This is a genomic window from Agrobacterium sp. 22117 (genome assembly GCF_052045735.1).
In the GTDB taxonomy this organism is placed as follows: domain Bacteria; phylum Pseudomonadota; class Alphaproteobacteria; order Rhizobiales; family Rhizobiaceae; genus Agrobacterium; species Agrobacterium cavarae.
Genome location: NZ_JBQEPP010000006.1, coordinates 286,841 through 344,511, shown reverse-complemented (window position 1 = coordinate 344,511; position 57,671 = coordinate 286,841). Strand labels below are relative to the sequence as shown.

The following is a 57,671-nucleotide window of genomic DNA, read 5'->3' as shown; positions in this document are numbered from 1 at the left end:
TAACGCGACACCCATAGATAGCTCGCAAGTCCGGCAAGCGCGCCGGAGAGGACGAAGGCGAGGAAGCGCGTGTGGCCGACATCAATGCCGGCATAGATCGCAGCACTCGGGTTGCCGCCGGAAGCATAGGCCGAACGACCAAAGGCGGTTCGCTTCAGGATGATCCATGCAGCGACGATAACGAGGATCGCGACCCAGGACAGAACCGGCATGCCGAGGATGGACGTGCGGGGCACGTTGAGAAATGTCGGAGACATCTGGTGCGCGTTTACCCAAGCGCCGCCCGACAGAACAAAGGCCATGCCGCGATAGATGGTGAGTGTACCGAGCGTCACCACGATTGAGGGAAGCCCAAGCCACCACACGAGAATACCGTTGATCGAACCGAGCAGTGCACCGATCCCAACAGCCATCGCAACGAGGAGGGGAAGCGGCACACCTGGGAATGCGGCATTGGTCATCGCCACTGCCATTCCGGTAAAGGCGAGATTGGCTGCCACCGACAGATCGATCGACTTGGTGAGGATGACCGTCATCTGTCCCAGCGCCAGAATGATCAGGATCGACGTATCGTTGAAGATGTTCACAAGATTGGCAGGGCGCTCAAAGCCCGGCGAGCGTAACGAGAAGCCGATGATGAGAAGAATTATGATGCCAGCCAGCAGCCATTCGCGGTTCTTCAGAAGTGTCTTCATGCGCATTTCCTCTCACGCATTTCCGGTGGCAGCGCGCACCAGCTTTTCCGGCGAGAACTCCGCCCGCTCGAACCGGCCTGCCACCAACCCTTCGCGCATCACGATCGCGCGGTCGGACATGCCGAGAATTTCCGGCAGTTCGGATGAGATCATGATGATGGACAGACCTTCCGCCGCCAGTTCACTGATGAAACCATGGACCGCAGCTTTCGAGCCGATATCGATACCCTTTGTCGGCTCGTCCAGAATGATGACCCGCGGCTTTGTCGCCAGCCACTTACCGATCACGACCTTCTGCTGGTTGCCGCCAGACAGCGTTCCAACGGGCACGGAAAGTGCCGCCGCACGAAGATCAAGGCGCGTTGCATATGTGCGCGCCAATGCGAATTCGTTTGCGGCTTTCAGGAAACCCTTGCGCGATGTGTGGGAGAGAGAGGGCAGGGACATGTTCTGGTAGATCGGCATTTCCAGCGCCAGACCATGACGCCCCCGCTCTTCCGGCACATAGGCGATCCCGGCCCGAATTGCGTCTTCCGGTGAGCGGATCGTTACCGCCTTGCCGTTCAGCTTCAGTGTTCCGGATGCGGGACGGGTCATGCCGAAGAGGGACTGGCAAAACTCCGACCGTCCGGCGCCGATCAGACCATAGAGCCCAAGAATTTCGCCCTGTCGCAAATCGAAGGAGATGCCGCGAAACTCCGTTTCGTGGCAGTAATCCTCCACGGAGAGCACGGTGCCGCCGATGTTGACGGCCTGCTTGGGGAAGGCGTCCTTCACATCGCGGCCCACCATCAACCGGACAATCTCGTCCTGAGGCGTGGCAGTCAGTTTCCCTGCGCCGACCATGCGTCCGTCGCGAAAGACGGCATAATTCTCCGCAATCTCATAGACTTCGTCGAACTTGTGGCTGATGAACAGGATCGCCTTGCCTTGCCGCTTCAGGTTTTCGACGATGCGGAAAAGATCGTCGATTTCCTTGCGTGACAAAGCTGCCGTCGGCTCGTCCATGATGACGATGCGCGCCTCGACCGAAAGTGCACGGGCAATTGCGACCAGATGGCGCTGTGCAATGGAGAGATCCTTGAGCCGGATTGTGGGGTCGATCTTGCTTTCCAGTCGCTCCAACAACGCGCGGGATTTCTCGTTGATCGTTTTCCAATCGATCAGCCCGAAGCGGCCCTTAGGCGCATGCCCGAGAAAGATGTTCTCGCCAACCGAAAGCTCGTCGAACAGAACGGTTTCCTGATGAATGGCAGTGACGCCTGCATCGATTGCATCCTGCGCGCTTTGAAAATGAACCGGTGTGCCGTCCAGCAGGATTTCGCCTTCATTGGGGCGATAAATACCGGTCAGGATTTTCACCAGCGTGGACTTGCCCGCGCCATTTTCCCCGATGAGTGCCGTCACCTGGCCGGAATAGAGCTGGATGTCGACATTATCCAGTGCCTTCACGCCTGGGAAAATCTGACTGATGCCGCGCATTTCCAGAACGGGGTTCAAGCGGTCCTCTTGTCGTGCGTAAAGCGCCGCCGTTTCGGTCATTGTCTCTACCGCCATTTTTCTTACGAACCTGCGTGCTCTTTATCGAGCAGAAGAAGGAAAGCCTTCACTCGACGGCATCCGGATGCGTTTGCCGATGAAACCATCCGGCAAGCATGATCGATGCTTGGTTCAAGCTCGAGGATGACGTCGACTGAGGGAACGTTGGAAACATCTCCCGGCGGCTGTTGTCGCCGGGAGATGAAGTCAAAGATCAGAAAATCTTGGAGAACTGATCGATGTTCTTCGCGTCATAGACAAACGGATCGGCCATTGCGGCTTCGCTGTTTTCGCCAACCTTGATCTTGCCCATGCGGCCAGCTTCGATTTCCGAGCCCGGCTTGCCATCGGCATCACCCTTGACGAGGTGGTAGGCGATCTGGGTCGCAGAATAGCCAAGGTCGATCGGGTTCCAGATGGCGAATTCCTTCGTCGCACCCGACTTGATGGCGCCGGCCATTTCAGACGGAAGGCCAAGGCCCGTGACATAGACCTGACCGATCTTGCCAGCATCCTTGACAGCCTGAGACGCCGCCAGGACGCCAACCGTCGTCGGGGCAACGATCACCTTGACGTTCGGCTTAGAGGTCAGGAGACCCTGCGCTTCACGATAGCTCTTGTCGGCCAAGTCGTCGCCGTAGACGGTGGTGACCAGGTTGAGGCCGGGGAAGTCCTTCAGTTGCTTCTTCATCTCCTCGATCCAGATATTCTGGTTCGTGGAGGTGGTTGTGGCCGAAAGGATGGCGAAGTCACCCTTGCCGCCTTCGAGATGATCAGCCGCAAGCTGCAGGCACATTTTGCCGATCAGCGCATTGGAGGACGGGTTGAGCTGCAGAATGCGGCCTTCCGGTGCGACACCCGAATCCCAGGAGATAACCTTGATGCCGCGCTGTGTGGCCTTCTTCAGTGCGGGAACCACGGCGTCCGGATCGTTTGCAGAGATCGCAATCGCATCGACGCCCTGGGCGATCAGCGAATTGATGACCTCGATCTGGCCTTCTGCTGTCGTCGTTGTCGGGCCGGTATAGATGATCTCCACGCCGCCAAGCTCCTTGGCTGCTTCCTGCGCACCCTTGTTGGCCGCCTCGAAGAAGCCATTGCCAAGCGACTTGACCACGAGTGCGATTTTCATGTCTTTCGCCTGGGCGACGCTGCCGATACCGGCAACACCAAGCGCTACACCGAGCGCAAGCGCGCGGGTGAGTTTTCTGCGTGTAAGTTTCATTCCCTTTTCCTCCCGTTAAAACCTTCCCTTCGGCGCTCCTCAAGCAACCGAAGCGGAATCCTCCTCTGTTGGCGGTATGTCCTCCGCCTGCGCGGCCGCCGCTCCGGCGATGACCAGCGTCACTCCCGCGGCCTCCACCATGCGTGCGGCCTCGTCTGAAATGTCTTCGTCGGTGATGATTGTCGAAACCGTATCCAGGGGCGTCAGGATAAGGCTGGAGCGTTTGCGAAACTTGGAGGAGTCGACCATCACGATCAACTCCTCTGCCTGCCGCATCAGCTTCTGTTCGCTCTGGATCACCATTGCGTCGGATTCCATGATGCCAAGCGCGCCGACCCCCTGTGCTCCAATGAAGATGCGCCGCGCATAGAAATTGCGGATCGCGTCATTTTCGAAAGGAGACAGGATGAGGCTCTGGTCGCGATAGATTGCGCCACCAGGGACGCTGACATTGCATTTCGAGTGCTTCACCAGATGCTCAGCAATGGCGAAAGAGTTGGTCATTACCTGCAGACGCCGGGCCGACATGAAATGCACCATCTGGAAAGTGGTCGTACCGCCATTGATAATGATGGCGTCACCCTCTTCGCACAAATCGACAGCCTTGCGCGCAATTGCGCGTTTCTTATCGATATTGACCGATTCCGAGACGCGGAAGGGACGTGCGGCCAAGTTGCCGAGCTGTGGCGGATGCACCGCCTCGGCTCCGCCGCGCACACGGCGCAGTTTCCCCTGAACGTGAAGAGATGCGATATCACGCCTGATCGTTGCCTCTGACGCATCGGTCAGTTCGGCAATGTCCTGCACCGTCACCACAGGCTTTTCCTGAATGGCGCTCAAGATGATGCGATGGCGTTCGCTCTCGTACATGGGGTCCTCCTGACCGCAATCTTTCGTAAACTTCGATTGTTGTCAATCAAGTTCGATCAAAAATATCAATGGTGCGGCGCACAATGAAAATTTATGATCGTTTTTGATTGACATGGCGCTTTTAGATGCGCGATATCTGCTCTCAATGGGAGGCGAGTTCACCTGGGACTCGCAATATTGCCGTGGGAGGATACTGCGATGGGACAATCCCGTCTTCTCGAAAATCGCTGGGACGACGCTTATGCAGCAACGCTGGATGAGCCGGGAAAGCTGCTCTATCGCTCCAACCTTCTGGGCGCTGACAAACGGATCACCAATTACGGTGGTGGCAATACCTCTGCCAAAGTCTGGGAAACCGACCCGCTCACCGGCAACAAGGTCCGCGTGATGTGGGTTAAGGGATCTGGCGGCGATGTCGGCACGATCAAGCTTGACGGCTTCGCGACCCTCTATATGGAAAAGCTTGAAGCGCTCAAGGGCATCTATCGCGGTGTGGAAGACGAAGACCGCATGGTCGGTTTTCTTCCCCATTGCACGTTCAATCTCAACCCGCGTGCGGCCTCCATCGACACGCCGCTGCACGGTTTCGTGCCTTTCGATCATGTCGATCACATGCATCCGGATGCAATCATTGCCATTGCGGCTTCGAAGAATTCACGGGAACTGACGAAGGAAGTTTTTGGAAGTGAGATTGGCTGGCTGCCTTGGCGACGCCCGGGCTTCCAGCTCGGTCTCGACCTTGAAGCCTTCGTCAAGGCAAACCCCGATGCCAAGGGCGTTGTGTTGGAAAGCCATGGTCTCTTCACCTGGGACAACGATGCCAAGGCCTGTTACGAGCTGACGCTTGCGATTATCAACAAGGCGATCGAGTGGTTCGCTACCAAGACGGAAGGCAAGACAATCTTTGGTGGTGCCGTCGCCAATACCTTGCCTAGGGAAGATCGCCGGGCAATCGCTGCCCGGCTGATGCCCGAAATTCGCGGACGCATCGGGAAAGACGAGCGCAAGCTTGGTCATTTCGACGATCAGGATGCCGTGTTGGAGTTCGTCAACTCGAAGGAATTGAAGCCGCTCGGCGCGCTTGGCACATCCTGCCCAGATCACTTCCTGCGCACCAAGATCCGCCCCCTGATCCTAAATTTGGATACGTCGAAACCGGATGTTGACGCATTGCTTGCGGGCCTCGATCAGGCGCTTGAAGACTACCGCGCCGATTACAGCCGCTACTACGAGAGCTGCAAGCACGCCAATTCGCCGAAGATGCGTGATCCTAACCCGGTCATCTTCCTCATTCCCGGCGTCGGCATGTTCTCTTTCGCCAAGGACAAGGCAACGGCGCGTATCGCAGGTGAGTTCTACGTCAACGCCATCAATGTGATGCGCGGTGCATCGGCGGTGTCGGAGTATCAAGGTCTGCCGGAACAGGAGGCCTTCGACATCGAATATTGGCTGCTGGAGGAAGCGAAGCTTCAGCGCATGCCGAAGCCGAAGAGCCTTGCCGGGAGGGTTGCATTCATTACCGGTGGTGCAGGAGGTATCGGACGCGCTACAGCGGAGCGGCTGGCAAGCGAGGGCGCTTGCGTCGTGCTTGCCGATATTGATGAGGCCGCACTCGGAAACACACAGGGTGATTTCGAAAAGAGGTTCAGCGCTGATGCCGTTCATACGGTCAGGCTGGACGTCACGCAGGAAGATGCCGTTCTTGGGGCGTTCGCCGAGGCGACCGTCGAGTTTGGCGGCATCGATATCCTTGTTTCAAATGCGGGCATTGCCTCGTCTGCACCGGTTGAAGACACCACACTTGCCATGTGGAACAAGAATATCGACATCCTTGCAACGGGCTATTTCCTCGTGTCACGAGAAGCCTTCCGCCTGTTCCGACGTCAGAAGCTCGGCGGCAATGTCGTCTTCGTCGCATCCAAAAACGGCCTGGCGTCTTCACCCAACGCATCTGCCTATTGCACTGCGAAGGCCGCTGAGATCCATCTCGCTCGTTGCTTGGCCCTTGAAGGTGCCGATGCCGGCATCCGCGTCAACACCGTCAATCCCGATGCGGTTCTGCGCGGCTCCAAGATATGGAACGGCGAGTGGCGCGAACAGCGCGCGGCATCCTCCAAGATCGAGGTGGACGATCTCGAGGAACATTACCGCAAGCGTTCAATGCTGAAGCTGAACGTCTTTCCGGAAGATATTGCCGAAGCAATCTTCTTCCTGGCGTCAGACGCATCTGCCAAGTCGACGGGGAACATCATCAACGTCGACGCCGGCAACGCCCAGAGCTTCACGCGCTGAGGCACAAACCGCCCACGCGTTCAGCAGTGGGCGGTTTGCAGGTCAGGTGCTGGTGATTGCAAAATGAGAAAGATCGCCATGGTCAAGCCCTTTCTCCACTCACGATGAGGTGGTTACAGGACGGCTTGAAGAGGACGTGGTGCAGAGGGAGGATGACATGACGGAACTGAGAATTGCGGCGGATCTGGTCGATCGCGAGAACGAGAAGCGCGCGAAGGCGCATGAAGCAGATTATGCGGCCCTCGGTGACCATCTGTCACGCCGCAACATCGATATCGATGCGATCACGGCCAAGGTTGCCGCGTTCCATGTCGCCGTTCCATCCTGGGGCGTTGGAACCGGCGGTACACGCTTTGCCCGCTTTCCGGGCCTCGGCGAACCACGCGGTATTTTCGACAAGCTGGATGACTGCGCTGTCATCAACCAACTGACGGCTGCCACGCCCACTGTCTCTCTTCATATCCCATGGGATAAGGAAGATCCTGCAAGGCTGAAGGCACACGCCGACGCGCTCGGCCTTGGCTTCGACGCGATGAATTCCAACACCTTTTCGGATGCTGCAGATCAGCAGCATTCCTACAAATACGGCTCCCTGAGCCATACGGATGCAGCAACGCGCCAGCAGGCGGTCGAGCACAACATCGAATGCATCGAGATCGGAAAGGCACTCGGCTCCAAAGCCTTGACGGTCTGGATCGGGGATGGCTCCAACTTCCCTGGGCAGAGCAACTTTACCAAAAGCTTCGAGCGCTACCTCGCCGGTATGGCGGATATCTACAAGGCACTGCCGGATGATTGGCGGCTGTTCTCAGAACACAAGATGTACGAGCCGGCTTTCTACTCCACCGTCGTTCAGGACTGGGGCACCAATTACCTGATCGCCAACACGCTCGGTGAGAAGGCTTTCTGCCTCGTCGATCTTGGTCATCACGCACCCAACACCAACATCGAAATGATCGTCGCTCGCCTGATCCAGTTCGGCAAGCTTGGCGGCTTCCACTTCAACGACAGCAAATATGGCGATGACGATCTTGATGCCGGCGCTATCGAGCCATATCGCCTTTTCCTCGTTTTCAATGAATTGGTGGATGCAGAGCACCGCGGCGTGAAGCACTTCCATCCGGCGCATATGATCGACCAGTCGCATAACGTCACCGACCCGATCGAAAGCCTGATTTCCAGCGCCAACGAAATCCGCCGTGCCTACGCGCAGGCATTGCTTGTCGATCGCGCCGCGCTTGAAAACTTCCAGCAGGAAAATGATGCGCTCATGGCGTCCGACACGCTGAAGCGCGCCTATCGCACGGATGTCGAGGCCATTCTTGCGCAAGCCCGCAAAAAGGCTGGTGCGGCAATAGATCCAGTCGCAACTTACAGGGCTAGCGGCTATCGCAAGCAGGTCGCGGCTGAGCGCCCTTCACAGCGTGGGCGCTCGGGCGGGATCGTCTAAGAAGCAGCAGAAACCTGTGTCATTTGTCCGGCTAAGGCAAGCCGGACAACCCATGAACAAAACGTGGTTCAGCCGGTTAGACAACGGTTTCTGGCCGATGTGTCAGCGGCACGTCGTGCCGCTCACGAGCGAGATTGCAAGAGCGATCTGCAGATAACCGCCGGAGATCCCAATAGTATTGCTGGCGTTCTTATCAAGTAGATCGTGCTGTCGGCGATACTGGGGTTCTAAGCTTCGGAGCTAGAATGAAGCGCCGATGGCGAGCAAGTTATCTGAGCTTGTAACGGCAACGACGCCACTTATCGACGACAAGCCACTGCCATCGCACCGCCGGCAAAACCCGCACGGCGTTGCGGTATTGCCGCATTACGCGGTGGCTTACTCTGCAGCATTTCGGCTCTATATCGATAATTGCCGTCAGTTCGCGCAAGCAGATCCCCACCTCACCGTTATTCTGACGCCTGCCAAAGCATGACGCATCATAAATAATCTCGCTTGACAGAGAAAACGTTTTCCCTATTTTGAGAAAACGTTTTCTCATTAGGTTCTCTTCGATGATCGAGAGTGGAATAGGCGCAATAGCTGACGTATTGGCGGACGGACAGGATGCCTCTTTGCGCGTGACCATCAAGGATGTTGCTGCGGCAGCTGGCGTGTCGATTTCTACGGCATCCAAGGCATTGAATGAGCGCGGCCGAATGTCTGGAGAAACCCGCGAACGCATTCAGGCCGTCGCTCAAAAGATGGGATTTCGTCCAAACGCCATGGCACGCGCGCTTGTCGGGCAGCGATCTTTCACCCTCGGCCTTCTAACCAACGATACATATGGCCGCTTCACCTTGCCGATTGCCGCAGGCCTTTCCGTCGCGATGGCGGATCGCGGAGTGTCGGTTTTCCTTTGCGCCATTGATGACGATCCGGAACGTGTTCGTTCCAATATTGAAGCGATGGAAGACAAGCGTGTCGATGGTTTGGTGGTATCCGGCAAGCGCGTTGACCGAGTTCTACCAGTGGATCTTCCCACTGTGCATATGCCGGTTGTGTATGTGAACGCTGCGTGTCCCGACGGTGCGATCGGCTTTGTTCCGGACGATGAGGGTGGTGCTTACGCAGCTGTCTCTCATCTTGTCGAGCTGGGTCGCAGGCGTATCGCACATATCACCGGCCCCAGGAGCTTCAGTGCCGTCGGCCTGAGAGAGCAAGGCTGGGAACGAGCATTATCCGAGGCAGCGCTCCCCTGCTTCGAGGAAGCGCTGTCCGGCGAATGGTCCGAAAGATTCGGATATGAAGCCGGGCAGCGCTTCGTAACCATGGCGAGCGCCGATCGACCAGATGCCGTCTTCTGCGGCAATGACCAGATCGCGCGAGGTCTTATCGATGCACTAACCCTGTCCGGCATTCGCGTTCCGCAAGACATCGCTGTCGTCGGCTTCGATAATTGGGAGATCTTTGCCGCAGCGACGCGGCCTCCGCTAACGACGGTCGATATGGCTCTCAAGGAGCTTGGCCGTCAGGCGGGAATAACTTTGCTTGATTTGATCGACGGGAAGCCGGTGGAGGCCGGTCAACGTCGGCTCGCCTGCCGCCTGATGGTCCGGGAGTCATGCGGAGCGTCTATCAGCAGTTCTGATTGAGAATTCAACAGCGCCGGATCGGCGCATTTCGGGAGGAGAATGTACATGAGACATTGGATATTTGGGTTGAGCGGTCTTGTGGCTGCCGGACTTGCCTTGCCCGCAACAGCCAACGCTGAGAATTTTTCGCTGTGGACCCGCTCCGACAGCTCGACCTTCATGCCGAAGCTCGTCGATGCGTTTAACGCCAGTCAGAAAGAACACCACGCGGACTTGCAGATCGTTCCCGTAAACGAACTTGTCCAGAAATACGCCGTTGCGACCGCGGGCGGCACCGCGCCGGATGCCCTCTCCCTCGACCTGATCTACACCCCGGCTTTCGCTGCGGCAGGACAATTGGAGGACCTCACTGATTTCGCAAAATCGCTCCCCTATTTCAACGCGTTGTCGAAGGCGCACATCTCGGTCGGAACCTATCAGGATCATATCTATGGTCTGCCGTTCTCGGCTGATGGCTCCGTTCTCATCTGGAACAAGAAGTTGTTCAAACAGGCGGGCCTGGATCCCGAAAAGGGACCGAAAACATGGGCGGAAATTCGCTCCGCAGCTGAGAAGGTCAATGCGCTGGGAGGCGACATCAAAGGATTTTACTTCTCCGGAAACTGCGGCGGCTGCAACATCTTCACCTTCACGCCTCTAATCTGGGCGTCTGGCGCAGATATTTTTTCGGCAGATGGCCGTCAGGTCACGCTCGATACGCCGCAAATGCGCAACGCTATTGCATTCTATCAGAGCATGGTGCGTGACAAGCTCGTCCCTGCAGGTGCGCAAACCGATACCGGCTCGAACTTCTTCGCCGCCTTCGCCACGGGCAAGATTGGCATCACGCCTTCGGGCTCCTTCGCGATCGGGGCTCTTGCGACACAAAGTCCCGACCTTGAATATGGCGTGACCCCGCTTCCCGGTAAGGATGGCGGTTCCTCTTCCTTTGCGGGAGGCGACAATTTCGTCGTTTCGAAAGGCACAAAGAAAATGGAAGCGGTGAAGGCGTTCCTGCAATTCTCTTATTCGCTGGAAGGTCAGAAACTTCTCGCGCGGAATGGTTCGCTGCCAATCCGCAGTGACATCGCCAAGGACGCCCTTGAGGGTCTGGATTCCCGCTACCTCATTGCCGCCGAAGCGATGGCGAAAGGCAAGACGCCTTACACGACCGTCTTCAACGATCTGTTCAACTCTGCCAACGGGCCATGGATCACCATGTTGAACACGGCATTCTTCGGAACGCCGGAGTCCATCGAACCGGCCATCCAGACGGCCCAAAGCACCATGCAGTCGATCGTCGACACCGCCCCGTAATCGCAGCGGACGATCAAGTTGCGGAGGTTTCCTCCGCCTCGTTGATGCCATTGGAGGAAACATTCATGTCGGACCAAATAGCGGCGCCCGCTAGAGGTGTGCCGAACGCTCATCTGCGCCCTCGGCGCAAGCGCCGCCGCGACTGGAAGGGTCTACTTTACGTTGCGCCTGCGCTGGCACTTGTGCTGGTGTTCTTCCTATTGCCGCTTTGCATGACGGCGTGGATGTCGCTTCACAACTGGCCGCTCCTGGGGTTGCCGCGTTGGATTGGATTTGGAAACTACAAGGCTCTCTGGAGCGATAGAAACTTCTGGAACGCGCTTGCCTTCACCATCCGCTACACCATCGCTGCGACGATCGGACTTCTGGCTCTCGGTTTATCGCTGGCGCTCCTGGTAGAAAAGGACCGGCCCTTCTCAGGCGTCTACCGCACAGCCTTCTTCATGCCGGTGGTCATCGGTTTTGCCTCGGCAAGTCTATTATGGAGCTGGCTTTCCAATGTCGATACCGGCCTTTTTTCTCCGCTTGCCGAAGAGCTGGGATTGACCCAAGGTCGCGTCAACCTGCTTGCAACATTCACGCCAGCCTTCTGGTCCGTCACTGCGATGGTGCTGTGGAAAATGGCCGGCTTCTACATGGTCATCTTGATGAGCGGCCTGCAGGCCATCCCCACCGATTTCATGGAAGCAGCTCGGATTGATGGCGCCAATGCCATTCAGAGGTTCCGCTTCATCGTCGTGCCGCTCTTGCGTCGGCCTTTCGCACTGGCGCTCATCCTGTGCGTCTCGGGCTCAATGCTGGCTTTCGATCAGTTCTACATCATCTTGGCAGGAGGACCACAGAACAGCACGGTGACAGCCGTCTACTGGATTTTCAGCCAGTCGTTTGTCTCTTTCCGTCTCGGTTACGGTGCAGCCCTCTCCATGGTGCTGCTGGCCATCCTGCTCGTATTGAGTGCCATCCAGCTCAGGCTTTTGCGTGAGGAGGAATCGAAATGACGGTGCTGAACGCAGTGACAACGAAGCCCGCCTATCGCCGCAGGGCGGGCCAGACGAAGCTCTATAAAATCCTGTTTCACGTAACCTGCATTCTGATCGCGTTGCTGTTTCTTGCGCCCATCGTGCTTGTTCTGATTGCGTCTTTCCACGCCCAACCATCCGCAGGAAGCGGCTTGTTTTCGTTAAGGGGGCTTTGCCTGTGCAGTTATCAAAGGCTGGAAGATTTCGGTTCGGGTATACTGCACTATGCGGGCAACAGCCTTTTCGTGGCGGCGGGAACGGCAATCCTCACGATTTTGATCTCGGTCTTTGCCGGTTACGGCTTTTCAAGGTTCCGCTTTCCACTGAAGTCACTTGCTTTCCTGCTGGTCCTCTCGACCATGATGGTACCATTTCAGTCGATTTTGACGCCACTTTTCTTGATTTTGGCGAAGCTCGGTCTGCAGAATACGCTGAGCGGCCTCGTTCTGATCTATGTCACGCTCCAACTGCCTTTTTCAGTCTTCATGATGCGCAACGCTTTCGACGCCGTGCCAAAGGAGATCGAGGAGGCCGCGCGGGTCGATGGCGTCAAGGGTTTTCGGTCTCTAATCTATGTCTCAGGCCCACTCGTGCTGCCTGGCATCGTTTCAGTGGGTATCTTCGCTTTCCTCAACGCCTGGAACGAGTTTCTCGCGGCACTCGTCTTCCTCACGGATCAGGATCGCTACACGCTTCCCGTTCTCGTTACCGCCGTACGATCAGGTCACTATGGCTCGGTCGATTGGGGCGCCGTGCAAGCCGGCGTCACCGTAATGATGATCCCTTGCCTCCTACTCTTTGTCACCTTGCAGCGCTTTTACATCCGCGGCCTGACGGCCGGCGCGGTGAAGTGAGCCTCCTCTCAATTCCTCGAAGGAAACCAACATGAACACTTCAGTTTCACGCGCCGACAATACATCCGCCAATTCGCTCTTCCGCCCACCGGCAGTGGACCGGGTTCGCGTGGGAGGGTTCTTCGGCCCGCGCATCCAGACGATTGCTGACAAGACGGCTCACACATTGCTCGATCGATGCATAGAGGCGGGCATGCTAGATCAGGTGGACCCAGACCGACCTAATCCCGGTCTGCGCATCCCTTACCAACAGGGGAATGACACAGTTAGCACGCAAATGTTCTGGGATTCAGACTTCGGCAAGAGTATCGAGGCTGCCGCCTATACGCTGTTGTACAAACCAGATGCCGTACTCGAAGCCCGCATTGATGAGATTGTGGAGGCCTATGGCAGGCTGCAGGACAGCAATGGCTATCTTAATTCGTGGTATCAGCGTATCGAGCCGGGCAAGCGCTGGACCAACCTGCGTGATTGCCATGAACTCTATAATGCCGGCCACCTGATGGAAGGGGCGGTCGCCTATTACTACGCGACGGGCAAGCGAAGATTCCTCGACATCATGGCCCGCTATGCCGATCATATCTCCGAGGTTTTTGGTCCAAGAGAAACGCAGAAGCCCGGTTACTGCGGTCACCCGGAAATCGAACTAGCACTGATCAAGCTCGGACGTGCCACGGGCGAGCAACGCTATATCGATTTGGCACGCTTCTTTGTGGACGAGCGAGGGCAACGGCCGGGCGGAGAGCATTATTACGACCGCGAAGCGCGCGAGCGCGGCAAGGACCCCTCGGATTATCATTTTGGGACCTATGAATACTCCCAAAGTCATGAGCCGGTGCGAGACCAGCGCCACGTCGTCGGCCACGCGGTTCGTGCTGCCTACCTCTATTCCGGCATGGCCGACGTTTCGACGGAGTATGGCGACGACAGCCTGAAACCGGCACTCGAGGCCATCTGGGGGCATCTCACGCGTAAGAACATGTATGTTACTGGCGGGTTCGGACCTTCGGCGTACAATGAAGGACTGACATTCGACTACGATCTACCCAATGAGACAGCCTACGCCGAAACCTGTGCTGCCGTCGCATTGGTCTTCTGGGCAAGCCGCATGCTTGGTCTTGGCCCCGACCGCGCCTATGCCGATGTCATGGAGCGGGCTCTCTACAATGGCGCGCTGGTCGGCTTGTCACTCGACGGCACCCAGTTTTTCTATGACAATCCGTTGGAAAGCCGCGGCAAGCACCACCGCTGGAACTGGCACCGTTGCCCGTGCTGCCCTCCGAACATTGCAAGGCTCGTCTCGTCGGTTGGCACCTACATGTACGGAGAGGCAGATAACGAAATCGCGGTCCATCTTTACTGCGATAGCGCGGCCGATCTGAAAGTGGCAGGGCAATCGATCAAGCTTCGCCAGACAACGATTTACCCCCTCGACGGCAAGATTCGGCTGACAGTAGAACCGGAAGCGCCCGTCGAGTTCACTCTGGCGTTGCGTATTCCTGCCTGGTCGCCGAAAGCCACGATCCGTGTCAACGGTCAGCAAGTTGAGATCGCCACCACCGAGGATAAAGGTTATTCAAGGCTCAATCGCCTTTGGCAGGCTGGCGACGTCGTTGAACTGGATTTGGAAATGCCGGTACAGGAAGTACACGCCAATCCAAAGATCGGCAACGACCAGGGACGGGTGGCGCTCCAGCGCGGGCCACTCGTTTACTGCCTGGAAGGTGTCGACAATGGCGACGATTTGAATTCCGTGTTGCTGCGTCCAGAAAGCGCGTTCCGCTGCGAGGCGGTGGAAGAGCTTGGTGGCGTTCCGGCCTTGGTGACCACCGGTGTTCGAGAAAGTATCGGCGACGATCAGCTTTATTCCATCGCTGCGCCGCGGCGACAGGAGGTGGATATCCGCGCAGTGCCCTATCATCTTTGGGACAACCGTGCGCCCGGCGAAATGCTGGTCTGGATCCGCAAGGAGGGCTTGTGATGAATGTGAACAATACGCAACCGGCCGCAGCGGCTTCAGTCCGCACAAGCGGGGTCGAACTGAAGGGGGTCTCCAAGAGCTTCGGCGCGGTGGATGTCATTCATGATATCGACCTGAAGATTGCCGCAGGCGAATTCGTGGTTTTTGTCGGCCCATCCGGTTGTGGAAAGTCGACACTTCTGCGGCTGATCGCAGGCCTCGAGGATACCAGCCAGGGAGAGATTCTCATTGGCGGGCGGGATGTGACGGAGGCCGATCCCTCAGAGCGCGGCATCGCCATGGTGTTTCAGTCCTATGCGCTTTATCCGCACATGACCGTGGCGCAGAACATGGGGTTCGGCCTTAAAATGGCGCATCGCCCGAAAGACGAAGTTCAACGATTGGTTCAGGGCGCGGCTGAGGTTCTGCATCTTACGCCTCTGCTCGATCGGCGACCGGGTCAGCTATCCGGCGGCCAGCGCCAGCGCGTGGCTATCGGCCGCGCCATCGTCCGTAATCCTGAAGTCTTTCTGTTCGACGAGCCCTTGTCAAACTTGGACGCGGAGCTCCGCGTAGGCATGCGCATTGAGATTGCCAAGCTCCACAAGCAGCTCGGCAACACGATGATCTACGTCACGCATGATCAGACCGAAGCCATGACACTTGCGGACAAGATCGTCGTCCTGAGATCTGGTCGTATCGAACAGGTGGGATCTCCCTTCGATCTCTATCACGATCCTGATAATCTCTTCGTTGCTGGCTTCATCGGTAGCCCGAAGATGAATATCATCAGTGCCAAGTTCGAGGAGGGGGCGCTGGTCATTGGTGAGCAGCGAATGCCAACTTCGGTTCCTCAAGCCTTGCCAGCTCAAGGCGAGTTGCAGCTCGGAATCCGACCTGAACACATACGGCCTGCTCGAAATGGCGAGCCCGCGCTCGAAATGACGGTTGACTTTACCGAGTTTCTCGGGGGCGCCACTTACCTCTATGGGCATCTTGGCCCTGGCCTCCCGCTTGTCGTCCAAGGCGGAACCGGTCCAGTGGCAAATATCGGTCAAACGATCTCCGTATCATTCGATTCTGACGACGCTAGATTCTTTGATAAGGAGGGGCTTCGCATTCGCGCGACCCGCGGCCAAATTTGATCTGAAAACACCTTTGAGTCAGGCGATGAGCTTCTTGTCCCTCCAGAGGCGAAAACCGCCTTCGAAGGCAAGGGCGTTGTCGCCTTTACGACACTTGGGCGGCAGTGAATCAAGTTTCTCCACATTGCCGCCACCGATGACCACATAGTCCGGCTCAAGGGCGTCAGTCAGAGCTTCGACCACGTCGAACACCCGTTTCTGCCACTTCTTGTGGCCTTTCTTTTCTCGGTAGGCTTCGCTGACGTAATGCTCGTAGCTCTTGCGCTTGCGATAGGGAAGGTGGGCGATCTCCATCGGCTGCGCGACGTTTTCCACGATCATCGCCGCCCCAAGCCCGGTGCCGAGGCCAAGAAACAGCATGCGGCCACCTTTATAGGAGCCGATTGCCTGCATCATGGCGTCGTTGACGATGCGAACGGGATGACCGAAGGCGGCCTCATAATCGAACCCAACCCAGCCCTCGCCAAGGTTCGCAGGGTCGCGAAGCGGCTTGTTATGGACAACCGGGCCGGGATAACCCATCGAGATCACGTCGTATTTCATGCCCTTCGCCATGGCCTTCACGGCCTCGACCATGTCGGAGGCGGTCATGGTCTTGCCGCTTTCCGCCTTCTTTTCCTCACCACCTGCGCTGGAAAGGATTTTGACGTGGCTGCCGCCGATATCGATGGACAGGACAACGCGATCTTTGGTCTCTGAAATGTCTTGAGTCATATATATTTTCTCCAGTGGTCAGGCGGTGTCCACCCAGCCTCCAGGCGGCGCGAAATTGTCCATCTCGGTTGGTCCCCATGTCCCCGGCTTGTAGGTCGGTGGAATGGTCTTGTCGTCCAGGATCGGCTCGACGATCTTCCACGCCAATTCCGCGGCATCCTGCCGGGTGAACAGTTGCCGATCACCGGCCATGGCGTCGCCGATCAACCGTTCATAGGGCGCCATATCGCCGATGCCATCATCAAGCGCCGTGAGTTCGACTGCCTCACCCTTCATTTTTTCGCCGGCTGCCTTGCGGCGCGCGCCGACGCCGATGGAGATATCCGGGCCAAGGCGGAAGCGGATGTAGTTGGCAGGTGTATCAGTAACGTCATCGAAGAGCGCCACGGGAGGGCGCTTGAAACGGACGACCACTTCGGTGGCGTGGGCGGGCAGGTTCTTGCCGGCGCGGATGAAGAACGGCACCCCATTCCAGCGCCAGGTCGCAACCCGGAAGCGAACGGCAGCGAAGGTTTCCGTCGGCGATGATGGAGCCACGCCGGGTTCGTCGGTGTAGCCTTCGAACTGGCCGCGCACCACGTCTTCTTTGGACAGCGGCGGCATGGCTTTCAGCACCTGCACCTTCTCGTCCACGAGATCGTCGGAGGCACCCGACGCCGGCGGCTCCATGGTGAGGAGCAAGAGGACGTTGACGAGATGGTTCTGGATCACATCGCGGATGCAGCCCACTTCGTCATAAAATTTGCCTCGCCCCTTAATGCCGAAATCCTCGGCCATGGTGATCTGCACGCTCTCCACATGGTCTCGGTTCCAGACCGGCTCGAGGAAGCTGTTGGCAAAGCGAAAATACAGAAGGTTCTGAATGGCTTCCTTGCCAAGGAAGTGGTCGATGCGAAAGATTGCATCTTCCTCGAACACCTTGTGCAGCACGTCGTTCAGCTTCTTGGCCGAAGCAAGGTCGCGCCCAAACGGTTTTTCCACCATCAGCCGGGCGTTCTTGGCGATGCCGGCCTGATCAAGACCATCGGCGACTGTCTCGAACAGGGACGGTGGAATTGCGAGATAGTAGAGCGGGTTTTGATGTCCTGCCAGCGCCTGCTTCAGTTTGTCGAATGTCGACTGGCTTCGGTAGTCGCCGGAGACGTAGGACAACTTCTCCGCCATCTTTGAGAAAGCAGCCTCATCGATGGTGTCAACGTGTTTCGACACGGCGTCTTTGGCACGCGCGATCAGTTGGTCGCGCGTCCAGTCGTCAAAGGCCACGCCGATGATGGGCGTGTTGAGCGCGCCGCGCTTCACCATCGCATAGAGCGAAGGAAAGATCATCTTGTGCGCGAGATCACCGGTGGCACCGAACACCACCAATACGTCGGACTGTTCCAGTGCCATGGCTTTTTCTCCCGCCTTACTTGGCTTTTTCCAGATGGCCGCCAAAGGCGTGGCGCATGGCCGATAGCACCTTGCCAGCAAACTGTGCCTCACCGCGCGAGGAAAAGCGTTCGAAGAGCGCCGAGGCGAGAACCGGGGCCGGTACACCCGTTTCCACGGCGGCCTGCAACGTCCAACGGCCTTCGCCGGAATCCGATACGCGGCCGTCATAGTGTTCGAGATGCGGATCCTGTTTCAGAGCCTCAGCCGTCAGATCCAGCAGCCATGAACCAATGACCGAACCGTGTCTCCAAACTTCTGTCACAGCGGGCAGATCGACATCGAAACGATAATATTGTGGATTGGCGAGCGGCGCCGTTTCTGCATCGACCTCGCGCTCGCTATTCCCGGCGTTGGCGGCTTTCAGGATGTTCAAGCCTTCGGCATAAGCTGCCATGACTCCATATTCGATGCCGTTATGCACCATCTTGACGAAGTGGCCGGCGCCGGCCGGACCGCAATGGAGATAGCCTCTTGGAGCTGTGCCGGTTTCCGGATCCTCCGCAATGTTCTGCCCGGCACCCGGTGCGAGAGAAGCAAAGATCGGATCGAGACGCTGTACGGCGGCCTTTGGGCCCCCGATCATCAGCGAGTAACCACGCTCCAGGCCCCAGACGCCACCCGATGTCCCGACGTCGATGAAGTCGATGCCCGACGGTGCGAACTCCGCGGAAAGATTGATCGCCTCATGATAAAGCGAGTTGCCGCCATCGATAATGGCGTCTCCATTATCGAGCTTTGAAGCAAAATCCCGCGCAATCTTCGGGGTGATGGCTGCCGGCAGCATCAGCCACACGGCGCGCGGCTTTTCGAGTTTGGAGATGAGATCCTCAGCCGAGGAAGCGCCCTTCGCGCCTTCTTTGACGAGCGCCGCGACATTGTCCGCATTGACGTCGAAGACGACGCAGTCATGACCCTGTTTGAGGAGGCGGCGAACCATGTTGGCGCCCATACGGCCGAGGCCTACCATTGCAATTTGCATCTCATTCTCCATTTTCGATGCGGGCTGAATCACCTGATTCATCCACGACGTGAACGGTAAAGTTGGTGTTTTCCCACGTTCCGCTGTCTGGCCAATAGAAGGTGAAGACGATCGTTTTTCCTGCGCCTTCATGCTGGACAGGCAGGTCGGCGCAATAGGTGCCAAGTCCCGATGGTGCCATTGGCGTATCGGAAGCGCTGACCCAGCCGTCCGCGCTCCAATGCACCACCGCGTTCGTCTCGGTTTCCAGTCGAAGCATCTTGCCAACGGGGATCGATGACAGGCGGTTGTTGAAACGCCAGATGCGCAACTGAGACCCTGTCTTGTTCTTGATGTAGCGCTCGACGCCTTGCGGCGGCATATCGAACACGGTGCCATCCTTCAGCGATCGCAGAAGCTTGATATGCTCGGAATGGGCCCAGACGAGTGGCATGGCACTGCCCGACGGGCGACCGAGAAAGAGCTCCTTCTCGGGCAGATCCGGTCCATCCCAAACCTGCTCCGGGAAAAGCCCGCCATAGCCCGCCGATTTCTCGAGCGTTCCCAGAAGCGCTTCGGCGGCTTCACGCCGGCCGGCAGCAAGTTCGTAATGCGCGCGTTCGCCAGCCAATAGCGGCCAAGGCCGGCCCTTGCCCGTACCATCGAAGGGCGCGCCATCTTCATGCTCGCCATAGCCATCGCCGGTGTAGCGATACCAGAGCGATCCCTGTGGCAGATCGGCGCGCAGGCTGTGATCGATGGCTTGGATGGTGTCGAGAATATGCGGATCGTCGGGCGCGCGCAGGCCGAAACGGACGAGCGCCAAGGCATCCGGACTGAGCACGTCGGCTGTCGGCAATAGTGCCCGGTCGGGCGTCTGATTGCGGATCTCCGTGTTGCCTGTAGCACTTGCCTCATCCGTCGCCCCGAGGGGCGCGATGCGGACATAATGACCCGAGATTTTAAGCGCTTCGCAGAAATTCTTCTCGCCGGCAAAGGTCCATTGTTCGATCTGTTCGTTCCAGCAGTCCGCGGTTTCGCGCAGATGATTGGCAGCCACATCGTCGCCGTCAAGCGAGAGCAAATCGGCCGCTGCAAGCAGTGCGGCGATCTCAACGGCAAGCGTGAAGGGACTATAGCCTGCATCCTCCTCCCAACGATCCTCGCAGGTTGTGGGACCGTTTGTCAGGATGTAGTTCGCCGCGTTTCGCACCATTGGCATGAAGCGCTTCTGTGCCTTCGCATCAAGATGACCCAGCCTTCGCAGCATGTCGGTGAGCAGGATAGGAAAGGCGCACTCATCCATCTGGATGCCTGGCCAATAGGGTTTCCCATCGAGCCAGAGATTCTGCGGCCAGCGGCCGGAAGGCTGTTGAACATGGCGCAGATAGTCGAGGATGGCGATCGCTTCCTCTGTGTCACCTGCGGCCAAAAATCCTCCAGCCGTCTCCACCAGGTCGCGGGGCCAGACGAGGTGGTAGCCGCCAAGGTCGTCATCGCCTTTGGAGAAGCCCCACGGAATGGAGAGGCTGGCAACCACGGCGCCGGCTCGATCCGCTGCCCTGTGCGAGGCGAGAACGGCGGTTGATACCCGGTAGGCATTCACGCCGGCCTGCTCCTGGCGATCCAGCGGGACGAGCTTTTGCTGCCAGGCCTGCCAGTTGGCGACATAATGTTGTTGTGCCTTTTCAAACCCGTCCTTGAGGCTGCCCGCTGCGGCGGCGGCTGCCTCGAATTCCGTTTGACCGAAACCGATGGCCATTGTCGCTTCCTGGCACGCAACGGTGAAATCGAACTCACCTGCCAGGGCCACGTTGCCGTCATCGGCTCGCTGGTATTGTTCGGCAATGCGCCCATGTTGTTTCAACTGCCGCCAGCCATCCGAAACGCCGACAAAACCCGCGCTCACAGCGCGCCATGGCGTGTCGGAGATGAGCGCCAGATAACGTGAGCGGCCGGTGGCGAACAGCACGGCCTTGTCCTCGAACTCACTAATCCAGGCCGAGTTCAGTTGTCCCGCATTGACCAGATGGGGAGCGAGCAGGGCGGTGACCCTGTAGTCACCCACCTCACCCTTGAGTGCCGTGAAGCGGACACGCTGCAGGACGCAGGCACGAGACGGATCTGTCACTACCTGCTTCTCGATCCGGTAGCGCCCATCTCGCGCGGTGTTGATGATGGAGAAGGCAGGAATTCCAGGGGCGATTGTCCCGGTTTCCGTTTCGCAATCGCGCTTTTCCTCGGAGAAGTAACCGTCATTGCCGGTGACGACGAAACCGAAATCGCGTGTGCAGGCGCTGTCGACGCGGGGATAGTAAATTTCGTTGAGAACGCCGTGGCTCAAGGTGAACCAGACACGCGAATGTTTGGAGAGTGCGGTGCCAATGCCGTTTTTAGCGCTCGATGTCCAGCGCGCTTCGATCCCAGGCGCTCCAGGAGCAGCGTCCACCATTTTGCTCAACTGAGGTGTGCCGGTATCTGACTTGTTTTTCGTTGTCGGGATGGAAGGTTCAGGAAGGGAACTCGTCATTTCAAGAATGCCTTGATGCGCTGCAAAATGAATAGCTTAAGTTCAAAACAAGAGAGGATCGGCTGTCACCCCACCCGGAATATTTCAGTTCATACTCAGATACCACAATAGTACTTGGCAACTTACATTTTCGTAATTCTTAAACAAACTTCGATGCTTCTGTCGCCTTATCCAGCGCCGTTGTCGTCGAAGCCTTTCAAATTCATGCGAACAACGAGATTGAGCGGCTTTCGGTTGCAGCGGTGAAAAATTTCTTATGACGATCCAGTCCGGGAGACCGGTAGCGTTACAATGGCCTGAAAACCGTTTTTGCTGTTCTGGAGCGTAACGGTACCGCCATAGAGTTCGACAATTTCCTTCGATATCCCCAAACCGAAGCCACTGCCCTGTACACTCTCATCCAGCCGCATACCCGGCTGGAAAGCCTCGGTGATTCTGTCTTCGGCAATGCCCGGGCCGTCGTCGGTAATCGTGATCGCGACAAGGCCGCCTGTTCGCGTGGAAGTGACTGTTACGGCGGTAGAAGCCCATTTAAACGCATTGTCCAGCAGGTTGCCAAGAATTTCGTCCACGTCCTCCGGATCGCAGCGAATGCCGGCGCGGTCCTCGACTTCGCAACGAACAGACAAAGCCTTGTCGCGATAAATGTTCGAGAGAACGAGAATGAGGTCGTCGAGACGAGGGCGAAGCAAGACGTGCCGATCGGAAGGCTGGCCTGCCGTGGACTTTCGCGCGTCGGCAAGATGATGCCGGATTCGACGATCGATCCGCAGGACGAGATCTCTCAACCCGCCATTCGGGTCGTTGTCGTCGTTCAATCCAAGCGTCAGGCTGGCGACGGGCGTTTTCAGCCCGTGCGCCATATTGGCAAAATGGATCCGCGCCTCCTCAAGTCGCCTTTCGTTCAATGCGATCAGGCGGTTGATCTCCGTCGCGACGGGTTTCAACTCTTCGACTTCTCCCTCGGGCAGAGTTGAGCGATTGCCGGCTGATACCTCTGCGATATCGGTCGTCAGGCGCTTGAGCGGCTTGAGGCCGAACCGCACCTGTAGATACGTTCCGATGAGGAGAGTTATACCGAGCAGCGCCATGGCCGGCACGAGCCACATGAGGGATCGGAACGCCGGATCGGTCAACGCAGCCTCAGGCGCAGACGCCGTGATCTGCACCAGCTGGCCGTCGATGCGTGTCGACAGGGTGCGCGTGTAAAGCCCGCGTCCATTGCCGTCTTCCGTCTCACCTGGCCGCGGTCGTGCGGACGCCAGATCGCGCCAGTCCGCCTGGCGACCGCCGGGTTTGAGGGCGCGACGCTCCAGAGAACGGGACGAGAGCGTCGATGTCTCTGATCTCACCTGCCAGTACCATCCGGAATTCGGTCGATCAAAGGGCGGTCCGTCCAGTTGAGAAGCCATCGTCAACTGGCCGTTTTTGCCAACGGTCAAGCTGCTGCGCGCACCTTCGATCTGAGTATCCAGCCGCTGGTCAATCTGCTCGCGGACGACCCCGGCAACGATGAACCAGAGAATAACGGACGCGACGAGAATAGCACCGGCCACGAAGGCGGCGGAAAACGCCGTCAGGCGTCCGGCAATCGAGGTGGGGCGGGAAAGGCGCGGCCATCTCATGATGCAGCCGTCATCATGTAACCCCTGCCACGCACGGTCTCGATATATTCGGCGCCAATCTTCCGGCGCAGCCTAGCGACGATGACTTCGATGGAGTTGGAATCCACTTCGGCGTCGCCATCATAGACGCGCTCCATCAACTCGCTCCGGTCCACGATGATCTCCTTGCGCAAGATCAGGCAGGAGAGCACACGCCACTCCAGTGCCGTTAGCTTCAAGGGAACGCCGTCCTTCTCGAATGTTCCAAGCTGGGCGTTGAAGGTAATCGATCCACAGGTCACAGTCGCGCTGGCATGGTTGTTGGCGCGCCGAACCAAAGCGCGCAGTCGCAACACCAGTTCCTCGACCTTAAAGGGTTTGGTGAGAAAGTCATCGGCTCCCGCTTTGAAGCTCGCCACCTTGTCTGGCCAGCCGTCCCTTGCCGTCAGTACGAGTACAGGAAACGTCTTGCCTGCATCTCGCCAGGAGGCGAGCACCGAAACGCCATCGATCTTGGGGAGGCCGAGATCAAGAACCGCGACATCGAAGGCTTCTGTCAGGCCTGCATGCTGACCGTCTTCACCATTGCGTGCGACATCGACAACGAAGTTTTCGTTTCTCAGACTACCGGCAATGCGGCCTGCAAGGTCGGTATCGTCTTCGACAAGAAGGACACGCATGAGGGAATTCTACTCCGTGGGATCGAGCTTTCTTATGGTGCTGGACGCTTAACTCAAGCTGAACAGGATGGTTCAGGCTGGCGGTGGTGGGGCTTTGATAGAAAGGCGTCATTCCAATCACAAAGGAGACCAGACATGTCTATTACACCTGAAACCGAAACCAAGCACCACGACGACATCAACCACGTTCACCCGCATCCGAAGAAGCGGTCTGTCGCGGCCTTCGCGGTCGGCGCCATTGCCATTCTGGCCGTCGGCGTTGCCGGCGGTGCCGGCGCCATGAAGCTGACGCAGCCCAAGGCAGAGCTTGCGCCGATTGTCCCCGTCGCCATCTCTGCCATGCCGGATGACAGCCTGACCAGCATCAAGGGCAAGGTGGTCGAGATCTTTGGCAACAAGTTCATCATTCAGGATGAAAGTGGCCGTGCTCTCGTAGAAACGGGACGGGAAGGCAGGGGCGGTACTCTCGTCAACAAGGACGAAGTCGTTACCGTTCAGGGCCGCTTCGATGACGGCTTCCTTCACGGTAGCTACATCGTTCATGAAGATGGAAAGACCAACCCGCTCGGCCCGGCCGGCAAGCCGCCGCGCGGCCCGGAAGGTGGTCCCCGTGGACCGGAGGGCGGCCCTCACAAGCCTTGATATTTGAGGTTCGCAACATAGCTGGAAAAACACACGGCCGCTCGGATACGAGGCGGCCGTGTCGTCATGGTTTAGCTATGGCGACGCTGGCGGAAGATAGCAGCGGCTAGGTCGACTGCTTTCGCCGCAATGCGTTTTGCAGGCCCGAAATGAGATATCCAAGACCGCTCTCGAATACGTCTTCCGTGTTGACCGTTCCAACCTGCCGAAAGGTTTCCAGGGCTTCGGTCAACAGAGGGAGGGGAGCAAGCTCCGCGTCGAAGTCGACTTTAGCGCCGTTTTGATCGATCCGTTCTCGCTCTTGCTCCCCCTGTTCTTCAAGAACATACCCCACCACATAGCGTGTCACGCAGATGGCGATGCCAAACGCCTCCTTGGTTGAAAAGCCCGCATCGACATAGAGCTGCAACACCTTTTCCGTATCGGCAAAATCGGTGACCGATGGCCGCGTGCCTGCGGTCAATCGCGCGCCGTCACGCACGCTGAGCAGCGCCTTGCGGACGCTGCGGGCGTTTGAAAGCGTAAACGACACCCAGTCCTCTCCAGGTTTTGGCACGCGGTCGTCATGATAGCGCAGCAGCATTTCTGAGTTGATCGCATCCAGCAGCTGAGATTTGTTGCGAAAATGCCAATAGAGCGCCGGCTGCTGAACGCCAAGCCGTTCTGCAAGCTTTCGGGTGGATAGCTTGTCTATCCCCACTTCGTTCAACAGCAGCAAAGCCTCATCGATGATGCGCTCGCGTCCTATCGCCATGGAAAACACCTCTTGACTTATCACCGATAAGGGAGCTTATCACTGATAAATTTATCGTTGATAAAGTCTATGAGGATATCTCTCCATGAACAAGGCCCTCATCGTCATTCTCTCCACCGTCGCGCTCGACGCGATTGGCGCCGGTCTGATCTTTCCCATCCTGCCGGATCTGTTGCGCGAGGTGATGGGCGGAGACGATTTCGGCTTCCTATACGGGCTCATGCTGTCTGTGTTTGCGATCATGCAATTCGTCTTTTCACCCGTTCTCGGCGCGCTCAGCGATCGGTTCGGGCGGCGTCCCGTTTTGCTGCTCTCTCTTGCGGGCACACTCATCGATTACCTTGTTATGGGACTTTCGCCGCTTGGCTGGGTGCTTGTGGTGGGAAGAGCGGTTGCGGGAATAACCAGCGCCAATATGGCCGTCGCGAGCGCCTACATAACCGATATCACGCCAGCCGCTCAGCGTGCGCGGCGGTTTGGCACAATCGGCGCGGTGATGAGCACGGGCTTCATCATTGGCCCGGTGATCGGCGGTGTCATGGGTGCCTGGTGGCTTCGCTCGCCCTTCCTGGCGGCGGCGCTGTTCAATGGTCTCAATCTTCTCGTTGCGCTTTTCGCACTGCCGGAAAGCCGGTCGACGAGCCAAGACAAGTTCGAGCTGAAAGAACTCAACCCGTTGCGACCTCTGCTCTGGCTGTGGAATTTTAAAGACCTTCTGCCGCTTGTCACAGTCTTCGTGGTCTTTGGCCTGGTTGCGGCAATACCCGGGACGATCTGGGTTCTCTACGGCGCCGAGCGGTTCGGTTGGGATTCCGTTCATCTCGGGCTGTCATTGTCGGTCTTCGGCGTCAGTGGCGCGCTCGCTCAAGCCTTTCTCGTCGGGCCGTTGTCGCGCCGCTTCGGCGATCTTGGCACGTTGATGATTGGCGTCGCCTTCGACATGCTCTCCTATACGCTGATGGCCTTCGCTACTCAAAGCTGGATGGGTTATGCTGTAGCGCCGCTCTTCGCACTCGGCGGTGTCGCGATGCCAGCGCTCCAGTCGCTTGCAACAAGCCGGGTGAGCGATGAGCAACAGGGCCAGTTGCAAGGGGTACTGGCGAGCCTGATGGGCATCGCCGGTATCGTCGGACCCGTCCTCACCACTGCCTTGTTCTTCTCGACCAAGGCGAGCTGGATCGGCACCACATGGCTGGTGGGGGTCGGACTTTATCTGTTGGCCTCCCCGCTTTTTACGACGGTGAGAGCACCCAGCCGTGTCGAGGGCGAGTCGTCAGGTCGTCCCAGCGATGATGGTTGAAATGCGAGATCGACGATTAGCGCGTAACGCGCCCGTTTTCGGCAACCAGACGCCCTTGTTTGAAGACCTTGTGCCGCGTTGGGAAGGCAATCACGGCCTCCGGTACATGGCCCGCCGCCAGAGAAACGAAGTCCGCCTTCGCGCCCACTTCGATGCCATATCCCTCAAGTCGCAAGGCTTTCGCACCTGCTGCTGTCACAATGTCGAATGCGGCTGCCAGTTCATCGTCGGTGTAGAAGCCTGATCTGTAGCCAATGATCTCGGCCCGGTGCAGCATATCGCCATCACCATAGGGCCACCAGGAATCGCGGATATTGTCGCTGCCGCTGAAAACGGTGACGCCCTCGCGGCGCAGCAGGGCGACCGGTGGGAAATTGTGGTTGCCGGGGGCATTGGTCATGATCGAGACGCCGCTTCGTGCGATCCGGGCTGCAATCTTCTTCGCCGCGTCCGGTGCGAGGTCGCCGAGCCCATAGGCATGACTGACGGCGACATGTCCCTGCATGCCGAGTGCGACGGTGCGGTCGCAAATTTCCTCGATGGTAAAAGCACCCATCGAGCCTGCATCATGCAGATGGATGTCGATATCGACACCGTGCTTTTCGGCCACGCCGAACACGACGTCGAGATGGCCGTTGACGTCGCGGTCAAAGCTAGCAGGATCAAGACCACCGACGAGGTCTGCGCCAAGACCGATGGCGGCATCGAGAAGCTCTGGCGTTCCCGGGCTTTTCAGGATGCCGCTTTGTGGAAAGGCGACCAGCTGGATGTCGATCATGTCCTGATATTCCTCGCGCACAGCGAGGATGGTTTCCAAAGACTTTAGCCCAACCGAGCCATCGACCATGACGTGGCTGCGCATCTGGGTCGTGCCTTTGGAAATGCAAAGATCGAGTTGATTGCGCGCGCGCTCCGCCATCGGCTCGGCTTTCGCCATGTTCTCGGCCTGGAAGGCCACGCGCTCGTGCACATCAAAGCCGTTGGTGCATGGGCGATGTGGCACCCACTTGCCGCCGTAGAAGCTGGTGTCGAGATGGATATGTCCCTCGACGAAGCCAGGAAGCAGCAGATCGCCGGAAAGGTCGATTGACGGGGTCGATGCCGCGCCGGGAGGCGTTGAACTCCCCGCTGTTTCAATGGCTGTGATCCGACCATGTTCCACGGTGATATCGCGCAGTGAGCCGTCGGCCAGCTTGGCATTGGTGAAGATGGTTGTAGTGGTCATTGGGATTCCTTTTCGTATTCACTCTCGTGAGGCGTCAGCCTGCGCTTGCTCATCACGGCATGTGTTTATAGTGGCGCCAGGTGGCAGGCGATCTTGCCGCCGCCATCCCGGTTGCGGACCTCGGGTGCGACCATGGTGCAGAGCTCTGTTGCGATGGGACAGCGCGGATGGAAGGCGCAGCCCTTTGGCGGATCGAGCGGGCTTGGCGGTTCTCCGCCCATCAATGCGCGGTCCCGGTTAGGCGCCGCGACATCGGGGATCGTTTGCAGCAGAAGCCGTGTGTATGGGTGTTGCGGATTGGCAAACAGAGCCTCGGTCTCTGCCTCCTCCACGATACGGCCGAGATACATCACCGCGATGCGGTCGGCCATGTGGCGGACGACTGCGAGATTGTGGCTGATGAAGAGATAGGTCAGGCCAAGCTCATCCTGTAACCTGCGCATGAGATTGAGGATCTGCGCCTGGACGGAGACATCGAGTGCCGAGGTCGGTTCGTCGCAGACGAGAAATTCGGGCTCGCTGGCCAGCGCTCTTGCAATCGATATGCGCTGTCTCTGGCCGCCGGAAAATTCGTGCGGAAAACGATTGGCGTCGTCCGGCGACAGACCGACGGTGCGCAATAGTTCGGCCACGCGCGCGTCGATCGCTTGTCTGCCATCTCGCAATCCGAACACCTCGATCGGCTCGGCAATGATATTGCCGACGCGCCAGCGTGGGTTGAGGCTGGCATGCGGATCCTGAAAGATCATCTGGGCTTCGAGTGGCTTGCCGCGGTTCGCGCCCTTATCGGCTGGTGCAAAGACGATGGCACCTTCGCTGGGATCGTAAAGTCCCGTCACCAGCCGTGCGACTGTTGACTTGCCGCAACCGGATTCGCCGACAAGCGCGAGGCATTTTCCCTTCTGCACCGTGAATGTCACATCCTGCACGGCGCGAAGATAGCGCTTCGGCTTGCGGTCGATGACGCGGTTTAGCCATGGCGCGGAAACGTCGAAGACGCGCGTCAATTGATCCACTTCGAGCGCGTTGTCAGGGCTTCTCATGCGACGCCTCCATCGTGAATGAGGCAGGCGACGCTGCCGTGATCATTGCGTACCATCGCCGGTTTGACCTCTCGGCAGCGGGAGCCGACATCCGGGCAGCGCGGATTGAAGGCGCAGCCTTGTGGAATGGCATTGAGCCTTGGCATGGCACCATCGATCTGTGTCAATCGCTCGACGCGGGCGCCAAGGGCCGGAATGGAGCCCATCAAGCCACGCGTGTAAGGGTGCTTGGGGTTGCGCAGCACCTCGTCCACCGGGCCAACCTCAATCACTCGCCCGGCATACATGACGGCCACGCGGTCGGCTGTTTCGGCAATCACGCCCATGTCGTGGGTGACGAGCATGACGCCGGCGCCTTTCTCGCGGCAAAGCTTGCGCAGCAGCGTGGTGATCTGTGCCTGAATGGACACGTCGAGCGCTGTTGTCGGCTCGTCGGCAATGATCAATTGCGGATCGCCAGCCAGTGCGAGCGCTATGACGACGCGCTGGCGCATGCCGCCAGAAAACTGATGCGGATAATGGTCGATACGCTCGTCTGCACCCGGAATACCAACCTGTTTCAACAGGTCGATCGCGTGAGCGCGTGCTTCTGCGCGGCTGCGATCGGAGTGCAGGCGGATCGTCTCGGTCAATTGCTGCCCAACCGAAAAGAGCGGGTTGAGCGATGTGAGAGGGTCTTGAAAGATGGCGCCGACCATGCGTCCGCGTACCATGCTCATCTCAAGTTCGCTGAGAGTGTCGGTACGCGTTCCGCCGATACGAATTTCGCCCGCTGCAACCCGGCCCGGCGGTTCAAGCAGGCCCAGCACCGCCATGCCGGTCATTGACTTGCCAGCGCCGGATTCGCCGACGACGCCCAGGATTTCGCCACGCTCGACGGTGAGCGACACATCGGAAAGGGCGGTGAGGATGCCCTTGCGTGTCGGGAATTCGACGGACAGTCCTTTGACCTCCAGGGCCGGGATCGCGGCCGATGTCTGGTTGGGGGTGATCATCGCGATACCTCGCTGATGTGATGCGAGAGCGGATAGCTCGGCGGGAAAATGTCTTCGACAGGAGGGTGTTGGAAGGTTCGTTCCGGATATTTGGCGACAAGACCATCGAATTGGCGCTGCGCCTGCTCTCGTGCAGCGACGAGATCGATACCCGCAACCGCGCCGTCGCGCATCGAAATCCTGCCATCGACGATGGTTGCGCGGGTGACACGACCGGTGGCTCCGTAGACAAGGGTCTGGATCGGGTCGATCCGTGGCGCGATCATGCTGTCGGCCATGTCGAAGATGGCGATGTCTGCCTTCGCGCGCGGAGAGATGCGGCCGAGATCACGGCGTTTCAGTGCATCGGCGCCGGCAATGGTGGCGGCATCGTAGAAATCGGCGGCGGAACCGGCATCCCCGCGGCCCTCGGCAAGCCGGTTCATCATCAGACCGACCGACATGTTGAGAACCATATCGGGAGGGGCGGTATCGGTGCCCATGCCGATGCGGATCCCCATCGCCTTCAAGCGGGAGAAGGATTTGAGCGTCGATCCATGGCGAGCCGAAACGAGTGGACAGTGAGCTATGGTCACGCCATGGTCGGCATAACGTGCGAGATCGTCCTCCGTCGCGACGGTCGCATGCGGCGCGATCAGGCGAGGCGAAAGAAGGCTAAGGCGGTCCAGCCATTCCGGAGCCGTGACACCATGCAGGCGGCGCATGGTGTGCAATTCCATCTCGCCCTGCGCCATATGGAGGCGAACAGGCATCTCCATATCATCGGCATGGGCGAAGGTCTGGCGGAGCAGCGTTTCGGTACAGGTTTCCACGCGGTCCGGCGCGAACATGCCGGAAATAAGGCCGTTGGCTCTGCCGTGAATGCTTTTGGCAAAAGACGCTGCTTCAGCCAACTCGGCCAATCCCCGCTCTTCATCGAAGACAGGTTTCATGGCGCCGTTCTCATCAAGGATGACGCCGCCGCTGCGATAGGCGGGACCGAGCCACACGCGGATGCCGAGGTCTCCGGCTGCATCTGCTGCTGCTTCGAATTCTGCGACCGTCTCACCCCATGCACGGTAAAATAGTGAGGCGATCGGAAGTGCCGAGGTAATGCCGTTCAAGAGAAGCTGCGCAAAGGCGTAGCGCTTCTGGAAGGCAAGTTCGGCCTGGCTATACATTTCATAGGCGCGAGGTGCGTAATCTGCGGCCCAGACGCGGCCTTTTTTCCAGCCGGGCTGGTTGTCCATGGCAAGCACGGTCGTATCGAGATCGGAAAGGGCGTCGAGATCGACAAAGCCAGGACCGATTAGGGCGTCACCCATGTGATAGCGCGCCGAAACGTCGCCCTCGAAATCGCGCCCAACCCAGAGAATTGTGTCGTTCTCGATGACGATTTCGCCATCGGGAATAAGGCATCGTCCTTCCGGCAGATCGGCAACGACGAAGCGCGCTTTCAGCGCCCAGCGCCCGTGCGGCCTCTTGCCAAGGGGAAGCATCGACCAGGATGACGGCGCGTTCATGGACGCTCCTTCAGGCTCTTGCCATCTCGCGCGACAACATTGCCAGCGGTCACCACAAGCTTGCGAGGTTGATGCGTGACGATCGCTTCGCCGACGGTCTCGCCTTCGACGATGACGACATCCCCACGACCGCCGATCGTCAGCGAATGTTCTGCACGATCCATCGCGCGAGCACCGCCAGTGGTACAGACATCCAGCGCCCAGAGGAGCTCATCGTCGCGGCGCAGGTTATTCTTCATGCCGAGTAACATGGACCGCTCAAGCATGTCGCCATTGCCATAGGGTCCCCAGGTATCGCGAAAGCCATCGACACCTGCACCGAAGCGCACTCCGGCGGAGCGCAGGCGGCGCAGGGACGGCACTTCGCGGGAGGGCGGGGCTGTTGTCAGGATCGGCACGTCGAGTTCGGCGCAGGTGTCGATCAGCGCCTGCGTCAGGTTCCAGTCCGGATCGCCAAGGCAGAAGGCGTGGCTGACGGCGACCTTGCCTTGCATGCCGAGCGCACGGATACGCTCGAAGATCAGTTCCATCGAGAAAGCACCGAGTTCTCCGCTTTCATGCAGATGGATATCGATGCCCTTGGCGTGTTTCTCGGCAATGGCGAAGATCGTATCGAGATGAGCCTTCGGATCGCGATCCATGCCGCAGGGGTCGAGACCGCCGACGAGATCAGCCCCCATCGCCATGCCGGCATCGATCAATTCCGCTGTGCCGGGGCGGCGCATCAGTCCCGATTGGGGGAAGGCGACAATCTCGATTTCGACAATGCCGGCCAGCTGGCGGCGGGTCTCCATTACGCCTTCCAGGGCGATCAGTCCTTGGTCCGTGTCGATATCCACATGGCTGCGGATGAGGGTCGTGCCGTAGCCGACCGATTGCAGCGCCTGGCGCATGGACTGGACATGCGCGTCCAACCCATAGTCGCGCTTGACCTTGCGCTCATTGTCGATCTTGTCGATCAGACGCGGGCCGACTTCATTGACGTACCAGGGGTAGCCCAGCAGAGATTTGTCGAGATGGGTGTGGGCATCGACAAGGCCCGGAATGGCGATACGTCCACCGGCATCCTCGACAGGCAGGCCCGCTGCTTCCAGACACTTACCGATCTCGGCAATACGACCGTCGCGGATCAGGATATCGGCGGTGTCGCCGCCCATCGGTCTTGCGTTGGTAATCAGAAGATCGCTCATGTGAAATGTCTCCGCACGGTTTCAGCGCAGTTTGGGATTAAGGGCATCGCGCAGCCAGTCGCCGAGCACGTTGATCGACACAACGAGCAGACAGAGCTGCAGTCCAGGAAAGAGCACGATCCACCAGAGCCCAGAGAAGAGATACTGGTTGCCGATGCGGATCAGCGTGCCGAGCGACGGTTGCTCGGGCGGCATGCCGACACCGAGGAAGGAGAGCGTCGCCTCGATGAGAATACCGAGACCGAAGTTCAACGTTGCCGTGACGAGCAGCGGCGTCGTGGTGTTGGGAAGAATATGCTTGAGCATGATCTTCCATTTCGACAGGCGGATCAGCCGGGCGGCCTGAACATATTCCTTGTTGCGCTCCACCATGGTTTGCGCGCGCACGGTACGGGCATATTGCACCCAGGCCGATAGCGAGATCGCAAGCACGATGACGCCGGAGGCGCCGGCTTCCCGCAGCGATGGCGGGAGTGCCTGTCTGGCGAGCGCGGAAACCAGGATGGCGATCAGCATGGTCGGCATGGATAGGAGAACATCGCCCGTGCGCATGAGCAGGCCGTCGGCCCATTTGCCGTGATAGCCGGCGACGAGGCCAAGCATCGTGCCGATGACGAGCGATACGAGAACCGAGCTTGCGCCGATAATGATCGAGGCACGCGAGCCGTAGAGAATGGCCGAGAGCACATCACGGCCCTGCACGTCGGTGCCCAGAATGAAGGGCCATTGTCCCTCCGGCATCCAGATCGGCGGGATCTCTGCATTCAGAAGATCGAGTGACGCGAGATCATAGGGGTTCTGCACCGTGATCAGTGGAGAGAAGAAGGCCGTGCAGATGAGGATCAGCAGCAGGATGGCTGCAGCAATCGCAGAAGGATGTCGCTTGAAGCTCCACCACAGATCGGATTGGAGAGCCCTCGACAGGCGAGATGGACGGGAAACGGTGGCGGTCTGTTCGATGGCGGTCATGATGGTCTCCCGGTCATGCTGCACGCAGGCGCGGATCGATGACCGCATAAGCGATGTCCACGAACGTGTTCAGCGTGACGAAGATGAAGGATACGATGCAGAGATAGGCCGCCATGACGGGGATATCGACGAAGGTCACGGCCTGCATGAAGAGCATGCCCATCCCCGGCCATTGGAAGACAGTTTCGGTGACGAGCGCAAAGGCGATGAGATTGCCGACCTGCATGGCCGTCAGCGTGACCACTGGCATCAGACAGTTCTTCAACGCATGGCGAAACCAGAGTGCACGTCTTTTGACGCCGCGGGCGCGGGCGAACTTGATGAAATCGGTCCGCAGCGTTTCCAGCATTTCGGCACGCACCAGACGCATCACCAGAGTGATCTGGAAGAGCGACAGCGATAGTGCCGGCAAGACGATGGCCGCGCGTCCCGAGGGGGTCAGGAGGCCGGTGGACCACCAGCCGATGCGCACCACATCGCCGCGACCGTAACCCGGCAACCAGCCGAGCGTAACGGAAAAGGTGAGGATCAGCAGGATGCCGACCAGAAAGCTTGGCAGGGAAACGCCGACGATCGATGAGAACTGCAAGGCCTCCGCCCACCAGCGCCCGCGACCTATGGCGGTAAAGACGCCGAGCGGAATGCCGATGGCAAGCGACAGGAAGGTGGCGATGAGCACCAGTTCGAACGTCGCCGGGAAACGCTCTGCGATCAGCGTCAGCACGGATTGCTGGTTGCGCCAGGACAGGCCGAATTCGCCCTGCGCTGCGTTGGTGACGAAGCGGACATACTGAACGAGAAATCCGTCATTGAGACCGAGCCTGGCGCGCAGCTCGTCGCGTTCGACCTGGGTGGCGCTTTCATTGACCATGATCTCCACCGGATCGCCAAGGAAACGGAAGATGAGGAAGGCGAAGAAAGCAACCGTGAGCATCACGAGAACGGCATTGCCGATCCGCTTGATGAGGAAGGCGAGCATGACACCCTGTCCTTTGTCGGAAGAAAGAAAGCTGGCCCCCGCGACGGCTTTGCGCGGCGAGGGCCATCCGCTATTACATTTTCACCAGCCAGAGGCGTGGAAGGTTATCCGAGAAGAGCGGGAAATCCTTGACTTTCGCGCTGGTTGCCCAGGCCAGCGGCTGCTGGTGCAACGGGATCATCAGCGCATGGTCCTTGGCAATCTTCAGGGCGTCGGCCGAAAGGGCCAGGCGCTTCGTCCGGTCGAGTTCCACTGCCGAGGCTTCCGTCACCTTGTCGAACTCCTTGTCGGACCATCCACCCCAGTTGAAGATGCCGAAGGAACCTTCCTTGGTGTGGAGAACCTGCGAGGTGAGGCTGTAGGCATCGAGCATCGGCAGCGTTGCCCAACCGAGCGTGTAGACATCGACCTTGCCGGACGAGCGCTTCGGTGTCTGCACGGCGCGAGGCCCCTGGTCGAGCTTCGGCTTGAGGCCGACGCGTGACCACATGGAGGCAACCGCCTGACAGACCTGCTCTTCATTCACCAGCGTGTCGGAGCAGTTGAAATCGAATTCGAAGCCTTCTGCACCGGCTTCCTTGAGAAGGGCCTTGGCCTTCTCTGGATCGGCCTTGACTGGGCTGTCGAGTGCCGCGTCATAGCCGGGGATCTGCGGCGCGACCAGTGTGCCGGCATTGCGCGACTTGCCGCGCATGACGCGTTTTTGAATGAGGTCCAGATCGATTGCAAGCTGCATGGCCTGGCGGACGCGCAGATCCTTCATCGGGTTCGGGGCGCCGGACAGCAGAGTGTCGCGCTGGCTGAAGCCGATCATCACGGTGCGAAGATCAGTGCCTTCCAGAAGCTTCACCTGCGATGCGGCTGCTTCCAAGCGTGGCAGGTCCTGGACCGGCGCCTGATCGGTAAAATCGATATCGCCGGAGAGCAGTGCTGCGACACGGGTTGCGCTGGAGGCAATCGGCGTCAATTCAATCCGATCGATATTGTGCTCAGGCTTGTCCCACCAGCCATCATATTTCACGAAGACCGTCTTGGCGTCGGGCTGCCGGCTTTCGACCTTGAACGGGCCTGTGCCATTTTCATTATAGGTCGCGTAACCTTCGGTGCCGGAGCCCACATCCGTCGGCGCTTCCGCCTTGTTGTCCTTCAGCCATTTGGCGTTGAAGATGTAGATGGTTGTCAGGTCGTTCAGGAGCAGCGGGTAGTTTGCCGTGACATCGATCTCGATGGTGTGTGGATCAATGACGCGCGACCCTTTGTAGGCCGGAATGTTGCCACGCAGTGGCGACTTCGGGTCGGTGGCGCGCAAAAGCGAAGCCTGGACATCGTCAGCGGTAAACTCGGCGCCGTTGTGGAATTTCACGCCCTCACGAAGCTTGAAACGCCATGTGGTGGGCGAGATGATTTCGTATGAGGTGGCAAGCGCCGGTTCCAGCTTGAGATCGCGGTTGTAGCGCATCAAGCCTTCATAGGCGTGATTGAGCACGCCGAGCGCGAAACTGTCTCCATAGGAGTATGGGTCGAGAGAGCTGATGTCTCGCGAAGCGCCCCATTTCAGCGTGTTGGCCATGGCGGGCATGGTGAGCGAAAGAAGCGCTAATCCAGTCCCGAACAGTATGCGTTTGCTTATCATTATAATCCCCTTTTATTGAATGCAATCCGCGCAAAATTATATCCGGTATTGCATGCGATTTTCTCAAGTGCGGCCAAATTTAGCGACATCTACCATGCAGAGAGGCCGTTCTATGCGGCTTTTGGGGGAGCCTAGGCAAATTTGTATGCAATATCAAGCAAAAAATTGTATGCAATAAAATCGACTGGTGAAAATACAAATTCTGTGCAATATGCCTCTAAAATGTATACGAACAGGGTCTCGCAGCGATGTCCACCAATCTGACCAGAAGCGACGCGATCTACGCCTCGCTCCGTCGCGCCATTCTTGAGCAGGCGTTGAAGCCAGGCACCAAGCTGCCGGAAGATTCGATTGGCGATACCTTCGGCGTCAGCCGCACGAGCGCGCGCAACGCCCTTGTCCGGCTGTCTTCGGATGGGCTTGTCGAGATCAAACCGAACCGCGGCGCTGCCGTTGCCATGCCGACGCTGGAGGAGGCGGTGGAAGTCTTTGCGCTTCGACGGTGCCTGGAGCGAGAGGTGATCGACAGGCTCTGCAAGCGAATGCCGAAGGACGGCATCGATGCCTTGGTCAGCCATGTGCGTGAAGAAGAGCGAGCCTTGCGGGCATCCTCGCCGCGGTCTATCCGATTGGCTGGCGAGTTTCACATTCTGCTGGCGGAGCTCACCGGCTCGAAGCTCTTGATCGAATTCATCATCCAGGTCGTCTCACGGTCTTCTCTCATCCTTGCGCGTTTCGGCAGGCCGCACTCGGCCGAATGCGGTATCGACGAGCACATTCAACTGATCGAGGCGCTGAAAAACCTCGATGTGAAAGCTGCGACCGACATCATGGACCATCATCTGCATGCGGTCGAAGATCGCGCCAAGGCGGATGACGAGGATGACGGTCCAGATATCAGCGAGATCCTCAGCCGTTACATTTCGGCCTCGGAGTAAGGGCTGTACGGAATGGCGACCAACGAGGACACCCTTTTGCAGCAGAGCCCGCATGCCGCGAGGTCGCGTCATGGCATGGTCACGACGCCACATCGCGCTGCAAGCGAAGCGGGTGCCAAGGTGTTGCGGCGGGGCGGAACGGCGATCGAGGCCATTATTGCGGCGGCGGCAGCGCTTACGGTTCTCTATCCGCATTTTTGCGGACTGGGCGGAGATGCCATCTGGATCGTGGCCGATAGCGAAGGGCGACGCGACGCGATCATGGGTATTGGGCAAGCGGCTGAGGCGCTGCCGAAGCTCGATGTTATCCCGACTCGTGGCCCGCTCTCCACCTTGACGACGGCGGCACTGGTCGACAGTTGGGGTAAGGCGCTCGACTATTCTCGTACCCATTGGGGTGGCACGGAAAGCTTTGCCAGGCTGCTCGGAGATGCCATAGAATTTGCGGCGGGCGGCTTTCCTGTCAGCCAGTCGCAGGCGCATTGGCATGCATTTCGCAAAGACGAGATCGATGGATGGCCGGGCGTTTCCCGGTTCTTCGTCAAGGAAGGTGTCCAGCGTCAGCCGCAATTGGCCGCTATTCTGGAAGAGATCGCCCTTCATGGCTACAGGACATTTTACGAGGGCGACGTGGCTGACCGGATTGCAAGCGGGCTTGAGGCGGCCGGCAGCCCGATCAGAAAACGCGATCTGGAAAAGACATTCGCGACACTGGCCGCGCCCCTGTCGCTCGCCTATCGCGATTTCGAGCTTCTGGCCCCACCGCCGCCCAGCCAGGGCATCACGACCCTATCGATCATGGGCATCCTGTCGAACTTCGCAATGCAGGACATCGCTCCGGATACGTCGCAGTTCTATCACCTTTGCGCGGAAGCCATCAAACAGGCCTTTCTGGAGCGGGGTGGTATCGCCGATCCGGCGTTTATCGAGCAGGATTGCGCCGCCTGGCTGGGGCAGGATTTTCTCGCGACCAAGGCCCAGAAGATCGATCGCAATGTCGCCCTGCCTTGGCCTGCACCCTTCCGCACCGGCGACACGGTCTTTCTTGCGGCGACGGATGCGCAAGGCCGTTCTGCCAGCGTGCTTCAAAGCACCTATTACGATTGGGGCAGTGGCGTGCTGCTGGAGGATACCGGCATCCTCTGGCAGAATCGCGGCGCGGCATTCAGCACAGATCCCAAGAGCCCCAATGTCATCGCGCCCGGAAAGCGGCCCTTTTATACGCTCAATCCCGGTATCGCGTTGCGCCATGGCAAACCGGCGTTCCTCTACGGCACGCAAGGTGCCGATGGTCAGCCGCAAACGCTGACATTGCTCCTCAGCCGATTGATTGACCACGGCCTTGATCCGCTTTCGGCATTGTCGGCGCCGCGCTTTCTTCTTGGGCGCACCTTTTCAGACAGCCGGGACAATCTCAAGATCGAGCAATCCGTCGGCTCGGACGTGATCGATACGCTTTCAAGCTACGGCCATGGTGTCGTCGCCATTCCAGAACTCAGTGCGCTTGCCGGTCAGGCAGGGGTCATCAAGATTGGCCCAGATGGGTGGATCGATGGTGCGCATGATCCGCGCAGCGACGGTTGCGCAGTCGGAGTATAAGCAAGACATGCGGGCCGATTTCCTTCTGCGAAACGTTCAGACGGCCAACCAGCCCGGCGTCATCGATATCGCCATTCGCGACGGTCTGATTGTCGATATGCGCCACGATATTCGTTGCGACGCCGTCGAGGAGGAGGATTTCGGCGGCCGGTTTGCTTTCGCCGGCTTCGCCGATAGTCACGTCCATCTGGACAAGGCCTGCATTCTGAAGCGCTGCACGATCTGTGAAGGCACGTTGGAGGAGGCCGTGCGGGAAACAGCGAAGGCCAAGGCGGGCTTTACGCAGGAGGATGTGTTCGAGCGGGCAAGCTCAGTCGTGCGCCAAGCCATCATGCATGGCACGAACCGCATGCGAACCTTTGTCGAGATCGACCCTCGCGCGGGGATGCGGTCGTTCGAGGCGATCAAGCGGGTACGCGAACATTATGCCTACGCCATCGATATCCAGATTTGCGCTTTCGCGCAGGAAGGATTGACGCAGGAGCCCGAGACGGAAGCCATGCTCGATGAAGCACTTCGCACCGGCGCGGACCTCGTTGGCGGATGTCCCTATACTGATCCTCGCCCGGAAGAGCATGTGCGTCGCATCTTCGATCTCGCAAGAAAGCATGATGTAGATGTCGACTTCCATCTGGATTTCAGCCTCAACCCCGCCAAGACGGATCTTCCGGCGGTGATTGCCGCAACCAAGGCCAACGCCTATGGAGGTCGCGTCACGATAGGCCATGTCACCAATCTCTCCGCTCTTGCTCCTGAGGATCGCTCAGTTGTTGCCCGCCAAATTGCCGAGGCTGGCATCGCGCTGGTCGTTCTGCCGGCGACGGATCTTTTTCTCATGGGGCGGGGGCAAACGACAAATATTCCGCGTGGTATCACCCCGGCTCATCTCCTTTCGGCAGATGGCGTTCGCACCGCGGTAGCCACCAACAATGTGCTCAACCCATTCACGCCTTTCGGCGATGCCTCGCTTGGGCGGATGGCCAATCTCTATGCCAACGTCATGCAGCTTTCGCGGGATGATGATGTCGACCAAGTCTTTGCCATGGTCAGCTCCAGGGCAGCTTCTATTATGGGCGTGGATCATCAATTACGGATTGGGGGTCCCGCCGATATCGTCATTCTGGACGCTGACGATCCTCGTCATGCTGTCCGCTCGTCGGCACCTGCGATTGCGGGCTGGAAGGCCGGACGAAGAACCTTTGTTCGTCCAAAGCCCATCATTTTCGACCCGGCATCATCCCGTTTATAGGTACAGGCCCTAGGCCGCTGTGGTGTGTCATCACGAATCCGACTGGCGGTATCCACCGGCCTCGGCTAAACCGAATTGAGTGTTCGTGGAGGCAGCGTTGAGCGATTTGGACAGGAAACGGGCGGAGCGGTTGATGCGCGAAGCTGGCCTTGATGCATTGGTTCTTTTCCAGCCGGAAGCGTTTCAATATGCGATCGGGGCGCCCGCGGGTGTCGCCACCATGTGGGGCAGGGCGGGGGCTGCGATCGCACTGGTGCCGAGTGATGCGCAGCTTTCGCTTGCGGCGATTGTCAGCGATCATGCGGCACCAGTGGTACTGCAGCGGGCTCCAGACGTTGAGGTCCGCACACACCGCATCTGGATCGATGGGGTCGATCTGTCGGGCGTAGACACGATTTCCGGTATCGATGGCGCGTATCGAGGTTCAGGCGTTGGAGGGCCGAGACCGGAAACCTTCGATCGGTCTGCATGCTTCCATCTCTTGGCCGATCTGTTGCAGGAGAAGGGTCTCCGCGATGCGAGGATCGGGGTCGATCTTGAATTCATGCCCGCTGCCGATTTCGAGGCTTTGAAAACGTCTATTCCCTCAATCCGCTGGGTCGATGGCTCCCTGGTTTTGAGGCGTCTGCGCGCCATAAAGACGCCCCGTGAAATAGAGCGACTCCGGCATGCGGCCATGGCGGCGGAGGCTGGCCTCGTGCGCATGATGGAAGCCGTCTCGCTTGGAGCTTCGGTCGCTAGCCTCTCGGCGGCGTGGAAAGCGGGCGCGCAGGAAGCGGCGGCCACAGGTGGCTTCTCGCTGAGTGGACATTGGGATTACATCTCTGTCGGGCCGGACCTGTCGAATGGAAATGCGAAGGTGACGCCGGGCGCGTTGATCAAGGCTGATGTCGGCACCCTTGTCGATGGGTATTCGTCCGATGGCGCGCGCACCGTAACCTATGGTCCGGCATCGCCATTGGCGGAGGATATCTTCAAGGCGCTTGAGACCGCATTTCACGCGGGGCTGGATGAGATCACCCCCGGCAAGACTTTCGGCGCGGTGCATGACGCCATGCTCCGCTCAATGCGGCGCGATGGCTTCGGCGAATATTATCGCGGACATTTCGGGCACTCCGTCGGTGGCGGTGTGGGTATTGAAGAATGGCCGTTCTTTTCCTCAGGCAATTCGGAGATCATCGAGGCGGATATGGTCGTCGCATTGGAAGCGCCCTTTTACGGCCAAAACTTTGGAGCGCTGATGATCGAGGATCAGTTTCTGGTCACGCCGAACGGCACGCAATGCATGAACAGCCTGCCAAGAGGTCTACGCGATCTTGCCAAAGGCAGTGTCTGAGCTGGGCGCTCAGACTATCGCTCGAAAGGCTCCCCAAGCGAGGCAACACCGTTCAGCTTCAACAACCGCTTGTTGGCGGAAATGATGCCGAGCACGATGATGGTGACGAGATAGGGCAGGCTGGAGAGGAACTGCGACGGCAGTTCAACGCCGGTTGCCTGTGCCGCAAGGCTCATCAGCGACACTGCGCCGAACAGGCATGCTCCGAGAAAGATGCGTCCCGTCAGCCATGTGCCGAAGACGACGAGCGCGATCGCGATCCAGCCGCGTCCGGCAATCATGCCATCCGCCCAAAGCGGCGTGTAGACCACAGAGGCATAGGCGCCGGCGAAGCCTGCCAGAAGACCGCCGAAGGCGATCGCCGCGACACGCACGCCAATGACAGAATAGCCGATCGCATGTGCCGCTTTCGGATTTTCCCCAACCGCGCGGATCACAAGGCCGGTTTTGCTAAAGGCAAATCCCGCCCAGATGGCAAGTGTCAGAAGAAGCGACAGCCAGACGACGATATCCTGCACAAAAAGACCGCCTATGACGGGAAGATCGGACAGGCCGGGAATGGCAAGTTTCGGCAGTCCCCTGACCGTCAGGCTTTCATAGGTCTTGCCAAAGAGCGCCGAAAGACCTTGGCCTAGGATACCGACGGCGAGCCCGGTTGCGACCTGGTTGGCGCGGAAGCCAAGCGCAACCAGTGCGAAGATGAGGGACAGCAACACGCTGGCAAAGCCCGCCGCCATGAAAGCCAGCATGTGACCACCACCGTGATAGACGACGATAAAGGCGATGACGGCGCCAAGTGCCATCAAACCCTCGACGCCCAAATTGAGGACGCCTGCGCGTTCGACAACGAGTTCGCCCAGCGCCGCCAGCAGAAAGGGCGTTGCCGCCGCCAGCATGCCGGAGAGGATAAAATCGACCGCGTTCATGCCACTTTCCGATCTGCAGTTTTCGGCCATTCGAGGCGGTAGCGGACGAAGGCGACCGCGATGAGATAGGTGACGAGCAGGCACCCCTGGAAGACGCGCACCGCGGCAATCGGCAGTTCGGCGGAGACCATGGCATTGTCGCCGCCAATATAGATTACCGCCATGACGAGCGACGACAGGATGATGCCGATCGGATGCAGTCCGCCGAGATAGGCGACGATGATGGCCGCATAGCCGTAGCCGGTGGAAATCGAGCGTTGCAACTGGCCGATCGGGCCCGCCACTTCTGCCGCTCCCGCAAGACCCGCTGCAAAGCCGCCAATCAGCAGTGAGAGCCAGATGGCGCGGCCCTGACTGAAGCCGGCATAGTCGGCCGCGCGCGGGGCAAGGCCGCCGACCTGCAGCTTGTAGCCCAGAAAGCTCTTCTGCATGAAGACATAAGCGGCCAGAGAAAAGAGGATGGTGAGCGGAAAGGACCAGTTGACGCGCGTGCCTTCGATCAGGGTCGGGACCATGGCGTCATATTGAAACATCACCGATTGCGGGAAATTGAAGCCGTTTGGATCCTTCCAGGGGCCAAGCAGCAGATAGTTGAGGACCTGTGCGGCCACCAGGCTCAGCATCAAGGACACGAGAATTTCGTTGGCGTTCAGCCGCACACGCCAGAAAGCAGTGATCGAGGCCCAGAGCGCGCCACCGATGGCGCCGCAGACAAGCATGGCAGGCCAGATCCAGCCGCCGGTTGCTTCCGGATAATAGATGGGGATTGCGGAAGCGAAGATCGCGCCGAGAATGAACTGTCCTTCGGCGCCAATATTGAACACCTTGGCGCGAAAGCCGATGGCAAGCCCCTGCGCGATCACGAGCAGCGGTCCCATTTTCAAAAGCACTTCGGAGAAGGCTGACCAGGAGAGGAACGGCTCCAGCAGCATGGCGTAGAACACGGCACCAGGGCTTTTACCCATGACGGCGTAAAGCGCGAGATTGATGAGCGTGGCAATCGCGAGCGCCGCAAGCGGTGCCAGTATGGTCGCCTTCAGCGAGGCACGTTCGCGCCGAACGAAGTAGGGGAAGGCGCTCATGCGGACAGCTTTCCAGCAGCGGGGTTTTCGGTGGGAGTGGCAGCGTCGGCACCAATCATGAAGCGGCCGACATCTTCGACACGCGTTTCGGACGTCACGAGCGATGGGCTGAGCGTACCGGCATTCAGCACCTGAATGCGGTCGCAGATTTCGAAGAGCTCTTCGATTTCCTCGGAAATAACGAGAATCGCCATGCCGGCATTGCGCAACGCGATCAGTCTTTGCCGGATCGCCATTGCGGCACCGATATCCACGCCCCACGTCGGCTGGGCGACGAAGAGCAATTTCGGCCCCAGCATGATCTCTCGGCCAACGATAAATTTCTGCAGGTTACCGCCTGAAAGCGCGCCGGCCTCTGCGTCGGGTCCAGGTGTCCGCACATCGAAATCGCGAATGCAGGTCTCGGCGAACGTCTTGGCACCGCTGTGGTCGATCAGACCGTGCTGCAGCAGGCCGAGCGGATGGGCGGTCAGGAGACCGTTCAAGGTGAGCGAAAGCTCTGGCACCGCACCACGGCCGAGGCGGTCTTCCGGCACGAAGGCAAAGCCGAGCCTGCGACGGGCAGCGGCATCGAGGCGACCGACATCCTCGCCCATCATGAAGATGCGGTCCTTCGCTTCACGGCCAAGACGCGTTTCGCCCGAAATGATAGACGAGAGTTCCGCCTGCCCATTGCCGGAAATGCCTGCAAGCCCGAGAATTTCTCCCGCCTTTACCTCCAGCGTGACGCGCTTCAGCGGCACAGCAAAGGGATCGTCCGGCTCGTAGTCGAGGCCAATCAGTTCGAGGCGATTTTCGCCGGTCGCCACGACCGTCGGAGCCTTGATCTCCGGCATGTCGCGCCCGATCATCATACGGGCAAGATCATGGGCATCGTGCTCACGCGGATCCACGTGGCCGGTCACTTTTCCGCCGCGCAGGATGGTGGCGCGGTCGCAGATCGCCCGGATTTCTTCGAGCTTGTGGGAAATGAAGAGGATGGAGACGCCGCGATCTCGTAGGCGCTTCAACGTCTCGAAAAGCTTCTCGACCGATTGCGGCGGCAGCACCGAGGTCGGTTCGTCGAGGATGATGAGCTTGGGGTCGGTCATCAGGCAGCGGATGATCTCGACCCGCTGTCGCTCGCCGACCGAGAGCGCATGCACATGGGCCAGCGGATCGACCTCAAGGCCGAAGTCGCGTCCCAATGAGCGCACCTGCTCGATAAGATCACTCTTCTTTCCTGGCACGACGAGCGAGATGTTCTCGACGACCGTCAGCGTCTCGAAAAGGGAGAAATGCTGAAAGACCATGCCGATGCCCTGGCGGCGGGCCTCGGCGGGCGAAGCAAGCCGGATCGGCTCGCCTCGCCATGTCACAGTGCCCTCATCCGGCGTTTCCACGCCATAAATCAGCTTCATCAGCGTGGATTTGCCCGCGCCGTTTTCGCCGAGAATGGCGTGGATCGAATGGTCCGCCACGTCCAGATCGATCGCCTGATTGGCGCGGATTTGACCGTAGCTTTTCGACAGGCCGCGCAGCGAAAGCAGGGGTGCCTTTGCCCGTTCACTGTCTGCCGATGCGGGCAGGGTCGTCTCAGCCATGAGGGATCACTTCGGCAGAGGCGTGGTGACGCCCTTGACGTGCCAATCCATGGCCATGATCTCCTTGTCCGTCAGCGTCTTGCCGGCTGCGACGCCTTCCGAGCCATCCGCCTTGGTGATGGGGCCGGTAAAGGGCGAGAAGCTGCCATCGGCGATCTTCGCTTCGGTCTCGTTGATTTTCGTCATGGTGTCGGCCGGAACGCTGGGGTTCCAGTCCACGACCTTGACCACTTTGTCCGACATGCCGAGGAAGGCATTGGCGCCCTTGAAAGTGCCGTCCATGTGCGCCTTAACCTGCGCCAGAAAGTAGGGGGACCAGTCGGTCGCAACGCAGCCGAGATAGGTCTTCTGCGCGTAGCTCTTCATCGAGGAATTGAGGTTGAAGGCATAGACGCCGGCTTCCTCGCAGGCCGAGATGACGGATGGTGTGTCCTGCGCGTTGGAGAAGATCACATCGCAACCTTGCGACATCAGCGCCTTGGCGGCTTCCTGTTCCTTTGCTGGATCGAACCAGGAATTCACCCAGACAACGGAAACTTCGATATCTGGTTTGACGGCCTGGGCACCCAGCGTAAACGCATTGATGGAGGTGATGAGTTCGGGGATGGCAAAGGCCGAGACCGAGCCGAGCTTGCCGGATTTCGTCAGCGCGGCAGCCGCCATGCCCATCAGATAGGTGCCTTGGAAGTATTTGGCTGCAAAGGGCGAGAAGTTCGGCGCGACCTGAAAGCCGGACGCGTGCAACACGCTGACGTCCTTGTTGCGACGAGCGATCTGCAGCGCGCCGTTCTGATAGCCGAAGGAGCCGGCAATCAGGAACTTGTTTCCGTCGGCAACGGTCTTGGTCATGATACGGTCGGCATCGGGACCTTCCGGAATGTTTTCCAGAATGGTGACTTTCACCTTGTCGCCATAGGCCGCTTTGACCGGCTCCAGACCGGCGGCGAGCGCATGGCCCCAGCCCACGTCGCCAATGGGCGAGGGCACGACGAGTGCGATGCCGAGCGGCTTATCCGCTGCAAGTGTGGCACGCGCGCCAACGGCGCTGGCAAGACCGGTGAGTGCGACGCCCTTCAGCAGCGTGCGGCGATTGAGTGCGTTGATCATGATGGTTCCCCTTGTCGGTTGTGTTGTTTCAGAAATCGATGGTGGCGAGCGCCGCTTCTGCGTCGGCGAAAAGTTTTCCTTCATCCAGACCGGTAAATTCGCCCTTTGCCCACACCACACGGCCATTGATCATGGTCATATCCGTCGGCGCGCCGATGCCGACCTTGGCGATCAGGCTCAAGGGATCATGTCGGGTGCCGACATAATCCATGCGGCGGGTATCGATGGCAAAAAGATCGGCGGCCATGCCCGGTGCAAGCCGACCGATGTCGGTGCGGCCGAGAAGCTGCGCCCCGCCTGTGGTCGCATAGCCGAGGAAGTCTGCTGGTGCTGGCACAGGATGAGCGCGTGTCGAGGCCGCCAGGCATTGCAGCATATAGGCGGAATGGATGCAGTGCATGAGGTTGGAATTATCGTTGGAGGCAGCGCCATCGCAACCGAGACCCACCGGCACGCCGAAGGCGCTCATGGCCGGGATGTCGGTCACTTCCGCGCCGACGAGATAGACCGGCTCGGGGCAGTGGGCCACGCCCGTTCCCGACGACGCCATGGTGCGCAACTCGTCGTGGGTCAGTTCCCAGCAATGGGCGTAGAACGTGTCCGGTCCGGCAAAACCCATCTCGTGCAGATAATCGACAGTGCGCAGCCCGTGGCGGGCAAGGAGCACGTCGCTCTCACCCTCACCGACATGGGTGTGGAGCCGGACACCCTTGTCACGCGCAAGACGAACCGATTCCACGAAGGTCTCGCGATAGCTGTTGACGGGCTGGCAGGGTGCGACCACCACCTGGCGCATGCTGAAGGGCGAGGTGTCGTGATAGGTCTCGATCAGACGGGCGCAGTCGGCGATGAATTCGTCCGTCGTCTCGCGCATCTCGTCGGGTATGGTCGATCCTTCCGACTTGGGCAGCGAGTTGCCACCGCGACCGGCGTGGAAGCGCATGCCAAACAAATCGGCGGCCTCGAATTGCCGGTCGATCAGCCTTTTACCGGCATGACGAGGAAAATTATACTGATGATCGAATGCCGTGGTGCAACCGTGCTTGATCATCTCGGCCATGGCCGTGACGGAGGAGTGATAAAAGCAGTCCTCTGTCAGCCGCGAGAAGATCGGATAGATGCGATCGAGCCACTCGATGACCGACAGTTTCGCCCAGTCAAGGTCGGCGCGGTTGCGCACGAAGCACTGGAAGAAATGGTGATGTGTGTTGACGAGCCCCGGATAAACGAACCAGCCGCTGGCATCGGTGATTTCGGTGCCCTCTGGGATCGGTCCCCTCGCAAGATCCTCGCCGATGGCCTTGATTGCGGGACCGTCCGTCAGGAGATCGACATTGCGGCGTACGGACATGGCCGTCCCGTCATTGACGATCACAGCAGCACAGTTTTTTAGGAGATGTCCGGCCATACGCTTTACGCCTCTGCCGTTTCGGTCAGCGCTGGCGTCTCATGCGGGTCCGGCTTCAGCTCATGCAGACGGTGGATGCCTGGCATCTCGATAAAGCCTTCCAGCGATCTGATGGCACGCATCCACAGGCGGATGGAGGGGTAAAAATCGAGCGATACCCCGCCATCGGGTGCGAGCGCCACATAGGGGAAGCAGGCGATGTCGGCGATGGTGGCTGTGTTGCCGACGAGGAAAGCCTTTCCTTTCAGCCTTTGCTCGAAGAGGGCGGCTTCCAGTTCCCGAAGCGCAATCACGCCCGAGGCGCGCAAGGTGGCGATATCGCCCGGACGATGGAGCATCTCATGCAAGCGCGCCCCACCAAGGCTGGCCGTCAGCCGGGCTGAGAAGGCGAGCCATTGTTGGATACGGGCGGCTGTGGAAGGCTCGCCGGTACCAAGCCATGCGGGGGCAGCGTTGCCCGCGATATAGACGAGGATCGCAGAGGATTCGGTCAGAACCAGATCGCCATCCACCAGGATCGGGATAGAGCCTGCCGGGTTCAGAGCCAGCAATTCCGGGCCGCGATGTTCCGCGCCCGGATGAAAATCGACGGCGCGCAGCGTCAGTTTGAGGCCGGTGAGTGCTGCCATCAGGCGCGCTTTGTAACAGCTTGGCGAGAGGATGTAGTCGTAAAGGATCATTGGGCTACCAGCTGTGCGCCATAGGTGAAGTCGTGGCGCTTCAGCCAGCGGCGGTAAGCGACGGAGGTGAGGTCCGCGCGGGTGGGAATTTCCATGCCGGGATCGAGCGGCAGGCGGCGCGGGATCTGGTTTTCGAGGATCGAGCGGTCCTGCAGGAAGATCATCTGCTGGAAATGGATGAGATCGGTCATTGGTGTCTCATCGTCGTAAAGCGCCATCCACGGCCAAACATCGCAAAGCTCTTCCGTCAGCGGCTGGACGAAAAGCGTGATCACGTCCCATTCGCCGGGCTTCGGTGGGCAGGTCTTGTAAAGAACGGAGCAGGTGGGTGCGGGCACGCGGTACATATATTCCGTTGTGATGCCACCACTGGCCGACTTGGCTGCCTGCGGCTGATAGAATTTCACCTGCGTTGCCCAAACCTCGTCGGCGTCCTCGCGGATTTCGACCTTGTAGTTTTCCACTTCCGTATGGGGTTCGGAGCCAAGAATGTCGGTGTGGACAAAGGGAAAATGGGCGATGTCGAGAAAGTTCTCGACGGCGCGCAGCGGCGAGCAGCGAACGCGGACGACACCGACATCGACCAGACGACGGCCGGGCTGTTCGGCTTCCGGAATATCGAAGAGCGGTTTTTCAGGCACGCCTAGAGAAGACCAGACGTGACCATATCGTTCTGTTACGGGAAGAGCACGGCCATCGGCCGTTACGACCTCGGCCTTACCTTCGCCGTTGCGGGAGACACGGATCGTTTCGCCCATCAGCAGCGTCTCTTGCCCGTCGGACAAGAGCCGGCTGATCAAGCCGACAGGATACCATTGGTCGATCATCGCGTCGCGGCTCATGCGGCTTCTCCCCGGTTGGCAGCCGCCTCGGCCTGACGGCGCAGTGTTTCCAATGCGGTCGATGCGGCAATTTTCTGTGCTTTGGTCGCGTTGCTGTCGACCAATAGATGAACCAGCAGCGCGCCATCTTCTCCCGAAGGCGCAGTCAGCAGGCGTGCCCTCATTCCGTTGATCGCCCAATCGATGGCATCCTCTATAAGGTCGGCGCCGATACAGGCAGCAAGCGTTTCGGCTGTCGCTGACAGCGTGATACTGCGCAGCCCGACGAAGCCCTCATTCGACGGCATGTCGGCCGCGACCTCTTCTTCCGATACCCAAATCACGCCGTCCCGCTCGCCAGCCCGATAGGTCGCGACGCGGATTGCCTCAGGCGGCGTCAGGCTGGGATGGGCCGGAATGGCAAGACAGTTGCCGGATTTTCCGTAACGCCAGCCGTGATAGATACAAGACAAGGCTTCGCCACGAACGAAACCGTGCGAGAGCCGCATGCCGCGATGTGGACAGCGGTCGGCGACCGCTGAGACAGCGCCGCTTTGAGCGCGCCAAATCGCGAGGGATGCAGATGTAAGACGAGCGGGAATGACCGATGCCACCGGCAAATCCGTCGACAACGCGACCGGTATCCAGGCGGGGGCAATATTCTGAGGCATTTCAAAGTTCCGAGTGATTTAAGAGGCTTGGCCCCTGCACAGAGAAGGCGTCAGCGGGCAAAGCCGCGCGACATGCTGGGCACGTTTGCATAAAATTTTCGCACTTGCAACTGTGGCTGATATTTACGCAAACACTCTTTTTGATGCCTATCTCTGCTTTTCCATCACCGGCTGTTTAGACGGTATCGTCTACAGCTTCAGCGCGCTGAATATCCTCCACCCAGACGGTAATGGGTCCCAAGGAGCAGCCCATTTCCATAGCGTCGATCAGCTCTATAGGCCCTGCGAGGAGCAGTTCGATGCGTGCCTGGTCGGCATGGGAGATGCGCTGCTCCAGGCCGAGCTTGGCGGCATGGCGGTCGATCCAGGGCAGAAAGCTTTTCGTGTCCAGGCTGCCGAGAATGGTCATGCGTTCCTTACGAATGGCGGGGCCGTTGTCCCAGGGATTTTCCGGCGCAGGGAACTGATGATGGGATATTGCCATGATGTACTCGACCTGTGGTGCCCTCTAACGGGGTGTCGATGGTGTTCTCCCAAGATAGAAGAAGGCGCGCAAGTGCGAAGTTGCGCGCCGTCATTGGCCGTGGGGCGTTGTCCGGTAGAGGTACTATAACGCCTTTGCCGCGACTGCCTCGTCTTTCGCCTGGTTCAGGGACAGAAAAACGACGATGGCGGTGATGGTGGTGATGGCCGACAACAGGATCAGCACCGACGAGAAAGCCTGGCTATAAAACGACTGGAGTTGGCTGACCGTGGAGCCGGGCAGTGCGGCAAGCGCGCCTTCGAGATTGCCGATGGCAAGGTTTTGGCCTGCCGTTTGTGCCGAACCTTGGAGATCTGCAGCACTGAGGCGTCCGGCAATCAACAGTGAGAGAATGGCGCCGATGACCGCAAGGGCTACTCCTTCACCAGCGACCCGGACGGTGGAGAAGATGCCCATCGCCATACCCGCACGCTCGCTGGGAACCACGTCAACGGCAAGACCGTCCATCAAACCCCATGGCAGGCTGATCCCTGTGCCGATCATCAACATCGGCAATAGGAGCAGAGCCGCCGGGGTGCCGGATGGCAAGGTGGAAAGCCAGCCCAGGCCGCAGGCTGTCAAGATCAGTCCGGTGCCGCATAAAGTGGCGGGACGCAGCCAGCGTGTTAGCCAACCCGCGACGATCGGCAGTATCAGAAGCGGCGCGGAGAGAGCGATCATCAATCCACCGCCCGCAATGGCTCCCATTCCCTCGATGCCGACGAAGCGCAGCGGCAGCAGAACCAAAAGAACCACAAAACCATAGGCAGGCGCCGCCGCGAGCAGTTGGACACCGACGAAACGGCGATAGCGGAAGAGCGAGAGATCAAGCATAGGCCGCGCTACCGTTCTTTCGATCTGGATGAACAGGACGAGGCAGACCGCAGAGCCAATCAAGGCGCCGACGACCAGGCCGTCGCTCCAGCCGCGTTCGGGAACCAGCAGCATGCCGTAGGTAAACAGGGCGAGCATGGTTGTGAAGCCAAGCGCACCCCGCCAGTCCAATCTTCCCGCAGCGGGGTCGCAGCTCTCTTTCAGGACCCTGTAACCGATCAGGAAGGAAAGCGAGGTGAGGAGCACCACAGCGAGGAAGATACTGCGCCAGCCGAAGCTCTCAATCATCGCACCCGAAACCACCGGACCAAGGGAAAGACCGACGCCGAAGCTTGTACCGAGGACGCTGAAGGCCCGCATGCGGCTTGCTCCATTGAATTCCTGTGCAAGTGCTGCGGCGCCGCCAGCATAGGCGGCCGCGGCCGCAAGACCCTGGCCACCGCGAAGCAGATCGAAGAGTAAGATATCCGGCACCACGGTCAACGCCAGCGAGAAGAGCGCGAAACTTGCCGCACCCAACAAGAAGACGCGGCGGCGGCCGAGACTATCGGCCAGTGCGCCAGCCACCATAAGGGTTGAACCGAAGGTCAGCATGAAGGCGTTGGTAGCCCACGCGGTCGCCACGGGCGAGGCATCAAGCGCTTGCGCGATCGATGGAAGCGCGACTGCCGTGCCGGTGAAAGTGAGTGGCATGGCTGCCGCTGCCATGCAGACGGCAAGCAAAGCGAGGTAGGGATGCGTGTGAGGACGCGCGGAGATATGGGGTTGCATGAATTGTCCTCCTGAAAAACAGGCGTCATTGATCACGGGTACCGTCGCCAACCAATATACTTGCGCTCGAATGTGCGATAAGCTCCAATCATATCCGATCAATCAGGAATAAAAGTCTTGAATAGGAGTGTTTGATGGACCGTCTCGCGGGCCTCTCGGCCTTTGTTCGAACTGCCGATCTTGGCAGCTTTGCCGCAGCCGGTCGGGTACTGGGCCTGTCGCCCTCAGCCGTCGGGAAGGCTGTGAGTAAGCTGGAAGCTCAACTCCAGGTACGGCTTTTCCAGAGGACCACCCGCAGTCTTCGGCTGACGGAGGAGGGACGGGCCTTTCACGAACGATGTCGGCATATTCTCGACGACCTCGACGATGCGCATGAAAGCCTGATGCGCACCCGCGAAGCGCCGCGCGGCGTCATCCGTATGTCCTGCCCGATCATCGCCTATCATCTGCTGTTGCCGGTGATCCCCGACTTCATGGCCCTCTATCCCGACATCACGCTCGATCTTGATTTCAATGACCGCATCGTTGACCTGATCGAGGAAGGGGTGGATGTCGCTATTCGCAGCGGCCAGTTGCCGGACAGCCGGTTGATGGTGCGCGCACTCCGGCCTTTCCGCCTGTTGCTGGCGGCTACGCCTGCCTATCTCGCCCGCCACGGCACACCTGGCTGTCCGCGTGATCTTGCCGATCATGCCAGCATCGGCTTCCGCTACCCCAATAGCGGCAAGATACAGCCGTGGCCGCTGCGCCGGCCAGAAGGTGAACCTGAACCGAGGCTAAGCTACGTGCTGACCTGCAACAATATGGAAGCATTGCGTGGCGCAGTGATGCGCGATTTGGGGATCGGCTGCATGCCTGATTTTCTGGCGGAGGGTCCGGTCCGTTCCGGCGATCTCGTTCCCCTGCTTCTCGATCATCTCGACGCGCCCGGTCAGTTCAACCTGCTCTGGCCATCCAGTCGGCATTTGTCGCCGAAGGTGCGCGTTCTCGTCGATTTTCTTGCCGAACGCCTGTTCATGTCAGAGCCTTGCCTCTCCTATGGCAAAACCCCACAGTTCGCTGGCCGGACATCATAAAGCCCGGCCCGGCCAACGCGAAATCTTCGCTTTCGCGGCTTATTAAGACCCAGTGCACTTCAGAGGTCTGAAGCCTCGATGCGAACGGGTACGGCCTTCGAAGCTGGCGTTTTCGACAGTTCGTCGTGATGGTCGATGGCAATAAGAACGTTGGCTTCCGGGTAATAGGCGCCGATCGTTCCCTTTGGAAGATTGTGTTCCCTGACCTTCAAGCCAGCGAGTTCACGGCGCACGCCGTCGTTGAAGTCGCTGACGAGTTTAACCTCCTGGCCTTCCGAAAGACCAGCTGAGCGGATGTCCTCACGACACATCAACAGCACGTCGCGCGTTCCTTCGATGCCGCGGAAGCGGTCCGAATAGCCGTAGATCGTGGTGTTGAACTGGTCGTTGGAGCGCATGGTGATCAGGCGGAAGCGGCCTTCAGCATCATCGAACGAAAGAGCATTGAGCTGCTTCGGCGTGGTGAAGACCGCTTTCTTTTCCTCCGTCTTCCAGACCCGGTTATGGGCCGAATTGCCACGATAAAAGCCGCTCGGTTCGAACATACGCTCGTTGTAAGCCCTGAACTGATCTGGATACGTGGCCTCGATGAGGTCTCGGACGAGGCTGTAGTCGGCGGTCCATTCGTCCCATTTTAGTTTCGGGTTGGACGCGACAGCCGCCTTGGCGATGCTCGTCACAATCGCCAGTTCGCTTTTCAGATGCTTCGATGCTGGCGTGCGTTTACCGACGGAGCCCGAGATGTGCGAGAAGCTATCTTCGGTCGTCACCGATTGCGGACCGGATGCCTGCTCGTCTCGTTCCAGTCGCGAGAGGCAGGGCAGAATGTAAGCTTTCTTTCCCGGAAAGAGATGGCTTCGGTTCAGCTTGGTGGAAACGACGACTGTGAGATCCTGGCTCGCCCATGCCTCTTCCATGGCTTTCTGGTCTGGAACAGCGCGCACAAGGTTGCCGCCGAGCGAGATCGTCGCTTTGATCTGGCCCGACATCATGCCCTTGACGGCGTCGACAATGGTCACCCCATCCTCTGTCGGCGGATCGAAGTCGAAGAGGGCCTTCAGCTTGTCCATCGGGATCAGCTTTGCCTTTTCAGCAATGCCCACGGTGCGCTGGCCCTGGACATTGGAGTGACCGCGTACAGGACAGCATCCAGCACCTTCACGGCCAATATTTCCACGTAGCAGCAGCAGGTTCACCACCATTGCAACGTTGAGCGCCCCTTGCGAATGCTGGGTCAGGCCCATTCCATAGACACCGATGACGCGTTCCGCCTGGATGTAGAGTTCGCCCGCGCGGCGGATTGCCGTTTCGCTCAGGCCGCTTTCTTTCTCGATGACCGACCAGTCGGTGCTGCGCACGAGATCGATAAAACGTTCCAGGCCGACCGTGTGCTCTTCGATAAATGCAATATCGAGGACCCTCGCTGCCCCCGTGCTGACGGCCGCATCGTCCGCTTCGATCACCACCTTGCAGAGGCCGAGAATGGCGGCGATGTCACCTCCGGCCTTCACCTGAAGATATTCATCCGAGATCTGCGTTTCACGTCCCGTCAGCATGTCGACCGGGCTTTGGGGATTGACGAAGGAGACGAGCCCTTGCTCGACCACGGGATTGAAGGTGACAATCTTTGCGCCGCGCTTTTTCGCCTCCTGCAGAGGATGAAGAAAGCGGGGGCTGTTCGACCCGGGGTTTTGGCCGAAGAAGAAGAAAGCATCGGCTTTCTCGAGGTCTTCCCAGACGACGGTGCCGACAGGCGAGCCGATTACCTTCTGCAGGCCAACTGACGTCGTCTCATGACACATGTTCGAGCTTTGGGGCAAGTTATTGTTGCCGTAGGTTCTGGCAAGCAACGCGTAGAGATAGGAAGCCTCCAGGCCCGCATGTCCGGAGGAATAAAAGACGACACTCTCGCGTGGAAGGGACTTCAGGGTTTGGCCGATATCGTCGAAGGCCTGATCCCACGAGACTTCGACGTAGCGATCGCTGGCTTCGTCATAACGAAGTGGATGCGTCAGCCGACCCGTCTGTTCGAGATCGTAGTCTTTCCAGCCGCGAAGTGATTGGACCGTGTGATCGGACCAGAAACCCGGCGTGCATCGCGCGCTGGTCAGGTCGGAGATTGTTGCCTTCGCGCCGTTCTCGCAGAATTCGAAGGGATGATAGTTGGCCGGTTTTGGCCAGGCACAGGAGACGCACATCACGCCCCCGGGCTTGTTTTGCCGTGCCAATTCCTCGAGCACCATGGGCGAGGGTTTGTCGTCACCCAGAATTCGCGCAATCGATTTTACCGATCCCCAACCGCCAGAGGGACCTTCAGATTCAGGGTTCGGGATGGTGTCGGTCATGATGTCTTCCATTCAAAAAAGGGGCAAGCGCCCCGCGGGAGCGGAGCGCCTTCAGCAATCATTGGGCGCGCTTATGCGGCAGGCTCATGGAACGGACAGCCGTTAAATTTCGCCCGGAACTCGGCTGAGTGGCGGTAGGTGTCCTTCCGCGCACGGTTGATATTGCCGAGCGGCTGGTGATCGGTAAGACCTGTCCAGATGCTGAACCGCATCTCTTCGTCCACCTTCTGCACCTTCTCATCACTCCAGCTATCCTGTGGATGTGCCGTGATGGTCGCGACGGTGACGAATGGTGCATCGTCTTCTTTCCACTCGACCGTAGGGTCTTCGATTGGCTGTTTTTCGAGATCGCGACAGAGCTGGACCTGAAACTCCCAAACACCATGGGTTTCCTGCATTTCTGCCTGGACCGTTTCGCGAATGGCGTCTTCTCGCACACTGACGTCGATCTCTGTTCCGGTGCGTTTCGTCAGATCGGGCGAAACGGGTTTCAGCCGGAACTTGGCGACATAGTCGCCATAGCGGAAAGGCGTCACGCTAAAGTAGGTTTCACCCAGCGGATCGACATCGGGTGCGCCACCGAGCGACTGGATGGCGGGACTAGAGACCCCCACCGCTTCAAGACCCTTATTGACGGTCTGAAGCACGCTCGACATCACCACCTTGGTGCCTTCCATCTTGTCGGTCGTCTTGGCAAGCAGCTTGAGGCTGGAGAGAAATTTCTCCGCATTCGGTGCCTGGAAGACTGGACCGTTGACCATGACGAAGTCCTGCGTCGAACCTTCCGCGTCGGGCAAGCGCTGCCCTTGGACATCCAGCACCTTCAACGCCATTCCCCGAGGAAGCGACACGGCATCGGGAAGGATATCGCCTGCATTTGTGGAGAGGCGCATGAAGGCCTTGTGAGTGCCGGGCGTGGCGAAGAGGCCCTGTGCCAGTTCCGGCGGCAGACCGGGTTTTACCACCATCTCCGCTTCGATGATGCCATGCGCTTTCGCGTGGACGGAGCGAACCGCGTGCCCGTAATTCTTGGCCGTGGTTTCGAGGATGGTATCGAACTGTTCGATGAGGCCTGAGATGGTTTCCGGCTCCTTGTCTCTCATGGTTTCCAGATCGGCGGAATAGCGGATGGGCTGGGCTGTCAAAGTTGCGCTCCTAAGCAAAAACGAGAAACGCCGTCCCGTGAACTAAGGTTCCTCAACAACAACTCCGTCATGGAAGCTGTCTGGGTGCGCTGGGCTGCATCGACAATCGCTTGGTCTGCCCGCAATTGCGCGAACTCGCTATCCGATTTCGTACAAAGCTCGCGCTTGTCGGCGCTCTATGGCATAGAGTGCCTTTAGCCTAACGAGCGATTCCATGCCGCAGTCCCACAGTCCTACCAAAAGTCTTTTTGCCGAGAGCGGAAGCGAAACGCCGCTTTCGCTGTTGAAACGCGTCTATGGCTACGCCTCCTTTAGAGGCCGACAGGAAGAGGTTGTCGACCATGTGATGGCGGGTGGCGATGCCGTTGTGCTGTTTCCAACCGGCGCGGGCAAATCGCTGTGTTTCCAGGTTCCAGCGCTTTGCAGGAATGGGCTTGGAATTGTGGTCTCGCCGTTGATCGCGCTGATGCGCGATCAGGTGGAAGCGCTGAAGCAACTCGGGGTTCGCGCCGCGGCGCTCAACTCGTCGCTGTCGCGCGAAGAGTTCATGGATGTGCGCAACGCGGTCCATAGCGGTGAGCTCGATCTACTCTATGTGACACCTGAGCGCATCGTCACGCCAGGCTTCAAGGATCTCGTGGGGCGCACGAAAATCGCGCTGTTTGCGATTGACGAAGCACATTGTGTTTCGCAGTGGGGCCATGATTTCAGGCCTGAATATCGCGAACTTGGCCGTCTGGCAGAAGAGTATCCCGGCGTTCCGCGCATGGCGCTGACGGCGACTGCCGATCCTCATACCCGTGACGACATCATTGAACGGCTGCAACTTCAGTCTGCTGGTGTTTTCACCACCTCCTTCGACCGGCCCAATATCGGCTATGAAATTGTCGAGCGGGATCAACCGAAGCAGCAATTGCTCCGCTTCCTGTCGCGTCACAAAGGATCGAGCGGCATCGTCTATTGCCTTTCCCGCGCCAAGGTGGACGAGACGGCGGAGTGGCTGAACACGCAGGGCATCAGGGCACTTGGCTATCATGCCGGCATGGAGCGGGAGATGCGCGACCGCCATCAGGACGCGTTCCTGAAGGAGGAAGAACTTTGCCTCGTGGCGACGGTCGCCTTCGGCATGGGCATCGACAAGCCGAATGTGCGCTACGTCGCCCATCTGGATTTGCCAGGATCGGTTGAGGCCTATTATCAGGAAACCGGGCGTGCGGGACGCGATGGGCTGCCGTCCGACGTCTGGATGGCCTATGGCATGGCTGACGTCATCCAGCGCGGTCGCATGATCGATGAGGGGAATTCAAGCCCGGAGATCAAGCGTGTCGAGCGCGCCAAGCTCAATGCGCTGCTTGGCATCTGCGAAACGGCCGGCTGCCGCAGGCAGGCGATCCTCAAGCACTTCGGCGAAGCCCATGGTGGAAATTGCGGCAACTGCGATACCTGCCT

General features: G+C 59.0%; 48 protein-coding genes (2 of these 48 running past the window's edge). 17 read left to right on the top strand and 31 right to left on the bottom strand.

What is annotated here, in order from left to right; translation table 11 throughout:
* From ACTJKV_RS18695 to ACTJKV_RS18680, 4 genes are all read right to left on the bottom strand, one after another.
* On the bottom strand, positions 1 to 695 hold the 5' portion of the coding sequence (locus ACTJKV_RS18695; RefSeq protein ID WP_062426963.1) for an ABC transporter permease. 307 nt of this gene lie to the left of the window's left edge; the window shows 695 of its 1,002 coding nt (coding positions 1–695); the start codon lies at positions 693 to 695; the stop codon falls past the left edge of the window.
* A 12-nt stretch (positions 696 to 707) separates the two neighbouring features.
* Positions 708 to 2,237 (bottom strand): sugar ABC transporter ATP-binding protein, encoded by a 1,530-nt coding sequence (locus ACTJKV_RS18690; RefSeq protein WP_440599343.1) that lies wholly within the window; start codon positions 2,235 to 2,237, stop codon positions 708 to 710.
* Between the two features lie 211 nt (positions 2,238 to 2,448).
* On the bottom strand, positions 2,449 to 3,459 hold the full coding sequence (gene rhaS / locus ACTJKV_RS18685; RefSeq protein ID WP_440599273.1) for a rhamnose ABC transporter substrate-binding protein: 1,011 nt from the start codon (positions 3,457 to 3,459) through the stop codon (positions 2,449 to 2,451).
* Between the two features lie 39 nt (positions 3,460 to 3,498).
* Entirely contained in the window at positions 3,499 to 4,329 is an 831-nt protein-coding gene (locus ACTJKV_RS18680; RefSeq protein ID WP_343107229.1) for a DeoR/GlpR family DNA-binding transcription regulator, read from the bottom strand.
* Between the two features lie 198 nt (positions 4,330 to 4,527).
* Between ACTJKV_RS18680 and ACTJKV_RS18675 the strand changes: the two genes are divergently transcribed.
* From ACTJKV_RS18675 to ACTJKV_RS18635, 9 genes are all read left to right on the top strand, one after another.
* A complete protein-coding gene (locus ACTJKV_RS18675) occupies positions 4,528 to 6,621 on the top strand; it encodes a bifunctional rhamnulose-1-phosphate aldolase/short-chain dehydrogenase (protein WP_440599272.1) in 2,094 nt (697 codons plus the stop codon).
* Between the two features lie 157 nt (positions 6,622 to 6,778).
* Entirely contained in the window at positions 6,779 to 8,071 is a 1,293-nt protein-coding gene (gene rhaI, locus ACTJKV_RS18670; protein ID WP_440599271.1) for an L-rhamnose catabolism isomerase, read from the top strand.
* A 256-nt stretch (positions 8,072 to 8,327) separates the two neighbouring features.
* On the top strand, positions 8,328 to 8,546 hold the full coding sequence (locus tag ACTJKV_RS18665) for a hypothetical protein (protein WP_440599270.1): 219 nt from the start codon (positions 8,328 to 8,330) through the stop codon (positions 8,544 to 8,546).
* 139 nt (positions 8,547 to 8,685) lie between these two features.
* Positions 8,686 to 9,705, top strand: coding sequence for a LacI family DNA-binding transcriptional regulator (locus tag ACTJKV_RS18660; RefSeq protein ID WP_427928064.1), 1,020 nt, complete (start codon positions 8,686 to 8,688; stop codon positions 9,703 to 9,705).
* Positions 9,706 to 9,750: 45 nt separating this feature from the next.
* Positions 9,751 to 11,001 (top strand): ABC transporter substrate-binding protein, encoded by a 1,251-nt coding sequence (locus tag ACTJKV_RS18655; RefSeq protein ID WP_062597967.1) that lies wholly within the window; start codon positions 9,751 to 9,753, stop codon positions 10,999 to 11,001.
* A 65-nt stretch (positions 11,002 to 11,066) separates the two neighbouring features.
* Entirely contained in the window at positions 11,067 to 11,999 is a 933-nt protein-coding gene (locus ACTJKV_RS18650; protein WP_440599269.1) for a carbohydrate ABC transporter permease, read from the top strand.
* On the top strand, positions 11,996 to 12,874 hold the full coding sequence (locus ACTJKV_RS18645; protein ID WP_440599268.1) for a carbohydrate ABC transporter permease: 879 nt from the start codon (positions 11,996 to 11,998) through the stop codon (positions 12,872 to 12,874). Before ACTJKV_RS18650 ends, ACTJKV_RS18645 begins: the two co-directional genes overlap by 4 nt.
* Positions 12,875 to 12,905: 31 nt before the next feature.
* The gene (locus ACTJKV_RS18640) at positions 12,906 to 14,855 is read left to right on the top strand and encodes a glycoside hydrolase family 127 protein (RefSeq protein ID WP_440599267.1); all 1,950 of its coding nucleotides are present in this window, start codon (positions 12,906 to 12,908) and stop codon (positions 14,853 to 14,855) included.
* Entirely contained in the window at positions 14,855 to 15,979 is a 1,125-nt protein-coding gene (locus ACTJKV_RS18635) for an ABC transporter ATP-binding protein (protein ID WP_144622336.1), read from the top strand. The genes ACTJKV_RS18640 and ACTJKV_RS18635 overlap by 1 nt, the downstream gene beginning before the upstream one ends.
* Before the next feature lie 18 nt (positions 15,980 to 15,997).
* On the opposite strand, the gene ACTJKV_RS18630 is transcribed toward ACTJKV_RS18635, so the two are convergent.
* The 6 genes from ACTJKV_RS18630 to ACTJKV_RS18605 form a co-directional block, all read right to left on the bottom strand.
* The gene (locus ACTJKV_RS18630) at positions 15,998 to 16,693 is read right to left on the bottom strand and encodes an ROK family protein (RefSeq protein WP_113225694.1); all 696 of its coding nucleotides are present in this window, start codon (positions 16,691 to 16,693) and stop codon (positions 15,998 to 16,000) included.
* 18 nt (positions 16,694 to 16,711) lie between these two features.
* The gene (gene zwf / locus ACTJKV_RS18625; protein ID WP_440599266.1) at positions 16,712 to 18,082 is read right to left on the bottom strand and encodes a glucose-6-phosphate dehydrogenase; all 1,371 of its coding nucleotides are present in this window, start codon (positions 18,080 to 18,082) and stop codon (positions 16,712 to 16,714) included.
* Between the two features lie 16 nt (positions 18,083 to 18,098).
* On the bottom strand, positions 18,099 to 19,103 hold the full coding sequence (gene gnd / locus ACTJKV_RS18620; protein WP_440599265.1) for a phosphogluconate dehydrogenase (NAD(+)-dependent, decarboxylating): 1,005 nt from the start codon (positions 19,101 to 19,103) through the stop codon (positions 18,099 to 18,101).
* Position 19,104: 1 nt separating this feature from the next.
* A complete protein-coding gene (locus tag ACTJKV_RS18615; protein ID WP_440599342.1) occupies positions 19,105 to 21,534 on the bottom strand; it encodes a glucan 1,4-alpha-glucosidase in 2,430 nt (809 codons plus the stop codon).
* Positions 21,535 to 21,866: 332 nt separating this feature from the next.
* A complete protein-coding gene (locus ACTJKV_RS18610; RefSeq protein WP_440599264.1) occupies positions 21,867 to 23,237 on the bottom strand; it encodes a sensor histidine kinase in 1,371 nt (456 codons plus the stop codon).
* Positions 23,234 to 23,896, bottom strand: a complete 663-nt coding sequence (locus tag ACTJKV_RS18605; protein WP_062442305.1) for a response regulator transcription factor — start codon at positions 23,894 to 23,896, stop codon at positions 23,234 to 23,236. The genes ACTJKV_RS18610 and ACTJKV_RS18605 overlap by 4 nt, the downstream gene beginning before the upstream one ends.
* Positions 23,897 to 24,031: 135 nt before the next feature.
* Between ACTJKV_RS18605 and ACTJKV_RS18600 the strand changes: the two genes are divergently transcribed.
* Positions 24,032 to 24,538, top strand: a complete 507-nt coding sequence (locus ACTJKV_RS18600) for a hypothetical protein (protein ID WP_062597959.1) — start codon at positions 24,032 to 24,034, stop codon at positions 24,536 to 24,538.
* A 106-nt stretch (positions 24,539 to 24,644) separates the two neighbouring features.
* Here the strand turns inward: ACTJKV_RS18600 and ACTJKV_RS18595 are convergent, their stop codons facing one another.
* The gene (locus ACTJKV_RS18595; RefSeq protein ID WP_440599263.1) at positions 24,645 to 25,292 is read right to left on the bottom strand and encodes a TetR/AcrR family transcriptional regulator C-terminal domain-containing protein; all 648 of its coding nucleotides are present in this window, start codon (positions 25,290 to 25,292) and stop codon (positions 24,645 to 24,647) included.
* Between the two features lie 85 nt (positions 25,293 to 25,377).
* On the opposite strand from ACTJKV_RS18595, the gene tet(30) reads away from it, so the two are divergent.
* Positions 25,378 to 26,592: a tetracycline efflux MFS transporter Tet(30) gene (gene tet(30) / locus ACTJKV_RS18590; RefSeq protein ID WP_440599262.1), complete on the top strand. Its 1,215-nt coding sequence runs from the start codon at positions 25,378 to 25,380 to the stop codon at positions 26,590 to 26,592.
* Positions 26,593 to 26,608: 16 nt separating this feature from the next.
* Here tet(30) and ACTJKV_RS18585 read toward each other — a convergent pair whose 3' ends face one another.
* The 8 genes from ACTJKV_RS18585 to ACTJKV_RS18550 form a co-directional block, all read right to left on the bottom strand.
* Positions 26,609 to 27,817: an amidohydrolase family protein gene (locus ACTJKV_RS18585; RefSeq protein WP_440599261.1), complete on the bottom strand. Its 1,209-nt coding sequence runs from the start codon at positions 27,815 to 27,817 to the stop codon at positions 26,609 to 26,611.
* 65 nt (positions 27,818 to 27,882) lie between these two features.
* Positions 27,883 to 28,860, bottom strand: a complete 978-nt coding sequence (locus tag ACTJKV_RS18580; protein ID WP_438371221.1) for an ABC transporter ATP-binding protein — start codon at positions 28,858 to 28,860, stop codon at positions 27,883 to 27,885.
* Entirely contained in the window at positions 28,857 to 29,855 is a 999-nt protein-coding gene (locus ACTJKV_RS18575; protein ID WP_440599260.1) for an ABC transporter ATP-binding protein, read from the bottom strand. Before ACTJKV_RS18575 ends, ACTJKV_RS18580 begins: the two co-directional genes overlap by 4 nt.
* Positions 29,852 to 31,357 carry an amidohydrolase family protein gene (locus ACTJKV_RS18570; protein WP_440599259.1) on the bottom strand — a complete coding sequence of 502 codons (1,506 nt, stop codon included), beginning with the start codon at positions 31,355 to 31,357 and terminating at the stop codon, positions 29,852 to 29,854. The genes ACTJKV_RS18575 and ACTJKV_RS18570 overlap by 4 nt, the downstream gene beginning before the upstream one ends.
* Positions 31,354 to 32,547: an amidohydrolase family protein gene (locus ACTJKV_RS18565; RefSeq protein WP_440599258.1), complete on the bottom strand. Its 1,194-nt coding sequence runs from the start codon at positions 32,545 to 32,547 to the stop codon at positions 31,354 to 31,356. Before ACTJKV_RS18565 ends, ACTJKV_RS18570 begins: the two co-directional genes overlap by 4 nt.
* 21 nt (positions 32,548 to 32,568) lie before the next feature.
* Entirely contained in the window at positions 32,569 to 33,516 is a 948-nt protein-coding gene (locus ACTJKV_RS18560; protein ID WP_062442335.1) for an ABC transporter permease, read from the bottom strand.
* A gap of 13 nt (positions 33,517 to 33,529) precedes the next feature.
* Positions 33,530 to 34,495, bottom strand: coding sequence for an ABC transporter permease (locus tag ACTJKV_RS18555; RefSeq protein ID WP_062426746.1), 966 nt, complete (start codon positions 34,493 to 34,495; stop codon positions 33,530 to 33,532).
* A gap of 73 nt (positions 34,496 to 34,568) precedes the next feature.
* Positions 34,569 to 36,128, bottom strand: a complete 1,560-nt coding sequence (locus ACTJKV_RS18550) for an ABC transporter substrate-binding protein (RefSeq protein WP_112520361.1) — start codon at positions 36,126 to 36,128, stop codon at positions 34,569 to 34,571.
* Positions 36,129 to 36,376: 248 nt separating this feature from the next.
* Between ACTJKV_RS18550 and ACTJKV_RS18545 the strand changes: the two genes are divergently transcribed.
* The 4 genes from ACTJKV_RS18545 to ACTJKV_RS18530 all read left to right on the top strand — a co-directional run bounded on the left by ACTJKV_RS18545 (position 36,377) and on the right by ACTJKV_RS18530 (position 41,250).
* Entirely contained in the window at positions 36,377 to 37,066 is a 690-nt protein-coding gene (locus ACTJKV_RS18545; RefSeq protein WP_062426748.1) for a GntR family transcriptional regulator, read from the top strand.
* 12 nt (positions 37,067 to 37,078) lie between these two features.
* The gene (locus tag ACTJKV_RS18540) at positions 37,079 to 38,665 is read left to right on the top strand and encodes a gamma-glutamyltransferase family protein (protein ID WP_440599257.1); all 1,587 of its coding nucleotides are present in this window, start codon (positions 37,079 to 37,081) and stop codon (positions 38,663 to 38,665) included.
* A 7-nt stretch (positions 38,666 to 38,672) separates the two neighbouring features.
* The gene (locus ACTJKV_RS18535; protein WP_312806266.1) at positions 38,673 to 39,914 is read left to right on the top strand and encodes an amidohydrolase family protein; all 1,242 of its coding nucleotides are present in this window, start codon (positions 38,673 to 38,675) and stop codon (positions 39,912 to 39,914) included.
* A 97-nt stretch (positions 39,915 to 40,011) separates the two neighbouring features.
* The gene (locus tag ACTJKV_RS18530; protein WP_440599256.1) at positions 40,012 to 41,250 is read left to right on the top strand and encodes a M24 family metallopeptidase; all 1,239 of its coding nucleotides are present in this window, start codon (positions 40,012 to 40,014) and stop codon (positions 41,248 to 41,250) included.
* Positions 41,251 to 41,264: 14 nt separating this feature from the next.
* Here the strand turns inward: ACTJKV_RS18530 and ACTJKV_RS18525 are convergent, their stop codons facing one another.
* The 10 genes from ACTJKV_RS18525 to ACTJKV_RS18480 form a co-directional block, all read right to left on the bottom strand.
* Positions 41,265 to 42,176, bottom strand: a complete 912-nt coding sequence (locus ACTJKV_RS18525; protein ID WP_440599255.1) for an ABC transporter permease — start codon at positions 42,174 to 42,176, stop codon at positions 41,265 to 41,267.
* Entirely contained in the window at positions 42,173 to 43,258 is a 1,086-nt protein-coding gene (locus ACTJKV_RS18520; protein WP_440599254.1) for an ABC transporter permease, read from the bottom strand. The genes ACTJKV_RS18525 and ACTJKV_RS18520 overlap by 4 nt, the downstream gene beginning before the upstream one ends.
* Complete coding sequence (locus tag ACTJKV_RS18515; RefSeq protein ID WP_440599253.1) at positions 43,255 to 44,841, bottom strand: ABC transporter ATP-binding protein; 1,587 nt, start codon at positions 44,839 to 44,841, stop codon at positions 43,255 to 43,257. The genes ACTJKV_RS18520 and ACTJKV_RS18515 overlap by 4 nt, the downstream gene beginning before the upstream one ends.
* 6 nt (positions 44,842 to 44,847) lie before the next feature.
* Positions 44,848 to 45,945, bottom strand: coding sequence for a BMP family ABC transporter substrate-binding protein (locus ACTJKV_RS18510; protein ID WP_416334227.1), 1,098 nt, complete (start codon positions 45,943 to 45,945; stop codon positions 44,848 to 44,850).
* A gap of 31 nt (positions 45,946 to 45,976) precedes the next feature.
* The gene (locus ACTJKV_RS18505; RefSeq protein ID WP_440599252.1) at positions 45,977 to 47,356 is read right to left on the bottom strand and encodes an amidohydrolase; all 1,380 of its coding nucleotides are present in this window, start codon (positions 47,354 to 47,356) and stop codon (positions 45,977 to 45,979) included.
* Between the two features lie 5 nt (positions 47,357 to 47,361).
* Positions 47,362 to 48,036 (bottom strand): glutathione S-transferase family protein, encoded by a 675-nt coding sequence (locus ACTJKV_RS18500; RefSeq protein ID WP_440599251.1) that lies wholly within the window; start codon positions 48,034 to 48,036, stop codon positions 47,362 to 47,364.
* Positions 48,033 to 48,878, bottom strand: a complete 846-nt coding sequence (locus ACTJKV_RS18495) for an aromatic ring-hydroxylating dioxygenase subunit alpha (RefSeq protein ID WP_113273483.1) — start codon at positions 48,876 to 48,878, stop codon at positions 48,033 to 48,035. Before ACTJKV_RS18495 ends, ACTJKV_RS18500 begins: the two co-directional genes overlap by 4 nt.
* Positions 48,875 to 49,528 (bottom strand): Rieske 2Fe-2S domain-containing protein, encoded by a 654-nt coding sequence (locus ACTJKV_RS18490; RefSeq protein WP_440599250.1) that lies wholly within the window; start codon positions 49,526 to 49,528, stop codon positions 48,875 to 48,877. Before ACTJKV_RS18490 ends, ACTJKV_RS18495 begins: the two co-directional genes overlap by 4 nt.
* 175 nt (positions 49,529 to 49,703) lie before the next feature.
* Positions 49,704 to 50,012 carry an acylphosphatase gene (locus tag ACTJKV_RS18485; protein ID WP_440599249.1) on the bottom strand — a complete coding sequence of 103 codons (309 nt, stop codon included), beginning with the start codon at positions 50,010 to 50,012 and terminating at the stop codon, positions 49,704 to 49,706.
* A gap of 123 nt (positions 50,013 to 50,135) precedes the next feature.
* Positions 50,136 to 51,656 carry an MFS transporter gene (locus ACTJKV_RS18480; RefSeq protein ID WP_440599248.1) on the bottom strand — a complete coding sequence of 507 codons (1,521 nt, stop codon included), beginning with the start codon at positions 51,654 to 51,656 and terminating at the stop codon, positions 50,136 to 50,138.
* Between the two features lie 134 nt (positions 51,657 to 51,790).
* On the opposite strand from ACTJKV_RS18480, the gene ACTJKV_RS18475 reads away from it, so the two are divergent.
* A complete protein-coding gene (locus ACTJKV_RS18475) occupies positions 51,791 to 52,732 on the top strand; it encodes a LysR family transcriptional regulator (RefSeq protein ID WP_440599247.1) in 942 nt (313 codons plus the stop codon).
* Between the two features lie 59 nt (positions 52,733 to 52,791).
* Here ACTJKV_RS18475 and ACTJKV_RS18470 read toward each other — a convergent pair whose 3' ends face one another.
* Complete coding sequence (locus ACTJKV_RS18470) at positions 52,792 to 55,077, bottom strand: FdhF/YdeP family oxidoreductase (protein ID WP_440599246.1); 2,286 nt, start codon at positions 55,075 to 55,077, stop codon at positions 52,792 to 52,794.
* A gap of 71 nt (positions 55,078 to 55,148) precedes the next feature.
* The gene (locus tag ACTJKV_RS18465; RefSeq protein ID WP_113179120.1) at positions 55,149 to 56,180 is read right to left on the bottom strand and encodes a catalase family protein; all 1,032 of its coding nucleotides are present in this window, start codon (positions 56,178 to 56,180) and stop codon (positions 55,149 to 55,151) included.
* 256 nt (positions 56,181 to 56,436) lie between these two features.
* Between ACTJKV_RS18465 and recQ the strand changes: the two genes are divergently transcribed.
* A protein-coding gene (recQ, locus tag ACTJKV_RS18460; RefSeq protein ID WP_113179012.1) for a DNA helicase RecQ crosses the window boundary here: on the top strand, positions 56,437 to 57,671 show its 5' portion. The gene runs 625 nt beyond the window's last position; only the first 1,235 of its 1,860 coding nucleotides appear in the window; its start codon is at positions 56,437 to 56,439; its stop codon lies beyond the right edge, outside the window.

Bases quoted from the DNA above. Each gene is read 5' to 3' on its own strand.
- ACTJKV_RS18690 (WP_440599343.1), bottom strand. From the start codon at position 2,237: ATGACCGAAACGGCGGCGCTTTACGCACGACAAGAGGACCGCTTGAAC.
- rhaS (WP_440599273.1), bottom strand. From the start codon at position 3,459: ATGAAACTTACACGCAGAAAACTCACCCGCGCGCTTGCGCTCGGTGTA.
- ACTJKV_RS18680 (WP_343107229.1), bottom strand. From the start codon at position 4,329: ATGTACGAGAGCGAACGCCATCGCATCATCTTGAGCGCCATTCAGGAA.
- ACTJKV_RS18675 (WP_440599272.1), top strand. From the start codon at position 4,528: ATGGGACAATCCCGTCTTCTCGAAAATCGCTGGGACGACGCTTATGCA.
- rhaI (WP_440599271.1), top strand. From the start codon at position 6,779: ATGACGGAACTGAGAATTGCGGCGGATCTGGTCGATCGCGAGAACGAG.
- ACTJKV_RS18665 (WP_440599270.1), top strand. From the start codon at position 8,328: ATGGCGAGCAAGTTATCTGAGCTTGTAACGGCAACGACGCCACTTATC.
- ACTJKV_RS18655 (WP_062597967.1), top strand. From the start codon at position 9,751: ATGAGACATTGGATATTTGGGTTGAGCGGTCTTGTGGCTGCCGGACTT.
- ACTJKV_RS18650 (WP_440599269.1), top strand. From the start codon at position 11,067: ATGTCGGACCAAATAGCGGCGCCCGCTAGAGGTGTGCCGAACGCTCAT.
- ACTJKV_RS18645 (WP_440599268.1), top strand. From the start codon at position 11,996: ATGACGGTGCTGAACGCAGTGACAACGAAGCCCGCCTATCGCCGCAGG.
- ACTJKV_RS18640 (WP_440599267.1), top strand. From the start codon at position 12,906: ATGAACACTTCAGTTTCACGCGCCGACAATACATCCGCCAATTCGCTC.
- ACTJKV_RS18635 (WP_144622336.1), top strand. From the start codon at position 14,855: ATGAATGTGAACAATACGCAACCGGCCGCAGCGGCTTCAGTCCGCACA.
- ACTJKV_RS18630 (WP_113225694.1), bottom strand. From the start codon at position 16,693: ATGACTCAAGACATTTCAGAGACCAAAGATCGCGTTGTCCTGTCCATC.
- zwf (WP_440599266.1), bottom strand. From the start codon at position 18,082: ATGGCACTGGAACAGTCCGACGTATTGGTGGTGTTCGGTGCCACCGGT.
- gnd (WP_440599265.1), bottom strand. From the start codon at position 19,103: ATGCAAATTGCAATGGTAGGCCTCGGCCGTATGGGCGCCAACATGGTT.
- ACTJKV_RS18615 (WP_440599342.1), bottom strand. From the start codon at position 21,534: ATGGTGGACGCTGCTCCTGGAGCGCCTGGGATCGAAGCGCGCTGGACA.
- ACTJKV_RS18610 (WP_440599264.1), bottom strand. From the start codon at position 23,237: ATGAGATGGCCGCGCCTTTCCCGCCCCACCTCGATTGCCGGACGCCTG.
- ACTJKV_RS18605 (WP_062442305.1), bottom strand. From the start codon at position 23,896: ATGCGTGTCCTTCTTGTCGAAGACGATACCGACCTTGCAGGCCGCATT.
- ACTJKV_RS18600 (WP_062597959.1), top strand. From the start codon at position 24,032: ATGTCTATTACACCTGAAACCGAAACCAAGCACCACGACGACATCAAC.
- ACTJKV_RS18595 (WP_440599263.1), bottom strand. From the start codon at position 25,292: ATGGCGATAGGACGCGAGCGCATCATCGATGAGGCTTTGCTGCTGTTG.
- ACTJKV_RS18585 (WP_440599261.1), bottom strand. From the start codon at position 27,817: ATGACCACTACAACCATCTTCACCAATGCCAAGCTGGCCGACGGCTCA.
- ACTJKV_RS18580 (WP_438371221.1), bottom strand. From the start codon at position 28,860: ATGAGAAGCCCTGACAACGCGCTCGAAGTGGATCAATTGACGCGCGTC.
- ACTJKV_RS18575 (WP_440599260.1), bottom strand. From the start codon at position 29,855: ATGATCACCCCCAACCAGACATCGGCCGCGATCCCGGCCCTGGAGGTC.
- ACTJKV_RS18570 (WP_440599259.1), bottom strand. From the start codon at position 31,357: ATGAACGCGCCGTCATCCTGGTCGATGCTTCCCCTTGGCAAGAGGCCG.
- ACTJKV_RS18565 (WP_440599258.1), bottom strand. From the start codon at position 32,547: ATGAGCGATCTTCTGATTACCAACGCAAGACCGATGGGCGGCGACACC.
- ACTJKV_RS18560 (WP_062442335.1), bottom strand. From the start codon at position 33,516: ATGACCGCCATCGAACAGACCGCCACCGTTTCCCGTCCATCTCGCCTG.
- ACTJKV_RS18555 (WP_062426746.1), bottom strand. From the start codon at position 34,495: ATGCTCGCCTTCCTCATCAAGCGGATCGGCAATGCCGTTCTCGTGATG.
- ACTJKV_RS18550 (WP_112520361.1), bottom strand. From the start codon at position 36,128: ATGATAAGCAAACGCATACTGTTCGGGACTGGATTAGCGCTTCTTTCG.
- ACTJKV_RS18545 (WP_062426748.1), top strand. From the start codon at position 36,377: ATGTCCACCAATCTGACCAGAAGCGACGCGATCTACGCCTCGCTCCGT.
- ACTJKV_RS18540 (WP_440599257.1), top strand. From the start codon at position 37,079: ATGGCGACCAACGAGGACACCCTTTTGCAGCAGAGCCCGCATGCCGCG.
- ACTJKV_RS18535 (WP_312806266.1), top strand. From the start codon at position 38,673: ATGCGGGCCGATTTCCTTCTGCGAAACGTTCAGACGGCCAACCAGCCC.
- ACTJKV_RS18525 (WP_440599255.1), bottom strand. From the start codon at position 42,176: ATGAACGCGGTCGATTTTATCCTCTCCGGCATGCTGGCGGCGGCAACG.
- ACTJKV_RS18520 (WP_440599254.1), bottom strand. From the start codon at position 43,258: ATGAGCGCCTTCCCCTACTTCGTTCGGCGCGAACGTGCCTCGCTGAAG.
- ACTJKV_RS18515 (WP_440599253.1), bottom strand. From the start codon at position 44,841: ATGGCTGAGACGACCCTGCCCGCATCGGCAGACAGTGAACGGGCAAAG.
- ACTJKV_RS18505 (WP_440599252.1), bottom strand. From the start codon at position 47,356: ATGGCCGGACATCTCCTAAAAAACTGTGCTGCTGTGATCGTCAATGAC.
- ACTJKV_RS18500 (WP_440599251.1), bottom strand. From the start codon at position 48,036: ATGATCCTTTACGACTACATCCTCTCGCCAAGCTGTTACAAAGCGCGC.
- ACTJKV_RS18495 (WP_113273483.1), bottom strand. From the start codon at position 48,878: ATGAGCCGCGACGCGATGATCGACCAATGGTATCCTGTCGGCTTGATC.
- ACTJKV_RS18490 (WP_440599250.1), bottom strand. From the start codon at position 49,528: ATGCCTCAGAATATTGCCCCCGCCTGGATACCGGTCGCGTTGTCGACG.
- ACTJKV_RS18485 (WP_440599249.1), bottom strand. From the start codon at position 50,012: ATGGCAATATCCCATCATCAGTTCCCTGCGCCGGAAAATCCCTGGGAC.
- ACTJKV_RS18480 (WP_440599248.1), bottom strand. From the start codon at position 51,656: ATGCAACCCCATATCTCCGCGCGTCCTCACACGCATCCCTACCTCGCT.
- ACTJKV_RS18475 (WP_440599247.1), top strand. From the start codon at position 51,791: ATGGACCGTCTCGCGGGCCTCTCGGCCTTTGTTCGAACTGCCGATCTT.
- ACTJKV_RS18470 (WP_440599246.1), bottom strand. From the start codon at position 55,077: ATGACCGACACCATCCCGAACCCTGAATCTGAAGGTCCCTCTGGCGGT.
- ACTJKV_RS18465 (WP_113179120.1), bottom strand. From the start codon at position 56,180: ATGAGAGACAAGGAGCCGGAAACCATCTCAGGCCTCATCGAACAGTTC.